This is a genomic window from uncultured Sphingobacterium sp., from assembly GCF_964277905.1.
Classification (GTDB): Bacteria; Bacteroidota; Bacteroidia; order Sphingobacteriales; family Sphingobacteriaceae; genus Sphingobacterium; species Sphingobacterium siyangense.
Map to the genome: position 1 here is coordinate 173,015 of NZ_CAXYKD010000038.1, position 57,671 is coordinate 230,685.

Annotated in this window: 34 protein-coding genes and 1 tRNA gene (2 of these 35 running past the window's edge); 29 read left to right on the forward strand and 6 right to left on the reverse strand. The window is 41.5% G+C overall.

What is annotated here, in order from left to right:
- From ACHWSC_RS17600 to ACHWSC_RS17650, 11 genes are all read left to right on the forward strand, one after another.
- On the forward strand, window positions 1–1,296 hold the 3' portion of the coding sequence (locus ACHWSC_RS17600) for an alpha-L-fucosidase (RefSeq protein WP_394677635.1). The gene continues 546 nt to the left of window position 1, outside the view; 1,296 of the gene's 1,842 nt are visible here — the last part of the coding sequence; its start codon lies beyond the left edge, outside the window; the stop codon is at window positions 1,294–1,296.
- 108 nt (window positions 1,297–1,404) lie between these two features.
- On the forward strand, window positions 1,405–2,688 hold the full coding sequence (locus ACHWSC_RS17605; RefSeq protein WP_120336590.1) for a Gfo/Idh/MocA family protein: 1,284 nt from the start codon (window positions 1,405–1,407) through the stop codon (window positions 2,686–2,688).
- Between the two features lie 538 nt (window positions 2,689–3,226).
- Complete coding sequence (locus tag ACHWSC_RS17610; protein ID WP_394677636.1) at window positions 3,227–4,237, forward strand: LacI family DNA-binding transcriptional regulator; 1,011 nt, start codon at window positions 3,227–3,229, stop codon at window positions 4,235–4,237.
- Between the two features lie 195 nt (window positions 4,238–4,432).
- Window positions 4,433–7,015: an alpha-amylase family glycosyl hydrolase gene (locus ACHWSC_RS17615; RefSeq protein ID WP_394677637.1), complete on the forward strand. Its 2,583-nt coding sequence runs from the start codon at window positions 4,433–4,435 to the stop codon at window positions 7,013–7,015.
- Window positions 7,016–7,026: 11 nt separating this feature from the next.
- A complete protein-coding gene (locus ACHWSC_RS17620) occupies window positions 7,027–9,996 on the forward strand; it encodes a SusC/RagA family TonB-linked outer membrane protein (protein ID WP_394677638.1) in 2,970 nt (989 codons plus the stop codon).
- 11 nt (window positions 9,997–10,007) lie between these two features.
- Window positions 10,008–11,603 carry a RagB/SusD family nutrient uptake outer membrane protein gene (locus ACHWSC_RS17625; protein WP_120336586.1) on the forward strand — a complete coding sequence of 532 codons (1,596 nt, stop codon included), beginning with the start codon at window positions 10,008–10,010 and terminating at the stop codon, window positions 11,601–11,603.
- Between the two features lie 214 nt (window positions 11,604–11,817).
- Entirely contained in the window at window positions 11,818–12,837 is a 1,020-nt protein-coding gene (locus tag ACHWSC_RS17630; RefSeq protein WP_394677639.1) for a SusE domain-containing protein, read from the forward strand.
- Window positions 12,838–12,843: 6 nt separating this feature from the next.
- Window positions 12,844–14,703, forward strand: coding sequence for a glycoside hydrolase family 13 protein (locus tag ACHWSC_RS17635; protein WP_394677640.1), 1,860 nt, complete (start codon window positions 12,844–12,846; stop codon window positions 14,701–14,703).
- Window positions 14,704–14,736: 33 nt separating this feature from the next.
- Window positions 14,737–15,384: a beta-phosphoglucomutase gene (pgmB, locus tag ACHWSC_RS17640; protein WP_394677641.1), complete on the forward strand. Its 648-nt coding sequence runs from the start codon at window positions 14,737–14,739 to the stop codon at window positions 15,382–15,384.
- Between the two features lie 108 nt (window positions 15,385–15,492).
- Window positions 15,493–17,802 (forward strand): family 65 glycosyl hydrolase domain-containing protein, encoded by a 2,310-nt coding sequence (locus tag ACHWSC_RS17645; RefSeq protein ID WP_394677642.1) that lies wholly within the window; start codon window positions 15,493–15,495, stop codon window positions 17,800–17,802.
- A 100-nt stretch (window positions 17,803–17,902) separates the two neighbouring features.
- Entirely contained in the window at window positions 17,903–19,228 is a 1,326-nt protein-coding gene (locus ACHWSC_RS17650) for an MFS transporter (protein WP_394677643.1), read from the forward strand.
- A 224-nt stretch (window positions 19,229–19,452) separates the two neighbouring features.
- On the opposite strand, the gene ACHWSC_RS17655 is transcribed toward ACHWSC_RS17650, so the two are convergent.
- Complete coding sequence (locus ACHWSC_RS17655) at window positions 19,453–23,409, reverse strand: two-component regulator propeller domain-containing protein (RefSeq protein WP_394677644.1); 3,957 nt, start codon at window positions 23,407–23,409, stop codon at window positions 19,453–19,455.
- A 434-nt stretch (window positions 23,410–23,843) separates the two neighbouring features.
- Here ACHWSC_RS17655 and ACHWSC_RS17660 point away from each other — a divergent pair, with 434 nt between their 5' ends.
- The 9 genes from ACHWSC_RS17660 to ACHWSC_RS17700 all read left to right on the forward strand — a co-directional run bounded on the left by ACHWSC_RS17660 (window position 23,844) and on the right by ACHWSC_RS17700 (window position 43,317).
- Entirely contained in the window at window positions 23,844–26,828 is a 2,985-nt protein-coding gene (locus ACHWSC_RS17660) for a SusC/RagA family TonB-linked outer membrane protein (RefSeq protein WP_394677645.1), read from the forward strand.
- Window positions 26,829–27,012: 184 nt separating this feature from the next.
- Complete coding sequence (locus tag ACHWSC_RS17665) at window positions 27,013–28,584, forward strand: RagB/SusD family nutrient uptake outer membrane protein (protein WP_394677646.1); 1,572 nt, start codon at window positions 27,013–27,015, stop codon at window positions 28,582–28,584.
- A gap of 423 nt (window positions 28,585–29,007) precedes the next feature.
- The gene (locus ACHWSC_RS17670; RefSeq protein ID WP_075991636.1) at window positions 29,008–29,535 is read left to right on the forward strand and encodes an RNA polymerase sigma factor; all 528 of its coding nucleotides are present in this window, start codon (window positions 29,008–29,010) and stop codon (window positions 29,533–29,535) included.
- Between the two features lie 66 nt (window positions 29,536–29,601).
- Window positions 29,602–30,639: a FecR family protein gene (locus ACHWSC_RS17675; RefSeq protein ID WP_394677647.1), complete on the forward strand. Its 1,038-nt coding sequence runs from the start codon at window positions 29,602–29,604 to the stop codon at window positions 30,637–30,639.
- Between the two features lie 4 nt (window positions 30,640–30,643).
- On the forward strand, window positions 30,644–33,742 hold the full coding sequence (locus ACHWSC_RS17680) for a TonB-dependent receptor (RefSeq protein WP_120336755.1): 3,099 nt from the start codon (window positions 30,644–30,646) through the stop codon (window positions 33,740–33,742).
- A 26-nt stretch (window positions 33,743–33,768) separates the two neighbouring features.
- Entirely contained in the window at window positions 33,769–35,337 is a 1,569-nt protein-coding gene (locus ACHWSC_RS17685) for a RagB/SusD family nutrient uptake outer membrane protein (RefSeq protein WP_394677648.1), read from the forward strand.
- 72 nt (window positions 35,338–35,409) lie between these two features.
- Entirely contained in the window at window positions 35,410–36,894 is a 1,485-nt protein-coding gene (locus ACHWSC_RS17690; protein ID WP_394677649.1) for an aryl-sulfate sulfotransferase, read from the forward strand.
- A 163-nt stretch (window positions 36,895–37,057) separates the two neighbouring features.
- Window positions 37,058–40,063, forward strand: coding sequence for a glycoside hydrolase domain-containing protein (locus ACHWSC_RS17695; protein ID WP_394677650.1), 3,006 nt, complete (start codon window positions 37,058–37,060; stop codon window positions 40,061–40,063).
- 194 nt (window positions 40,064–40,257) lie between these two features.
- On the forward strand, window positions 40,258–43,317 hold the full coding sequence (locus ACHWSC_RS17700) for a DUF5107 domain-containing protein (protein WP_394677651.1): 3,060 nt from the start codon (window positions 40,258–40,260) through the stop codon (window positions 43,315–43,317).
- Between the two features lie 46 nt (window positions 43,318–43,363).
- Here ACHWSC_RS17700 and ACHWSC_RS17705 read toward each other — a convergent pair.
- Window positions 43,364–43,437: transfer RNA gene (locus tag ACHWSC_RS17705), tRNA-Pro, on the reverse strand.
- A gap of 160 nt (window positions 43,438–43,597) precedes the next feature.
- Complete coding sequence (locus ACHWSC_RS17710; RefSeq protein WP_088160652.1) at window positions 43,598–44,161, reverse strand: porin family protein; 564 nt, start codon at window positions 44,159–44,161, stop codon at window positions 43,598–43,600.
- Between the two features lie 357 nt (window positions 44,162–44,518).
- Between ACHWSC_RS17710 and ACHWSC_RS17715 the strand changes: the two genes are divergently transcribed.
- Genes ACHWSC_RS17715 through ACHWSC_RS17725 form a run of 3 tightly spaced genes read left to right on the forward strand, consistent with a single transcriptional unit; the run spans window position 44,519 to window position 47,855 of the window.
- Complete coding sequence (locus ACHWSC_RS17715; RefSeq protein ID WP_120336575.1) at window positions 44,519–45,052, forward strand: RNA polymerase sigma-70 factor; 534 nt, start codon at window positions 44,519–44,521, stop codon at window positions 45,050–45,052.
- Window positions 45,049–46,017 (forward strand): FecR family protein, encoded by a 969-nt coding sequence (locus tag ACHWSC_RS17720; protein ID WP_394677652.1) that lies wholly within the window; start codon window positions 45,049–45,051, stop codon window positions 46,015–46,017. The genes ACHWSC_RS17715 and ACHWSC_RS17720 overlap by 4 nt, the downstream gene beginning before the upstream one ends.
- Window positions 46,018–46,064: 47 nt before the next feature.
- Window positions 46,065–47,855: a hypothetical protein gene (locus tag ACHWSC_RS17725; RefSeq protein ID WP_394677653.1), complete on the forward strand. Its 1,791-nt coding sequence runs from the start codon at window positions 46,065–46,067 to the stop codon at window positions 47,853–47,855.
- Window positions 47,856–47,982: 127 nt separating this feature from the next.
- On the opposite strand, the gene ACHWSC_RS17730 is transcribed toward ACHWSC_RS17725, so the two are convergent.
- From ACHWSC_RS17730 to ACHWSC_RS17740, 3 genes are all read right to left on the reverse strand, one after another.
- Window positions 47,983–48,432: a KTSC domain-containing protein gene (locus tag ACHWSC_RS17730; protein WP_088160655.1), complete on the reverse strand. Its 450-nt coding sequence runs from the start codon at window positions 48,430–48,432 to the stop codon at window positions 47,983–47,985.
- Window positions 48,433–48,487: 55 nt separating this feature from the next.
- Window positions 48,488–48,709, reverse strand: a complete 222-nt coding sequence (locus tag ACHWSC_RS17735) for a VF530 family DNA-binding protein (protein WP_394677654.1) — start codon at window positions 48,707–48,709, stop codon at window positions 48,488–48,490.
- An 82-nt stretch (window positions 48,710–48,791) separates the two neighbouring features.
- Window positions 48,792–49,310 carry an NADPH-dependent FMN reductase gene (locus ACHWSC_RS17740; RefSeq protein WP_394677655.1) on the reverse strand — a complete coding sequence of 173 codons (519 nt, stop codon included), beginning with the start codon at window positions 49,308–49,310 and terminating at the stop codon, window positions 48,792–48,794.
- A 214-nt stretch (window positions 49,311–49,524) separates the two neighbouring features.
- On the opposite strand from ACHWSC_RS17740, the gene ACHWSC_RS17745 reads away from it, so the two are divergent.
- The 6 genes from ACHWSC_RS17745 to ACHWSC_RS17770 all read left to right on the forward strand — a co-directional run.
- Window positions 49,525–50,082, forward strand: a complete 558-nt coding sequence (locus tag ACHWSC_RS17745) for an RNA polymerase sigma factor (protein ID WP_075991650.1) — start codon at window positions 49,525–49,527, stop codon at window positions 50,080–50,082.
- Between the two features lie 188 nt (window positions 50,083–50,270).
- Entirely contained in the window at window positions 50,271–51,371 is a 1,101-nt protein-coding gene (locus tag ACHWSC_RS17750) for a FecR family protein (protein ID WP_394677656.1), read from the forward strand.
- Window positions 51,372–51,540: 169 nt separating this feature from the next.
- A complete protein-coding gene (locus tag ACHWSC_RS17755; RefSeq protein ID WP_394677657.1) occupies window positions 51,541–54,816 on the forward strand; it encodes a SusC/RagA family TonB-linked outer membrane protein in 3,276 nt (1,091 codons plus the stop codon).
- A 12-nt stretch (window positions 54,817–54,828) separates the two neighbouring features.
- Entirely contained in the window at window positions 54,829–56,424 is a 1,596-nt protein-coding gene (locus ACHWSC_RS17760; protein ID WP_394677658.1) for a SusD/RagB family nutrient-binding outer membrane lipoprotein, read from the forward strand.
- 68 nt (window positions 56,425–56,492) lie between these two features.
- Complete coding sequence (locus ACHWSC_RS17765) at window positions 56,493–56,975, forward strand: hypothetical protein (protein ID WP_075991653.1); 483 nt, start codon at window positions 56,493–56,495, stop codon at window positions 56,973–56,975.
- Window positions 56,976–57,202: 227 nt separating this feature from the next.
- Window positions 57,203–57,671, forward strand: the 5' portion of a protein-coding gene (locus tag ACHWSC_RS17770; RefSeq protein ID WP_075991654.1) for an RNA polymerase sigma factor. The gene runs 89 nt beyond the window's last position; the window shows 469 of its 558 coding nt (coding positions 1–469); its start codon is at window positions 57,203–57,205; the stop codon falls past the right edge of the window.

Here is a 57,671-nt window from a genome sequence, read left to right on the forward strand (position 1 = left end):
TATTCGCTCCTGGATTGGCAACATCCCGATTCTTATGAGGCCTTTCAGCTGAACCCGAATGTGGATAAGCATCAACCAGATCATGAACGTTACAAAGCTTATCTCTATGGCCAAATTAAAGAACTTGCACAAAATTACGGGCGGCTGGACATGCTGTGGCCCGATTTCAGCAGCAAACAGCAGGAGGGAGAAGCCTGGGGCACAAAGCATATCTTGACAGATCTGATCAAATGGCAGCCCAATATTATTATCAATAATCGATTTTGGAACGGACTCGAAAATAAGAACGGAGATATCGGAACTCCCGAAAAGTATATTCCACCAACAGGTTTGCCGGGCATGTACTGGGAGGTAAGCCATACTATGAATGAAAGTTATGGCTATAGCGCCCATGATCAAAATTGGAAAAGTTTTCCCAAGATCATGCAATTATTTGTGGAAACGGTGAGTAAAGGGGGCAATTTCCTGTTAAATGTCGGACCCGATGGTGACGGAGCCATTCCTGAACCTGCGGTGCGGATTATGGAGCAAATCGGAGAATGGATGAAGGTCAATGGCGAATCTATTTACGGTACCACCGCGAGCCCTTTCCAAGCCTTGGATTGGGGGTATTGTACCCAAAAAAATGGGAAGCTGTACCTGCATGTTTTTGATCGTCCGGCCGATGGAAAAATAAATCTGCCCATCAAAAATAAAGTGACGGCTGTCTACGCTCTAGCTTCACCTAAAATGAAGTTAAAATCCACTTTAGAAAATGGAAGACCAGCAATTCCTGTCGATATCTTCGACAGTAAGAAAGGACCGAAGGTTATTGTGGTCGAAATCCAGGGAAAACCAATTGTTGAGGAAAGCCTCACCCAAACACAGGCAGATGGACGTATCGTGATGAACGCAAATAATGCAAAATTACAGGAAGGAAAGGGATTAAAAATTATTGGTGCACATACCCATGATCCCAATCGCCCGAACGCCATTGGTCAATGGAAAGACCTTGCGGATAAAGTTTTTTGGGATATCAAAATTCAAAAACCAGGGAAGTATCGTGTGCTCGTCAATTATCTGGCGAATAGCAAGCAGCACGGAAAGATTGTGCTCTCGATGCTCGGACAGCAGCTCCCGTGGACATTCGTAGCTGAAAAAGAAGCTAAATTTAAGGAGGTGGCTATGGGGACCATTGAGGTATCCCAGCAAGTAATTGGTGAGCCTAGTACGAAGGTGATATTGCAGGCTACAGCCATCGAAGGCGATACTTTGCCCGAGATTGCTTCGATTACTTTGGTGCCGATTCAAGAATAAACTTTTATAAGAAGAACTGAACAAATCATCCATACATAAACCATTTTGCCGTCAAGGACTGAAGAAGTACCAATAAAGACGAGCAGAAAAATAAACTATCCATAAAGAATGAAAAGAAGAGAATTTATAGCCAAGGGAATTGTATCCTCTTTGGCTTTTACAATTGTCCCGCGCGTTGTGTTGGGAGGCAATGGATTTCTTGCGCCAAGTGATCGTATCAATCTTGGATTTATTGGTGTCGGAAAACAATCCTATACCTTGATGAATGGCCTCAATCACTGCAAGGAAATTGCAAGTCTGGCTGCCTGTGATGTAGACCGTAATAAGTTGGCCGCATTTATTGCTGCGACAACGAAAAAACAAACGGAATTGTCAAAAGCACAGACCGAGATCAAGGCCTATCATCATTATCGGGAACTATTGGATCGGAAAGATATTGATGCTGTTGTCATTGCTACGCCCGATCATTGGCATGCGCAGATTGCAGTTGATGCGGCTAAAGCTGGCAAAGATATTTATTGTGAGAAACCCCTTGCATTGACCATTGCCGAAGGTCGTGCCATGGTTGATGCAACCCGAAAATATAAACGTGTATTTCAGACGGGCAGCATGCAGCGTTCTTCCTATAATTTTAGACAGGCAGCAGAACTGGTTCTCAATGGCTATATCGGCAAAATCAAGGAAATCAATGTTTCTGTGGGCGAACCGGTCAAACAATGTGATCTTCCCTCCATGCCAGCCCCCGATTATCTCGATTGGGATATGTGGGTAGGACCTTCACCATATCGGGGTTATAATCCGATATTAAGCCCACCTTTGGAAGACGATAAATGGGCCTGGTGGCGTGGTTACCGTGATTTTGGTGGCGGTTATATCACCGATTGGGGTGCACATATGTTTGACATCGTACAATGGGCCTTGGGCATGGATGAATCGGGCCCTGTTCAGTTTAATCCACCCAAGGAAGCCAATAGCAATAGTGGACTCTCGTTTAGCTATGCCAATGGCGTTCGGGTAAACCATGTGCAGTGGGGAGTACATAATGCGATCCAATTTATTGGTGAAAAGGGTAAGATTGAAGTAAGCCGGGAATTTATCCGCTCGAACCCGGAAAATTTGGCGAATCTTAAACTGACATCTTCTGATCGTCGTTTGTATTATAGTGATAATCACTATCAGGACTGGGTTGATGCGATTAAAAAAAGAAGTAAGCCTATCTGTGATGTTGAAATAGGTCACCGGACGAGCTCAGTGTGCAATGCCATCAATATTGCGTATGAACTTCAAAAGGATTTAAAATGGAATCCACAAAAAGAACAGTTCGACAATGACTATGCTAATCTCATGCGCAGTCGCCCTTATCGCGGGGAATGGGATTTTAGAAAGTTCTAGTAAAGAAATTGGGTGATTAATTATAAACAGGCTTAGCAAAATACGCTAAGCCTGTTAAGCACCTGCTCACAATTTTTTGATCAAATAGTGGGGAAAGATTCGTACCTGCTTCGTACCTGCTTCGTACCTTATTCGGATGGGCTACAGATATTGTACAGGTGCTGAACAGATATTGATCGGACCCTGAACAGGAATTACTTGTTCAACTTTCGATCAAGAGCCGTAGCAAGACTCTCCACATCCGAAGGTGGTACGAACACAATACGAAGACAACCCGAAGACAGCATTAGCGCTGTAGACACAAAAGGCCATATAAAACAAGTTTTTCTGTTAACGGAAAACGGATGAAAGCAAGCATATTGGAATGATCATTTACACGATTTGATCACTAGATCGCTTTTCTTATCGGGAGATAAAAAAAACATGGCCCGCTGATTTAAAACAAAAAGGACAAAAAGAAAATTTGCTATTCTGGATAGATAATTGCTTTATTTGTATCCAACAATTATTACATTCGAACAGCAAAGGGAATCTTGATATGTCGCAATTAACAATAGTAGATCTGGCCAAAAAGCTCGGCTTGTCAAAATCGACCGTTTCCCGTGCATTTCGGGATAATGTGGACATTAATCCAACGACAAAAGCTCGGATTCTGGCTATGGCCGAAGAAATCGGTTTTTCACCAAATGTTTATGCTAGTAGTCTAAAGGCAAATAAAAGTCTGACCATTGCGATTATTATTCCCGAATTTGGCAATAAGTTTTTCTCGCAGGCCATCAAAGGAATTGAGGCTGTGGCGCGTTCCAAGGGCTATCATACCTTAATTTATGTGACGGATCATCAGGTGCAAAATGAAGCCTCAATCGTACGTTCACTAGCCAACGGACGGGTGGATGGCGTTATCATTTCGGCTTCGGGTGAGGGTAAAGACCATTCGCATTTACAACTTTTGGCAGAGCGCGGTATTCCGGTCATGTTTTTTGACCGTGCATACGACGATTGGAGGGGGGGGTATATTACGGGTAATGACTTTGATTCAGCTTACCTGGCAACCAAGCACCTGATCGATAATGCCTGTAAACGGATCGCTTACCTCGCGATTAATCCGAATGTCTCCATCGGTAAGGTGCGTAAAGATGGCTACGAAAAGGCGCTGCAGGAAGTGGGGATTCCGATCAGACCAGCGCTTATTTTGGATACGGTCAACGATGCTGATCAGAATATGAAAGATATTGCCGACTTGATCGAGCAAGAGAAACCCGATGCCATATTTGCCTCGGTAGAACGTCTTGCTATTTCGAGTATACGAGTCGCCAAGCAGCTCGCAATTCGTATTCCTGAAGATCTTAAAATCATTTGTTTTTCTTGTTTGGATATCGCCGATCTGATTGACCCGGCACTGAGCGTAGTGAAACAACCAGCCTATGAAATGGGGCAATTAGTAACAAAATACCTATTGGATAAGATGGAAGACCCCGAAAATAGTAAATTTGCTAATTCGGTTTATCTTGATTCCCAGCTTATTTTTCAAAAATCTAGCCTGAAATAAGAAAAAAAATATTTGTTTTTTGTAATCCCATTATTTAGCTTTGATTACTTTCGGGAACATTCCCGGAGGTATTTAAATAATCAATTTGTATAAAATATTGGATAGGGAAATCCAGCAAATCGCCACAAGCGATTTCTTTTTACCTTGATTTCGGGAACGTTCCCAATTTCAGATTCCAAGTAAAGCTAATTATCGATGGGGAAGCATATCTCTCGTTTAATAGGGTATCTCTGGGTGATTGTCCTATTATCATGTGCAAATAAGAAAGATATCGTGGATGTCGAGCAACCTCCTGTTATTGAACAGCAGGGATCTGGTTTGCTCAATCTTTCCGCCCCATTTATCTATTGGGATCAGGAAATTACCTTGCAATTTGATCTTTCGAAAGGAAATGCGGCTTTAAAAGGTAGCACTACGGACCTGTACCTACACGCCGGATTGATTCCTGTCAATGGGGGCAGCTGGCAACATGTAGCAACAGATTGGTCAAAGAATGACAATGCCTATAAACTTAAATTTGTTTCTGCTGGTCTATATTCATTCACATTTACCCCCTCCAAATTTTTTAACCTGACTAATGGTGGAGAATTTGGTCAGATGGCACTTTTAGTCCGCAATGGTGATGGGTCGCTGGTCCAACGAAACAAAAATAATTCAGATCTATTTCTTCCTCTTGTAACGAGCGATACACAGGCCATTCGTTTTGTTTCGCCTACGCTGCAACCCACAGATCCAATTACCCTGGAGCAGATGTACACCGTTGGAGATAATCTGAGGCTAAAAGTACAGGCAACGCAGTCCGGAAAAATCAGTATCTGGGACAATGGTTTATTGCTTGCTGAATCTTCTGCTGGACTGTCATTAGAAAAATCGCTCAGCCTACAGAGCAATGGTCTGCACGAGCTTGAAGCACGTCTTGAGGCCGGGGGCAAAATATATTTCAGTAAAGCACAGTTATTTGTGCAATCAAAACCTACCATCGCTGCACTGCCGATAGGCATCAATCCAAACGGAACAACCATAAACAGGGAAAAACGAGAGGTCAGTTTTGCGCTCACAGCACCATTAAAAACGAGTGTTTATGTCTTGGGCGATTTTAATAACTATAAAGCGTTACCAGCCTATGCGATGAGCCAGACACCGGATGGAAAAACCTGGTGGGTTACCGTATCGAATCTGGATTTCTCTAAAAAACAGACTTATCAGTTTTTGGTGGACGGTCAACTGAATATCGCCGACCCCTATGCTGAGCTGATTCTTGATCCGCAAAACGACGCGGCACTCGGACTGACCGCGGCGGCTGTGCCCGCTTATCCCGCTGCTGCGCAAGGAGTAGTTGGCGTATTGGATCTCCCAGCCAAGTCCTACTCATGGAAAACCACGCTATTTAATAAACCAGCTCAAGGTGATTTAGTTATTTACGAACTCTTGGTCCGTGATTTTGTTAAACAGCATCAATATACCACATTGAAAGACTCTTTGTCTTATTTAAAAAGACTGGGTGTAAATGCGGTCGAGCTTATGCCAGTACAGGAATCGGAGGGGAATTCGACCTGGGGTTATAATCCTTCTTTCCACCGCGCTTTGGATAAATATTATGGCTTAAAAAACGACTTGAAAGCATACGTTGATGCGTGTCATGAAAATGGTATTGCCGTGATTTTGGATGTTGTTTTTAATCATGCTTTTGGTCAATCCCCGCTAGTACAGCTTTATTTTGAGCGGGGCAACGTCGCTGGCAATAGCCCTTGGTTCAATACGGTTGCTAAGCATCCGTTCAATGTTGGCTTCGACTTTAACCATGAAAGTAGTTATACACAGACTTTTGTCAAGGATGTTTTGACCTATTGGATGCAGGAGTACAAGATTGATGGGTTCCGATTTGACTTGTCTAAAGGGTTTACACAGAAAAATTCGGGTACCTCAGAAAGTGATCTGAGTGCATGGAATGCTTACGATGCGTCGCGTGTGGCTATCTTGAAGCAATACCAGCAGCATATTCGCAGCATCGATCCCTCGTGTTATATTATTCTCGAACATCTTGGTGGAGATCAGGAAGAGGCCGAACTTGCGCAATCGGGGATGTTGCTATGGAACAACATGAATGGGGTCTTCAATGAGGCGGCAATGGGCTGGAATGCCAACAACGGCTCGGATTTAGGCAGATTATTCCCTTCGAGCCACGGCATGACACAACCTTCGTTTGTGTCTTATATGGAAAGCCATGATGAACAGCGGTTGCTGTTCAAATGCCTGAATTACGGCAATTCATCAGGTACCTATAACATCAAGAACCTCAGCACCGCATTAAAACGTATGGAACAGGCCGCCGTGTTTTTATTGGCTTCGCCCGGACCTAAGATGATCTGGCAGTTTGGTGAATACGGCTATGATGTGTCTATCGATGAAAATGGGCGCACAGGCGAAAAACCATTGTTGTGGAGCTATCTACAACAAGATGATCGCAAAAAGCTCTTTGAGACCTATGCCAAACTCACACGTTTCAAAACCCAAAATAGCATTTTCCAAAACGGGACGATTATCACATCGGCTATGAAAGATGCCGTTAAATATTTTGTTCTCGAAAAGGAGGGACAACAAGTAGGGGTACTTGGCAATTTTGGGGTAGAAAGTGTGGACTTTGCCTTGCCGGCAGCGTTGCAGGGGCAGTGGGTCGATAATTTTACGGGAAAAGAGCTCAATTGGTCAGGCCAGTCAAAATTGAGTCTCCTCCCTGGGCAGTACCAATTGATAAGCAAAACAAAACTAAATAAATAAACAGTTATTTTATGAACAAACAGCTATCACGTCCATTTTGGGCTCTGAGCATGCTACTCGGTGTAAGTGCTTCGGCATTTGCGCAACAGGCAACGCTAAAAGGGCGAGTAATGGACCAGAAGGGGAGTTCCTTGGTCGGTGCTACACTGCGCTTCGAGGACATTCAAAAATCACTGTCTACCAATGCGAATGGGGATTTTAGCTTGGATAGACTACAAACAGGGAAATTACGTCTGAAAGTAAGTATGGTCGGATACGCGACCCTGGATACCTTGATCCAGGTCAACGATGGACAGCATCCGTTAAACCTTTACCTTAAATCCAATACCAGTGCACTGGAAGAGGTTGCGGTGATTGGTTATGGTACACAAAAGAAAAGTGACCTGACGGGTTCAATCAGCACAGTATCTGCAAAAGATTTTCAAAAAGGACAGATCTCCTCGCCGGAGCAACTCATTATGGGGAAAGTTCCAGGCGTACAGATTACAACAAGTGGAGGGCAGCCGGGTGCAGGAAGCACCATCCGTATCCGTACCGGAGCTTCATTGAACGCCAGTAACGATCCGTTAATTGTCGTAGATGGAATTCCATTGGCAGGTGGTTCTGTATCTGGGGTAGCTAACCCATTAAGTTTGATTAACCCAAATGATATCGAGACATTTACAATCTTGAAAGATGCCAATGCAACAGCCATCTATGGTTCGCGGGCGTCGAATGGGGTTATTTTGATCACGACAAAAAAAGGCAGTCGCTCAGGAACACAAATCAACTTCTCTACACAGAATTCATTGGCTACCGTAGCCAATAAAGTAAAGTTGCTCAACGCCGATCAAATCCGCGATTATGTCAATACAAATGGTAGTGATGCCATGAAAAAGTTGTTAGGAACAGCAAATACCGACTGGCAGGATGTGATTTATGGCAATGCATTTACAACGGATAATAACGTTAATATTGCTTCCAAAGCGGGCAATATGCCTTACCGTATCTCTGCGGGCTATATGAACCAGGATGGGGTATTGAAAAATGATAACTTAAAACGAACTACTGCTGCATTGGCATTAACGCCAAAATTTCTGGATAACCATCTTTCATTGGATGTCAATGTCCGTGGTACCTGGTCAAAATCGAAATTTGCGACACAAGACGCAATCGGAGCAGCCATTCAGTTCGACCCGACCCAACCTGTCTATGTGGATGATAAAAATAGTTTTGGCGGATATTATGAATGGATTCAAGGGGGGAAACCTAATCCCAATGCACCACGAAATCCTTTAGCCTTGTTGGATTTACGCAAAGATAATGGTGATGTGTTTAGAAGTATCGGAAATGCAAAGGTGGATTATAGTTTTCATTTCCTGCCGGAGCTGCATGCCAACTTAAACGTTGGATACGATCTGGCGCGTTCGAAAGGGAACACATTTACACCAGCGATAGCTGCACGTAATTTTAATGAAGGGGGTGAAAGAACCCAATATAAAACCGATATCAACAATAAAACGCTGGAGTTTTATTTAAAGTATGATAAGGAATTACCTACAATCAAAAGTACGATAGACGCGACATTAGGCTATGGCTACTATAAAAATAGTAGTAAGGTTTATAATTTTAACCGTACAAATGCGGAAGGTGATAAGATCCTAAATGAACCTACTCGGCCTTTTGATAAACCCGAAAATCTGTTGATCTCTTATTATGGTCGTCTGATTTATACCTATGACAACCGGTATGTTCTGTCGGGAACTTTGCGGTCGGATGGTTCTTCCCGTTTTAGTCCTGATAACCGTTGGGGATATTTTCCTTCTGTCGGATTTACCTGGCGCGCCAAAAATGAAGGCTTTTTAAAGGATATAGCTGCAGTATCCGAACTGAAGCTCCGTCTAAGTTATGGAAAAACCGGACAGCAAGATGGCATCGCCAACTATTCTTATTTGCCTAACTATACCATCAGCGGCAACGAGTCGATGTATCGCTTTGGTGATGAATACTACTATTTAAATTCACCTGTGGCCTACGATAAAGACATTCGTTGGGAAAATACAACAACCTATAATGCCGGCGTTGATTTTGGCTTTAACAACAATCGGGTCTATGGTAGCGTGGATTATTATTCGAAAAAGACCAAAGACCTACTCAGCACGATTCCCGTTCCTGTAGGCTCTAACTTTAGCAATTTCCTGTTGACCAACGTGGGTAACATGGAAAACCAGGGGCTGGAGTTTAATGTACACTTCGTCCCGCTAAAAACGGATAATTCGACCTTGGACATCGGTTTTAACCTAACTTATAATAAGAGTAAAGTAACCAATCTGACACAGAGTGATGATCCAAACTTTATTGTAGAGACCGGTGGTATCCGTGGTGGTACAGGCGGAAATATACAGGCGCATAAGGTTAATTTCATGCCAAACAGTTTCAATGTTTTCCAACAGGTATATGATGAACAGGGGCATCCTGTCGAAGGTGTCTATGTTGACCGTAATGGAGATGGCGTTATCAGCGATAACGATCGCTATCTGTATAAATCACCGTTACCGAAATATCTTTTGGGTTTTACAGCGGCATATAGCTACAAAAAATGGTCGGCAACAACGGTATTGCGCGCAAATCTGGATAATTATGTCTACGACAATGTTTCCTCTAATTTGGGAAGCGGGGCAAATATCAACGATCAGGCCGTTTTGGTGATCAATAATGCACCCGTGGATTTTTTTAATACCAATTTTCTGCTCAAACAGCTAAGAAGTGATTACTACATCAAGAACGCTTCTTTTTTAAAAATGGATAATGTCAACCTGAGTTATAACCTTGGAAAATTTATCCGGAATAGTAACGCTTCAATGTCGATTTCTGCAACTGTACAAAATGTATTTACGATCACCAATTATAAAGGTGTTGACCCCGAGATATCGAACGGTATAGACGATCGCTTTTATCCGAGGCCAAGGACTTATGTATTGGGTGTAAATGTGAGTTTTTAAACGATATAACAATGAAAAAATTAAATAAATATATAGGTGTATGCTTGCTGGCTATAGCACTGAGCAGCTGCCATAAGGATTTGGATCTAAAACCGACCAACGACGTAACTGCAGATGTAGCCTACAAAGATTTTAAAGGCTATACCTCATCTTTCGCAAGATTATATGGATCATTGACCTTAACCAGTACATCGGGGCCGAATAACTCTGATCTGGGAGGATTGGATGCCGGTACATCGGATTTTTTACGCCTCTTTTGGAACGCACAGGAACTTACGACCGATGAGGCCGCCTGTGCCTGGCTCAATGATTCGGGGATTAGCGGACTGGATTACCTTGATTTTGACGATAGCAATCCCATGCTCCGTGGTCTTTATACCCGCTGTGTCTATAGTGCCACACTTGTCAATGAATTTTTAAGAGAAAGTACAGATGCTAAATTGGCCGAACGCGGTATTTCTGATGCTGATAAAAAAGAAATCGCTTATTATCGTGCCGAAGCAAGATTCTTACGTGCTTATAATTATTGGGTGCTGCTTGATTTGTTTGGAAATCCACCATTTGTAACCGAAGAAACTCCTGTCGGAAAAGTATCGCCGCCTCAGATCAAACGACCTGAACTTTTTGCTTATGTAGAGAAAGAGCTGTTGGAAGTTGCAGGCCAGCTAAAAGGTGCCAAACAGAATGTATATGGTCGTGTAGATCAAGTTGCGGCATGGGGGCTGTTAGCTCGTTTATACCTCAACGCAGAAGTTTACCTGGGTGCCGGTAATAAGAAATATACCGAAGCGATTACATATGCAGAAAAAGTACTGAACTCGGGCTATAGTTTGGGGACAAATTATCGGGAGCTCTTTTACGCGGATAATGATGTGAACAATCCCGAATTTATTTTTTATCTGCCTTATGATGGAACCAAAACACAGAGCAAGGGTGGTACAACTTATCTGATCAATGCAGCTATTGACGCAACCATGGATCCCACTTCTTTCGGTGTACCCGGCGGCGGTTGGGCCGGAAATAGGACACGTGACAATATCGCAACGATTTTCGGTGACTACACCGGAGCAACGGACAGGAGGGCAATGTTTCACTTAAATACAAGCGTGAAAATTGAGGATATCGCTGTCTATAAGCAAGGGCTGGCGGTGACCAAATTCCGCAATGTGAACAAGGACGGAAAAACTGCTCCTCCGGCAGCTGAAGGTTTCGTTGCTTCGGTGGATTTCCCGTTGATCCGTTTGGCAGAGATGAACTTGATCTATGCTGAGGCGACATTGCGTGGCGGCTCTGGCGGCAGCTTGGCCAAAGCACTGGACTATGTCAATAAACTGCGTGTACGTGCCTATGGAAACAACAGTGGGAACTTAACGAATCTCTCTTTGGATGATATTCTCAATGAGCGTGTGAAAGAATTATACTGGGAAGGATTTAGACGTTCGGATTTAATCCGCTATGGCAAATTTACGGGTGATAATTACCTCTGGCCTTTTAAAGGTGGCGTGCTTGCAGGTCAGGCAGTTGCCGGGTATAGGACGCTGTTCCCACTTCCTGCTTCGGATATTATTGCGAACTCCAATCTTGTACAGAATCCAGGCTATAATTAATCAGCATGGGACGGGAAGAGCTTACTCGAATGGATAAGGAATCTATATATACTTATAGCGTTTTGATGCGGTGAGTCTCTTCCGGTCAATGTAGCCTTACCTGTAATAAGACAATTGTTGACAGATGAAACCGGGCAATATCTATTGTTCGACGCATTGGCGAATGGTCAGTTACCCGGGCTTTCATCAGCTATTGAAAACAAAAATTAAACAGATGAAAATTAGACACTATATCGGAATCATGCTGCTATTTATAGTGGCGTTCCAAAGTTGTAAAAAAGACGAGACGCGCGCTATATTGGCTAGCGGGGAGAGCATAAAGCCAGCAACTTTAAGCCTCGATAAAACGAATGTAACCTTGTCAAAAGATAACGCAAAGGATACGGTACTGCACCTCAATATGATTCAGCCTGACTTTGGTTTTCAGGCCGCAGTAACCAACGTTCTGCAGTTTGCACTTAAAGGAGACAATTTTAAAACAGTAAAAGAAGTTGTCATTCCCAACGGCCGGACAAGCCTTGGATTTACAGGTTATGAATTGAACAGCTATTTACTTTCTCTTGGTGTTCCGACGGGAACGGCTTCGGACTTTGATGTACGCCTCAAGTCGAGTATCAATACTAAAATTACGGTGGTGTTTTCTGCGTTAGCCAGTCTTAAAGCAATCCCTTTTGCTTCGACCAGCTATTTGTATGTTCCGGGAGCTTATCAGGGATGGGATCCGGCTACTGCTGAATCAATAGTCTCCCCGACAAGCAACGGCATCTATACGGGCATTATCTCCTTTCCGGAAGCGAATTCGGAATTTAAGATAACGACAGAGCGCAATTGGGCAAATTCCTATGGACAGACTGCAGATGGTAAACTCGCTTTTAATGGCGGTGGAAATATAAAAGCTCTCCGTGCAGGAAATCTGGAAATAGAAGTCAATACGACGGCAAATACCATTTCATTTAAAGATCACAATTGGGGCATTATTGGTAGCGCCACGCCAAAGGGCTGGGATGCCGATACGGATATGAAATTCGACAATGCTAATCAGGTATGGAAGCTCACAGTAAGCTTGACTGCAGGCGAGATCAAATTCCGTAAAAACCACGATTGGGGAACGAATTTCGGCGGAGCTAACGGCAGTCTGATTGCCGGCGGGGCCAATATCGCGGTTGCCAATGCCGGTACCTATGATATCGTCGTGGATTTCAATGCAAATACATATACGTTGACGAAGAAATAAAAAACGATGTTTAAACGAAATAAAAAGATTACCACAGTATTCGTGGCACTAACGGTGCTTGGATGGAGCCCCCTAATGGGGCAATCCATCCAACGTGTAGAACCCCTAAACTGGTGGGTAGGAATGGAAAATCCGACTTTGCAGCTTGTTGTCTATGGACCTCAGATAGGGAAAAGCGAGGTACAGGTGGAGGATAAAGGGATAGAACTTGTCAAAGTCAATCGCGTAGAAAATCCCAACTACCTGTTTTTGGATGTCAAGGTGGCTGCTTCGGCCAAACCAGGATGGTCAACTTTTACCTTTAGCCAGGGAAAGAAAAAACTAACCTATCGTTATGAGTTGAAGCAAAGGGATCAAAAAATAAAAGCACAGGGTGTGAACAGTGCTGATTTGATCTACCTGATTATGCCCGATCGTTTTGCCAATGGAAACAAAGGAAATGATCAGGTGAAAGGCATGTTGGATATGAGTTTAAACCGAGACTCGATGTATCTGCGTCATGGCGGTGATCTGGAAGGTATTATCGGAAAGCTGGATTACCTACAAGATCTTGGGGTGACATCCTTGTGGCTGACTCCTGTGTTGACCAATGACATGCCCCAGGCTTCATATCATGGTTATGCCAACACCGAAACCTATCATATTGATCCCCGTTTTGGTAGCAACAATACTTATGTGCAATTGGGTGAACAGCTGCATAAACGTCAGATGAAACTGATTTTTGATGTGGTACCCAATCATATCGGAAGTTATCATTGGACGGTAAAAGACAAGCCCATGGCCGACTGGCTCAATGAATGGCCTACCTATACGCAGACATCTTACAAAGACCAGACAGTTTTTGATCCTTATGCCTCGGCAGATGACAAAAAGAAAATGGTCAAAGGCTGGTTTGTTCCCACAATGCCCGATATGAACGAACAAAACCCATACGTTCAAAATTATCTGACCCAAAGCCATATCTGGTGGATAGAGACCGCGGCAATAGATGGATTCCGAATCGATACCTATCCGTACAATGATCTTGATTTTATGGCCAAATGGACAGATCGCATTCTGCGGGAGTATCCAAAATTCACCTTTTTTGGTGAAACATGGGTACATGGTGTGGGGAACCAGGCCTATTTTCTGGGTGGAAAACGAGTTGGCCAGGAGGTCGATTCCAAGCTGATGGGTGTCACGGATTTTCAGCTTAATTATGCCATAGGTGATGCACTCAACCAAAAGACAGAATGGACCGCAGGAGCCAATAAATTGTATTCAACCCTCGCTTCAGACTTTCTGTACCCACATCCCGAGCAAAATGTGCTTTTTTTGGATAACCACGATAAAGATCGTTTTTTCTCCGTTGTCGGTGAAAATGTGCAGAAATATAAATCGGCAATGGCTTGGCTTATGACAACAAGGGGCATCCCACAATTGTACTACGGGGCGGAAATTCTGATGAAGAATTTCTCCAATCCAGATGGCTTGCTACGGGAAGACTTTCAAGGTGGTTTCGCGGGTGACAAACTGAATAAGTTTACCGCAGACGGAAGGACTAAAGCAGAGCAAGATATGTGGACTTTTGTTCAAACGCTAGCCAATTATCGTAAACAACATGCTGTATTACAAACTGGTAAAACGATGCAGTATGTGCCCGAAGATGGCGTGTATGTGTATTTCCGCTACAATGAACAAGAGACGGTTATGGTTGTAATGAATTGCAACGATTCGGCGAAAGAGATCAAACTGGATCGTTTTAAGGAGAGAAACAGCAAGGTGAAATCCTATGTTGATATTATCCAAAAAAAGGAAACCACTCCAGCTGACAATACCTTGAAACTGGAAGCTTATGAGACTAAAGTGCTGGAGCTTAAGTTTTAATACAATTTAAAATTCTATAGAATTCATTTTTCAATGATTAATTATACTACTGTAAAAGCCGTAATATTTGATTTGGACGGTGTGTTGGTGGATACGGCAATCTACCATTTTCAAGCTTGGCATAGATTGGCCGAAGACTTGGGCTATTCGTTTTCCATTGTTGACAATGAGCAGCTGAAAGGTGTCAGCCGGATCGAATCCCTGGAGCTTATTTTAAAATGGGCCGGGGTGGAAAAGTCCGAAGCTGAAAAAGCGGATTTACTGGTGCTTAAAAACCAATGGTACCTGGAGTTGATTGAGCAGCTGAACCCTGAACACCTGCTTTACGGTAGTTTGGAACTTTTAAAAAGACTACAGCAAAAAGGAATTAAGATTGGACTTGGTTCAGCCAGTAAGAATGCAATGGGTATCCTTGAAAAAACCGGAATTATACCCTATTTCGATGCGATGATCGATGGTAATGTAGTGCAGCTTTCTAAACCCAACCCGGAAGTTTTCCTTAAGGGGGCCGAGGTGCTGGAGATTGCGCCGGCCCATTGCCTAGTGTTGGAAGATGCGCAGGCGGGAATTGATGCAGCACGGGCCGCCGGTATGCAGGTAATAGGTATAGGCCTGGAGGAACATCTCAAGGGAGCGGATTTGGTCGTGGCAGATTTAGGGATCTTAGTCGATAAATTTTAAAATTTAGGAGAAATTCAATAGCGGAAAGCATGATGTAGATGGTATCGGTAAATAGGGCAATCATTTATTTGCCTTCGATTCTGAGCATGCAGTGAAAAAAATAAAAAGATGAAAACATATATCAAACATAACCCTTGGCAAATTATCGAAGATACATTTCGCCCCGAACATAATGAATTTTCGGAAAGTATCTTCGCTATTGGTAATGGTCGGATGGGGCAGAGGGCTAATTTTGAAGAAGAATTCAGCGGGAAATCCTTGCAAGGGTCGTATTTGGCCGGTATTTATTATCCGGACAAAACACGCGTAGGCTGGTGGAAAAATGGGTATCCGGAATATTTTGCCAAGGTCATCAATTCCATCGATTGGATAGGCCTGGATATTCTGGTCAATGGGCAGGTGCTGGATCTGAACAAGGTTACGGTCAAATCTTTTGAACGCCGACTGGATATGCAGCATGGCGTTTTATACCGCAGTTTTGCCGTGGAAATGCCAGACGGAGCACAGCTTAAGGTAGAAGCAAGCCGGATGTATCATCTGTTTGCTTCCGAAACAGCTTCATTGCAGTACAACATCCAGGCACTTTCTGGTCCAATTGCATTGGAGATCAGGTCGCAGTTAGATGCTGAAGTCGTTAACCGTGATAGTAACTATGACGAGCAATTTTGGGAAAGTACAGCGCAGGGTAGAGATGGTGAAAATACCTTTGTGGTGGCGCGCACCAAGAAAACGGGGTTTGAGGTATATGCCATGCTTACAACAAGCGTAACAGGTCCAACAGCGGTTGTGGAAGTGCAAGATACACTCCCAAGTCCGGGCTGTATGACGGAGATCTATCAGACGGATCTTGCCGAATCTCAAATTTGTCGTGTTGAGAAGCGGGTTGCCATTGTCACCTCGCAGAATCACCTGCCGGCTCAGCTAAAAGAGGCTGCTTCGGCTAATCTACGCCAATTGAATGTGCTGAGTTATGAGCAGTTAAAGGCTCAACAGGCAGCAGCCTGGCAAGCGATCTGGGCAGAAAGTGATATTGAAATTAGTGGTGATGTCGCAGCACAGCAGGCAATACGCTACAATATTTTCCAGCTTAACCAGACTTATACCGGCGAAGATGAGCGCCTCAATATTGGCCCTAAAGGTTTTACAGGTGAAAAATATGGTGGTGTCACGTATTGGGATACCGAAGCATATTGTATTCCATTTTACCTGGCAACACAGTCACCAAAGATTGCCCGTAATTTGTTGATTTATCGTCATCAGCAATTGGAAAAGGCAATCGAAAATGCGGCTAAACTCGGCTTTAATCTGGGCGCAGCACTCTATCCCATGGTTACGATTAATGGTGAGGAATGCCATAATGAATGGGAGATAACATTTGAGGAGATTCATCGCAATGGAGCCATAGCATTTGCAATCTATAACTATGTCCGTTACACCGGAGATCAGGATTATATCTGGTCACATGGATTGGAGGTTTTGGTTGCGATAAGCCGTTTCTGGGCACAGCGTGTCAATTGGAGTGCCGATCGCCAGCAGTATGTTATGTTGGGCGTGACGGGACCAAACGAGTATGAAAACAACGTAAACAATAACTGGTACACCAACCGTATTGCTTCATGGTGTCTGCAATATACACTGGACTGTTTAAAAAAGCTGGCTCAGCGGAGCGACGGGAATGCTGACGTACTGAAAGCGAAGTTGGCCGTAGCGTCGGAAGAACAACAAAAATGGCAGCACATTGTCGATAACATGTATTATCCTTTCGATGCGCAACGGAATGTATATTTGCAGCAAGATGGCTTTTTGGACAAAGAGCTGATACCTGTGGCAGAACTTGATCCATCGCATCGTCCTATTAACCAGCATTGGAGTTGGGATAGGATTCTGCGTTCCTGTTATATCAAACAGGCCGATGTATTGCAAGGTTTTTACTTCCTTGAGGATCAATTTGACCTGGAGACCCTAGGTCGACATTATGAATTCTATGAGCCTTTTACGGTGCATGAAAGTTCGCTCTCTCCCTGCGTACATGCGATATTGGCCGCTAAATTGAACAAGCCGGAAAAAGCGTATGAATTCTATCTGCGCACCTCACGTTTGGATCTGGACGATTATAATAACGATACCGAAGACGGTTTACATATTACGTCGATGGCGGGTACCTGGATGACAATCGTAGAGGGCTTCGCAGGAATGCGGATTAAGGACGGGCAATTCTATTTAAATCCGATGTTGCCCAAAGAATGGGAAGGATATAAATTCCGGGTGTTATTTCGTGGAGCGACTTTACTGATTGCAGTAGATGCCGATGGCTATACGATCGAAAATGTCAGTGATACTGCAGTCCATATCCAGACGGTAACCGAAGCTTTCGTGCTGCCTGGGCAAAGCAAAAAACAGGTGCTTCAGCTGAGATAAACCTCAGTTTTCAGCAGTGAAAGAACCTATCTTATGCTGCTGAAAATAGGGGGTAAATGGTAATTAAATTGTATTTTGTGTTAAATTTTGATAGCCTATTATGGGAAATAAACCTGAATTAAGCATTAGCCAGGTCATCAATATGAGTTTTGGATTTCTGGGGATACAAATGGGTTTTGCTCTGCAAAATGGCAACGCCTCCCGTATTCTCCAAACATTTGGTGCTGATGTGGAGCATCTTTCACTTTTTTGGCTTGCTGCTCCGATTACGGGGATGATTGTACAGCCAATTATAGGCCATTATAGTGATCGAACCTGGAATAGATTGGGCCGGCGGCGACCTTATATTTTGGTGGGGGCACTGTTGACTACCCTGACTTTATTTTTAATGCCCAATGCGGCATTAATGACAACATTATTGGCGCCACTTTGGATCGGTGCAGGCTTATTGATGTTTATGGATGCTTCCATCAATGTGACGATGGAGCCCTTTCGGGCGCTGATCGGTGATAATCTGCCGAGCAGTCAGCGGAGTTTGGGCTTCTCGGTACAGACCTTTTTAATCGGGATTGGCGCTGTCCTTGGCTCGCTACTTCCCTTTATGCTGACGAAGTATTTTCATGTAGCAGGGACTTCTGAAGCCGGGCAGGTACCGAGTAATGTTATCTACTCCTTTTATGTAGGCGGTTTTGTCCTGCTTCTAACGGTGTTATGGTCTGTGTTCAAAACAAAAGAGTACTCACCAACAGCGCTTCAGACTTTTTCGGATGCGGTTGCTATTGAACAGGATGTGGCACCAAAGTTTGGTTTGCGTTCTATCTTTAGTGATATCGGTAAGATGCCAGTGATCATGCGCAAATTGGGCTGGGTCCAGTTTTTCTCCTGGTTTGCCCTTTTTATGATGTGGGTGTATACAACTCCTGCTATTGCTGATTCGGTTTTTTACCTGCGGGAAGGAAATCGGCAGGATCTTTATATGGAGGCTGCCAATTGGGTAGGTGTGCTTTTTGGCATTTACAATGGAGTCTCAGCCTTGTATGCCTTGTTTATTCCGCGGATAGCTAAACATTTTGGGCGTGGAAAAACGCATGCTCTTGGGCTTTCCATTGGTGGACTTTCATTAATTTCATTATTTCTGATCAAAGATGCCAATCTACTGATTCTTCCTATGATCGGTATTGGTATCGCTTGGGGAAGCATTTTGGCAATGCCTTATGCAATTTTGAGCGATCATTTGCCTACGGGTAAAATGGGCGTTTATATGGGGCTATTTAATTTTTTCATTACCCTACCTCAGATTGTGTGTGGATTTTTTGGCGGAATGATCATCAAATATTTTTTTCATAGCCAATCCATTTACGGCTTGTTGTTGGCCGGCATATTTATGTTGCTGGCGGCATTCTTTGTTCCAAAGCGTAAGAATTAAGTGCATACCATTATCGTAGACGTAGGCTAAACCCGCTACGTCTACGTTTTTTTCTTCACTAGCGTCTTTCAATAAGATTTTTTAGCTCCTTGTATTTGTCTCCTATTCTTTCTTTACCTCGGGGTGATTTCTTTCTTTATCAGTGCCGATATTCTTTCGGCATCTCGGGAACAGTTTTTACGCCATTGGAATAATCTTTTTCCTGGTACTAAAGTTGGTGTTCATCACTTGCTGTTTTCAAGAATATAGCTGCTTGGCGACATGCCATAGTGCTTATGAAAGTCCCTTGAAAAATTGGATTGTACGGTATAACCGACCATCGTTGATACCTGGGTGATGTTATATTCTTTTTGGGTGAGTAGTTCTGCCGCCTTTTTCAACCGTGAAATATTGATCAATTCATTGGGTGTGAGGTCGGAGAGTCCTTTGATTTTACGGTAAAGGGTTGGACGGCTCATATGCATCAATTTGGCCAGTTCATCCACATTGAGATCTATCGTTGAAATATTCTCATAAATAACCGTATTCAGCTGACTGATAAAATCTTTGTCGGGTGCTGAAACGTTAATATCCATTAAGTTGGAATTGGAAGAATTGGTCAGGTAATTCTTGATAATTTTACGGTTTTTGAGGATGTTGCGTATCTGTACCATGAGGAATTCAAGCGAAAAAGGTTTTTCGATATAGGCATCGGCACCATTTTTTAATCCCTGAATTTTTGAATCCAGCGCATTTTTTGCCGTTAGAAAAATAACGGGAATATGGCTATACAGAATATCTGTTTTGATGCGTTTGCATAGCGCCAGACCATCCATAATGGGCATCATAATATCTGTTAGTACAAGTTGTACATTCTCTTGGTCTAATATTTCGAGGGCCTCAGCACCGTTCCCTGCCCGTATAACAGTGTAGCTGGTTTTCAATTCTTTATTGAGGTAGGCCAGTATTTCTTTATTATCCTCGACGAGCAGAATCACCGGCTTTTCTTCCTCCTGTTCATCGGATCTATCATGCAATACCTGATCGTCGTTATCTTCCTGAAAAGATTTGATGTCGAGCGATTGTTCCTGAAAAATTGGGATCGATAGCAGGAATATATTCCGGTTTTCTTCCAGATGTACAAGGGATAAGTTTCCTTGGTGTAATTCGACCAAGGAGCGGGACAAAGGAAGACCAATTCCCGTCCCCGTATCTTTATCGGATTCATTTAAGCGATAAAATGGTTCAAATATTTTCTCTCTTTTCTCAAAAGGAATGAGCTCGCCATCATTCTTAAACTCGATATTGAACATAATATCATCGCTATTAAAAGGGAGGAGTTTGACATAGACTTCTTGATCCGCATATTTGATGGCGTTGTGAATCAGGTTGGTAAAGATTTTTCGAAGGGCTTCCTCATCCACATAAGCCGTGAGACTGATACGCGGGAGACTGAGGTCATAGTGCAGCTGTTTATCTTTTGCGAGATAATTTAAATCGTGAAATACTTCGGATAGGAGGGCATTAATATCCGTTTTAGTAAAAATAAGGCTCATATTGTTGGTTTCTGCTTTTCTAAAATCCAGTAATTGGTTGGTGAGGCGAATTAATCGTGCCGTGTTTTTTTCAATCAGAGCAAGGTCTTTGGCTGTGTCGCGATCGGTAAATTTATGATTATTGATTATTTTCTCAAGGGGCATTTTGATCAGCGTGAGTGGCGTACGAATTTCGTGGGCCAGGTTGGTGAAGAATTCCAGCTTGAGGTTATATATTTCCTGTTCTTTTTTTCGTTCATAACTATCCATCTTTTGGGCATTGTTGGCCTTTATAAGGAGAAAGTAATACCGTAATACGAGCAATGCAATGGTGCCGAAGCTCAAAAAATAAAGTAAGTATGCCCAACTTGACTGCCACCAGGGTGGCGAAACGATGATGAGTAGTTTTTTTTCATCCGGATTCCAGACGCTGTTGTTATTTGCACCTCTGAACTTAAACGTATAAGTGCCCGGAGGAAGTTTATTGTAATAGATTTTTTGATTGCCTGTAATATCGGTCCAGTCTTTATCGTAACCTTCCATGATATAACGATAAGGATTGCTCTTTGGGGAAACAAAGCTCAAGGCGGCGATATTGAAGCTAATATTGGAATTGTCGTAGGTCAGTTGGATCTCTTCTGATAGGGAGATGGATTCTTTCAGTATGCCATTTTCACGAACCGGTACGCTCACATTGTTAATCTGAATGCCGCTGATGAATATAGGTGGAATAAAGCTGTTCTTAATGGATTTTGTGGGGTTGAAGCTAACCATTCCTTTAATCGTCCCGAAATATAAAGTTCCATCGCTATCTTTATAAGCCGAATTATAATTAAACTGATCTGCGGGAAGCCCGTCTCTCGATGTATAGATGACCCTACGCGGGACACCTTCATCCAGTCTGACCAGTCCACCACCGGTAGATATCCAGATGCTCCTGTTGTCATCTTCCAGGACCTTGAATACCTGATTGGAAGGTAAACCGGATTCGGTCAGATAATTGGTGAAGTGCCCATCACGACGGTATTTTGAGAGGCCGCTTTCGGTGCAAAACCACAAGTTATTTTTGCTGTCTTCAAATAGACCGTTGACGTAATTATTGACGAGTGTATTTTGTTTACCTTGTTCGGATAACAGGTGCTGAATTTCTCCCGAACTGCGGTTATATTGGTAGACCCCGCTACCGTAGGTGTTGATCCAGAGTATACCATATTGATCTTCATAAATGCCTTGTATCCATGCGGTAATTGGAAGGAGGTCAAAACTGTCACTATTTTTGTTGTAGCGGTATAGTGCGCGGTCTGTCCCGACAAACATGCTGTTGTCTTTAGACTTATAGAGGCATACGGCAAAGCTGCTTTGTAAGGGGCCTTTGCCGATACGATCATAGTGTTTTTTTAGTTTTCCGGTTTTTACGTCGAGAATGTCTAGTCCATGTGTTGTGGAGCCTACCCAAAGATCGTCACCAATTGTTGCCAGGCCATGAACATTGTTATGCGCTATACTTCCCTTTTTTCCATTGGCAAGGAAGTGCTGAATCTGTTGTGTTTGAGCATCAATTTTGTTCAGGCCACCATCTTCTGTTCCTATCCAGAAATTTCCATAGCGATCTTTTTTGATATCGTGTACAATATTGCCTGATAGGGCCGATTTTCCGAATCCGGATAGATACTTTTTGAAATTGTCGAATTGGTTGCTGTATTGGTTAAAGCCGCCGAAAAATGTTCCAAACCAGATATTGTCTTCACGGTCCCGATAGAAATTCAGGACAGCATTGTCAGATATGGCAAATGGATTGAGCAGATCTTTTTTGATGTGCTGGCTCTGACCTGTATGAATATCATAGGTATATATTCCAGTTTCTGTTCCGATCCAGTATATCGACTCCGTCTGTTGAATAATACAGTTTGCCTGGATGACTTTATTGGGGTAACGATTTGCAAATAGATTTTTTAACCGGCCATTTTTGAAATCAAACAAATAAGCCGAATTGATTGTCCCAACCATCAATAGGGAATCATTGATGGCGTAAACGGTTTTTGTATTTGCCAATGCTTTTCGATCGATCTTTTTAAGGTCAACTTCGACAAATTTGCTCGTATTTACCTGGTACCGTTGTATGGTACTGTTATTGTCCGTTGTCCACAACCCGCCTTTCTTGCTGCTGGTAATCGCTACAATGGTATTTTTGTTCTGATCAAATGGAATTATTTCTGTTGTATAAGAATTATAGCGATAAAGTTTTCCGTTCGAAAGCAGCCAGATAAAACCGGCGTATTCGTGTATGGCATTTACTTCACCGATTGGTACTCCCCTGAATGGTGTAAAATTTTCTTTAATAGGATCGTAACAATAGGTACCGCGTGTGGTTCCCACCCATAGTATTCCTTTGCTGTCTGTGAGAATACTTAAAATGGACGAACTTCCGATACTTGTAGAGTCTGAAGCATTGTGTCTAAATATCTTAAATTGATTGCCATCAAAGCGATTGAGACCATTCCTTGTCCCTAACCATAGAAAACCCTGAACATCCTGTGTAATACATTTGACCGTGCTATTGGAGAGACCGTCGTGGGTTTGATAATTTTTAAAATAGATCGATTGTGCCTGCACGTTAATACATGCTAGCAAGATATATAAAAGGAGTATGGTGGTTATTCTTTTCAAAACTGATTACGTTGAACTAAAAATAGTCAATTAAAAGATAAAAAAGAGTTTTACTGATACGCTTTGATATAAAATTGAGACGCTCTGATTGGACTAGCTACAAGGATTTACGCATTTTTATAAAACAATAATAACCAAATATAAACGTATGTTTCGCCCTAGAATTATGACAGGTAAGTCCTGTGTCCTTGTTTTTCAGTTTGTTAGGTTTTTGTTTTTACATGTGAGACATGATGTTCACGATGCTTTGGTTTTGAATTTTGGCTTTAAAGGCCTTGATACCGAGCGCTACGTCTTTGCCATTATTGGGGAAGGCTATACGCCTTTCAAAAGGGCTTTGGAGCCTAAAAAATACGATTAAAAATCACTTAGTATCATTTGTGTATCCTAGATGCACGATATAAAAATCAATTAAACCACCAATCAAAAAGCGTATGAAAAATAAACTACTTGCACAATGCGTAATGACGCTTACATTTTTGCTTGTATCTTTTATTGTAGTTGCCCAGACGAAAGTCTTGAAGGGAAAGGTTGTAGATGAGACTCAAGGTCCATTGGCAGGAGCTACAATTAAGGTAAAAGGGGGAACCGCGGCTACAACAACAGACACGGAAGGTTCCTTTACATTTACTGTTCCCAGTGAAGCCAAAACGCTGGAAGTATCCTTTATTGGATATACTTTAAAAGAAGTACCCATTGTGGGAAACGATATCACCGTAGCGCTGGAACCTAGTGCCGGTCAGGGCCTAGATGAGGTCGTTGTGATCGGTTATGGTACCGCCCGTAAAAAAGATCTAACGGGGTCTATGGTCACTATTGGAGCGAAGAACTTCAATAAGGGGATCATGACGAGTCCCGATCAATTAATACAAGGAAAGACACCAGGGGTTATGGTGATTAATAATACGGGGCAACCTGGCGGATCAACCACAGTACGTATCCGTGGAAACTCATCGATCCGCGCCAGTAACAACCCATTATTTGTGCTGGATGGTGTGCCTATGTCGGGTAATTCGCCTTTGCCCGAAGGAAGAGGAGGCTTTTCTTCCGACAGAGGAAATCCTTTGACTTACTTGAATCCGGGTGATATTGCTAGTATGGACATCCTTAAAGATGCATCGGCTACAGCAATTTATGGTTCACGTGGGGCAAATGGCGTTGTCATTATTTCGACGAAAAGAGGTAAAGTAGGGCAGCCCGAGGTTTCTGTAGGAGCCTCAGCAGGAGTTTCGACCATGCGGGAATATCCGGATGTGTTAGATGCTGCTCGATTTAGAGAAGCGTTGAAATATTATACACCATCTGAAGTCGCAAATGCTGATTTCGGTGGCAATGAGGATGCCTTTAAAGCGATCACAAGAAAAGCGATCACGCAAAATTACTATGCTGATGTAGCTGGCGGAACTGAGTATGGTAAGTATCGCCTTTCAGGTGGATATTTAAACCAAAACGGTATTATTCGTGGATCACAGCTGAAGAAATACACAGCCAATTTTAACGGGAATTTCCGTTTTCTGGAAAACAAACGATTGGGATTGGATTTTGCAGTCTTTTTGACGCAAATGGATAATAAATACGCACCGATCAATGCGATGGTAGGTTCGGAAGGAAATGTGATTTCTCAAGCGTTACAATGGAATCCGACACGACCATTACGGGACGATCAAGGCAATTTAACCTTTGTCAGTTCAACTACGCGAAACCCATTGACAAGTATTGACGCCTTTAAAGATTTGGCGACAACAAATACCATGGTAATCAACTTGGCGCCATACTATAAAATTACAGACGATTTGGAATATCGCTTTATCTATAGTGCGATGCGACAAACTGGAAACCGTGAAGGTATGTACCGCGCAGGACTTATTGATCCTTCAGCTGTGAACAATGAGCAGGCCTTTATTTCCAATAACGGAGAAACGAACTTGCAAATGACGCATATGCTCTCTTACAATAAACAAATCAATTCAGATTGGAGTGTCAATGCGGTAGCAGGTTACGAGTATTTGGATTATAACTACAACAACAACATTTCCTTTGGCGGTGGATTTCGTTACATGGGAGTAGATTATTTTGACTATCTACAATATACACCTGTTTCCACGCGTGAAATATCGTCGTATAGAAGTCCAACCAACCAATTGCAATCACTTTTCTTGCGTGGCGGATTCAATTACTTGGATCGCTATTTATTGACTGCAACAGTAAGAAGGGACGGCTCAACGAAATTTGGTTCAAACAACAAATATGCCATGTTTCCTTCATTGGCCGTTGCCTGGAATGTGAATCAGGAAGAGTTTTTGAAATCTACCGGTATTTTTGATCAGTTGAAAGTAAGGGTAGGCTGGGGAAAAACAGGTAACCAAGAATTTCCATCGGGGGCATCGTTAAATAGACTGGTTTTTGGTAACCAAAGTGTAAGCCAGGCAAACTATGGTAATCCTGATTTGAAATGGGAGACTTCGACCACGATCAATGCAGGTATTGATTTTGGAATTTGGGGTAACCGTCTGTATGGATCCATTGATTATTTTAATAAAAAGACCACAGATGCACTATTTGAGCAAACTCTTGCACAGCCAGCTCCAGCAGGGCGTATCTGGGTGAATTTGGATGGCGAGATTGTCAATAAAGGGGTAGAGGTCGCGTTGACCGGTACAATTATTAAAAATGACAATTGGACTTGGGATTTGACAGGTAATGCAACTTTCCTGAAAAACAGTGTAAGCGGTCTAGTGGGCTATTACGAAACAGGGGCATTGCGTGGACAAGGTTTTTCGGGTGTATTGGGACAACGTATGGTAAATGGGCAACCATTGAATGTTTGGTACCTGGCCGATTACCAAGGTATTGATCCGCAGACAGGCATGAGCATGTATCGCGGACAGGATGGTAGTATCAGTACGGCCAACGACCCTGCAATTAATAAATTCTATATGCACAGTCCAAATCCGACGACTTTATTGGGTATTTCTACCAACGTAAATTACAAACAGTTTTCTTTGGCTGCCAATATGAATGGTGCTTTTGGACATTATCTATTCAATAATACGGCAGCGACAACTTTGGGATTGAGTAATCTATCATCACGTAATATCGGTTCAGCATTCTTTAATACAGCTGTAAAAGAGTCTACTTCCAATTCGGCTGCGCCTTCGACGCGATTCCTTGAAAAAGGTGATTATCTAAAAATGGCCAATCTTACTTTAAGCTATCGTGTTGGAAATGTAGGTAGAACACTTAAGAATTTAAATGTATCCCTTACTGGACAGAATCTTTTCATCATCACGAAGTATACAGGATTTGATCCTGAGGTGAATACAGATGGTGCAACAAATGGTATTCCTTCGTTGGGTATCGAATATTTACCCTATCCACCGGCAAGAAATATCCTATTGGGGGTTAACTTCTCACTTTAAGCGTATACTGTAGATCATTAGATAATAAAAAGAGGAGAGCATCACGATGGATTTAAACGTATTAGTGAATGAATAAAAATGAATAAATCTGATCGCCTCATTACGAATGAAACACCAAAGGCAGTATGAATGCCTTACAGTCAAAATGGATGAATAAATAATCAAATTTAGACGGATGAAAAAGATGAAATTAAGAACTTTATTATATATCGGAATAATTGGCTCCATTGTAACAAGTACATTTTCTTGTACTAAACTAAAGGAGGAATTTAAAGGAGAATTAGAGGAAGGGACATCCAATGTGGACCCTGGAAGCTTGTTGATCACAGCTTACAATTCATTGAATACCCCTTATCAGCAGGAACAGCGCTGGGTGATGCAGGAAATATCAACGGACGCAGCCATGGCCCCTACACGGGGTGGTGACTGGGATGATAATGGTATGCATCGTGCGATCCATTTACATACCTGGAATGCAGATAATGGCTACATGAACAATACTTTTGTCAGTTTGGGTACTGCCATCTATAATGCAGGCAATGTGTTGCGGTACAATCCGAGTGCGCAACAAGGCGCTGAAGCGAAGTTTATTCGTGCGTTGGTCATGTTTGATATGTTGGATCTCTATGGCGTAGTACCCGTTCGGGAAGGAGCCTCTTTTGAAGATTTTAGAATCGCACCAGAGGTGTTACAGCCACAGGCGGCTATTGACTATATGGTGAAGGATCTCAACGAAATTATAGCGAGTTTGCCTGCAAACGGGCCGAGAGCGGCATATGTAGCTAATAAAAATGCGGCGAAAGCATTATTGATGAAGATTTATTTGAATAAGGGAACATTTTTAAATAGACAAGCTCCTTCTTTTGCTGCCGAGGATATGAATAAGGTAGTGACCTTAGCCAAAGAAATTACCGCTTCGGGATCCTATACTATTTCTGCGAAGGGCAAATACTTTGATAATTTTGCGCCGGATAACGACGAGAAGTCTACCGAAAATATTTTCACTTTATACAATAAAAATGGAGATAGAGGTGGAAATGTGGACCGTACTTGGAATACGGTTGCTCACTATAATATGAATCCAGGGGGTTGGAATGGTTGGTGTACCTTATCAGACTATTACGATAAATTTTCAGATACCGACGAAAGAAGGGGAATTTATTATAATTATCCAGCAGATACGACTTCTAACAGAACAAAAGAATTCAAACGTCAAAATGTTGGTTTTTTTGCTGGACAGCAATACAATTGGAGTACAAACAAACCTTTAATGGCGCGGAACCCAGCGAATGCACCTTTGGTCTTTACGCGTGAAGTGACCATCCGTACCTCGGGTGCAACCCTAGAAACAGCTGGTATCCGTCCAATGAAGTATGCTTTTGAATATGCCGTCACTGGTCAACGAAACAACGACTGGGTTGTATTTCGTTATGCCGACGTATTGCTGATGCAAGCAGAGGCTATTCTGAGAGGTGGAACAGGAACAGCAACAGAGGCACTCGGTTTGGTCAATACTATTCGGACGAACCGTGGTGTTAATACCTTGACGGCATTGACGCTCGATAATTTATTGGATGAGCGTGCTCGCGAGTTATATTGGGAAGGCTGGAGAAGACAGGATTTGATTCGTTTTGGTAAATTTTTATTGGCCTGGCAAGAAAAGGCTGCGGATGCCGATCCCAAAACATTGGTTTATCCAATCCCAAGCCAACAGATTGCCGTCAATCCAAATTTGAAGCAAAATACGGGTTATTAATTTGCTGTATAAGCATCAGTAAAACAAGCAACTTCAAGAAGTTCGTTTTATTTTGAAAGGTATTTAGCTGATAGGAACTTACTCTTATCAGCTAAATACCTTCTTTTTTTGAAACAGGTCGTTTCTTACAATTCGTTTCTTTTGACCAGAAAGAACCAGCAGTTTACTTTCATGACGGTTGGTTATTGTGAGACCAAAAAGCTTTTAGGAAAGAAGGTGCTTAAAATAGAGATAGAAGCAATTGCTTTATTGAAAAATATTGTCTTGTTTTTTTGATAAAAAATAATCACTTTAGAGGTGGATAACTAGCCAAAAAGCATGGGTCATTTTGATGGATCAAATTGAAATTCTGTCAGATACCAATTTCGATATTCTTTGTGAAAAGGATAACAGCATTGAAACAAGACTATCTAAATGTAGATTATGATTAATAAAATCCTACAGCGGGCACCTACTAACGAAAAAGAGTTTTTTTTAGCTTATCGTTATTGGTACAGGAAATTATACTATTTTCTGTATCAGAAGACCCAATGTTCGAATCTTGCTGAAGATGTCGTCCAACAGACTTTTTTAATTGTTTGGGAACGCAAAAATAATGCGAATCAGCAAATCCAATTCAGTACCCAGCTCTTCCAAATTGCGCGCACAAAATTGATTGATGAATTGCGCCGGCGTGCATTGAATAGAAAATATGTAGCGTTTGAGAAACCATTTGTACTGACCCAATATGAAGATCTTGAACGACAAATTGCCTATAAAGGAGAGTTAGAATACGTAAAAGAGCTGATTACACAAATGCCTTTTATGCGGCAACAGGTGTTTTATCTTCATAAAATTGAAGAATTGAGTTATAAAGAAATTGCCGTCAAATTGTCCATCTCCCCGAAGACTGTAGAAAATCACGTTAGCATTGGCCTGAAATTTATTAAAAAATTTTTTAAGTTGTCTTAGGGGACAAGCCCATCACTATTCGTATAACAGTTATATACCTATCCCGCTAAAAGGATAGAAACTGTTATGAATCGCAAATCCTTATTAAATAAATTCCTGGCGAATGAATGTTCTGCTGAGGAAGCGAAACTTGTGTTCACCTGGCTGAATGACGATCCGACATTATTGGACGATCTCATTTCGGAAGATGATTGGGTATCCTATATCAATCAGGAAAATAAGTCAAAAGGTGGTGGCGATAGCCTGTTGAGAATTATTACTGTATTTGTTCTGTTTGGTTTCCTGTTCGTTTTATCCAATCTTTTGAGCACATTAACCGATAAACCTATACAAACAGCAAGCTTCATTGATGAAATTTACTACAACCCTTCTGCTCAGCCTAAAGAAATTATTGCAGCAGACAATTCAATTTTAACCTTGGAACCCGGTGCACTGATTCAGCTAGGTATAAAACCGGATCTTGATTTTCGGCGGGTTAAACTATTCAGTGGAAGAGTCAATTTTAAAGTAGCAAAGGATCCTTCAAAACCTTTCATCGTCGAAAGCGGCACGTTGATGACCACAGCGCTGGGAACAGAATTCATTGTGGATTATAATGCGGCAGTTGAGCATGTTTTGATCCGATTATTTGAGGGGAAAGTTCGCGTTGAATCTATAGAACCGTCCGTAGTAGAGACAAATATTTTGAAACCTGGCCAACAGATTTATTTTGGCGGGGCGAACAAGATGCTTGTTTCAAATTTCAGAGGTACGCCAAAAATGAGTGCGAGGGAAAGTCTACCAGCCCAGCTTATGCTTTCCGCGACGGAAAAACAATACCGCAATCCGGCAACAATTCACCAGAGCGCCAATTGGCTCCAATTGGAAGAAACCGCTGTATCTGATATTATTCAATATATCAATCATGAGCTTGATGTACCTATATCCTATGATTCATTAATCGTGAAAAACTATCGGATAAAGGGGCGGTTTAGCAAGAATCCAACAATGGACCTGAAAGACAAAACGGATCTTGCGGCGTCTATTCTGCAGTTGATTGTTGAGGTGAATCCGTTTATTCTTGAAAAACAACATAATACATATATACTCAAACCTAAAAAATAGAATCATGGTAAATTTCAACTTAACCAAGAAACCATTTTTTGTTTTTCTTGTCTTGACACTGTTATCTTTTCGATGTCTAGCGGGAACAATAAATGGTGTAATCAAAAACTCGTCGGGGCAACGGCTGGCAGGGGTAAGTATAATTTTGAAAAATCCCGGCAGCAGTTTTTCAACAGCAGCTTCGAGTGCGAGTGATGGGAGTTTTCGTTTTGCTGATGTACCGAATGGAAAGGGGTATGAACTGACTTTTTCATACATCGGGTATCAAAGCTATGTAGAACGAAATGTGCAGGTTTCCGCTGATGGAGCCACCACTCTTTCCATTATTTTGGAGGATCAGGTGAATCAGCTAGAAGATGTTGTCGTGATCGGATACGGTAAACAAAAGAAAAGCGATCTGACAGGTGCCATTGCATCGCTTTCCAGCAACGAACTAACGAAAGGAGGAGCGGTGAGCAATGTAGGTCAGGCCCTACAGGGTAAAGCTTCCGGTGTCGTTGTAACCCAGAATTCAAAGGCCCCGGGTGGTAGCACGTCTATTCGGATTCGCGGAACCAATTCGATTAGTGGAAGTAATGACCCACTCTATGTGATCGATGGATTTCCAACAAATAATGGAATCAACATCAATCCTGATGATATTGCTTCCATGGATATCTTAAAGGATGCTTCGGCAACGGCTATCTACGGTTCCAGAGGTGCCAATGGTGTTATTATCATTACCACAAAACGTGGTCTTACGGATAAAAACAACATTACCTATAGTGGCTATGTGGGAACACAGAAACCGATTATACCGTTCACCTTTCTCGACGGTAAGCAATATATGAATCTTGCTAATGCACTTTATAAGGAGATTCAGGGGCAAGAAAATCAGGAATATGCAGTCTACACCAAATCACAGCTCGAGTCTGATGTCAATACGGATTGGGTAAAGGAGACCATGCGGAACGGTATTTTGCAAAACCATAATTTACAGTTTTCCGGAGGTGGTGAGAAAACCAAAGTGTTGACGAGCATAGGTTATTTTGATCAAAAGGGTGTTTTGAAGACGACAGACTTTAATCGAATTTCGGGACGTATCAACGTGGATCAAAAGGTAAACGATTATATCCGCACTGGGGCGAGCCTATCCGCGCAACGGGAAAAATCGAATATGCAGGTGTATGACGGAAATATCCTGAATTCAAATGTTTTGTACAGCATATTGACCTATGATCCGACGGTACCTGTTTACAATGCAGACGGTAGTTTTGGAAGACCTCCAGGGGGGCAGGGTGACAATCCCTTGGCCAACCTGATGTCACGGATCAATGATGTGCAAAGGGACAAGTTGAATGGAAATATTTTTCTTGAGGTAAATCCGATCAAGGAACTGACTTTGCGCATGGATGCAGGAACAGAAATAACGCATGATCAATTGGGCAGTTATCTGACTAGAGACTCTTATCAGGGTGGGATAGATGATGGTGTGGCAAGTCAGGCCGATTATAATGAAACCCATAACCTGATTGATTTTTATGCCACCTATGCGAAGGTGTTTAATGAGAAACACAATTTGAGTGTGATGGGGGGCTATTCGTATGAGAAATATGTGCGCAACAATAAGGGGATCAATGTGAAAGGTTTTTCAACGGATCTGCTGGAATACAATAATTTAGGAATGGCCTCTAGTATTACGGGAGTAAATTCTGCTAAAGCAGAGAACTTGGTCATCTCTTTTTTCGGGCGGGTAAATTACGCCTATGCTGATAAGTACCTGTTGACTGCAACCTTACGTCGTGATGGATCATCGCGCTTTAGTCCCAACCATCGTTGGGGAACCTTTCCTTCAGCAGCTTTTGCATGGAAGGTCAACAATGAGGATTTCATGAAAGAGCAGCAGTTATTTTCGGATCTAAAATTTAGGTTGGGTTACGGACAGACGGGTAATGATCGCGTTGCGGATTATGCTTCTTATGGATTGATGGATAATGGGCACTATACGTTTGATGGTGTGACCAATTCGGGTGGCGTTAAACAAAACCCAACTTATCCTGAAAACGATAAATTAAAATGGGAATCCACGACGCAATATAACGTAGGACTTGATTTTTCATTTTTTAAGAATCGATTAGCCTTTACCGTAGATGCCTATTATAAGAAAACCAATGATCTTTTGATTAAGAGTATATTGCCTTATTACACAGGATATACCTCCGGACAGCGCAATCTAGGTACGATGAATAACAAAGGGTTGGAGTTTTCGGTAACCAGTAAGAATATGACCGGAGCGTTTACCTGGGAGACAAAATTGAATTTAACGATGAACCGCAATAAGGTGTCAAGCTTGGGTGGAGAGCCTGAACAATTGTTGACTTCGTCAAAACCAATGGGTAATGTTTCTGAAGAAGCTTATTCGGTTATTCGTGTTGGTGAATCGTTGGGCTCTTTATTTGGCTATAGATACCTTGGAGTTATTCAACAAGGAGAAAACTATGCGCCACAGCCAAATTCGAAACCCGGCGATCCAAAGTTCGCGGATGTGAACGGCGATGGTACAATCAATTCAGCGGACCGGACGATCATCGGTCGTGGTTATCCGAAGTTCAATTTTGGTATGACCAATACATTCGCTTATAAAAACTTTGATCTGACGGCCTTCATTTATGGAAATGTCGGAAACGATCTGCTCAATATGACACGTATGAATCTGGAGTGGAAACGTACCACAGAAGCTTTAAATCGATGGACACCGACAAACACCAATACGGATATTCCAAGAAACGGATTCTACTACATGAACTATGGTGGTTATATCAATGACCATTTTATTGAGAATGCTTCTTTTTTGCGGTTGCGTAATCTGACACTGGGTTATACCATTCCATTGAAAACAAAAGCGGTTCAATCGATACGGGTATATGGTATGGCGGAAAACTTATTTACGATTAGCAATTATTCTGGATGGGATCCTGAGGTGGATACCAAGGGATATGAAAATGATGCGCTGGTTAAAAATAGAGCTGGAAATAATCAGAGTGCCAATGCAGGGGTGGGGCTGGATTTTAATTCATATCCTTCGATGCGCTCGTTTACTTTTGGTGTAAGTGCAACATTTTAATAGCTAATATCTAAATCAGAAATGACATGAAGACGTTTAAAAATAATATAAAATATATCTTGGGAATGGCGGGTTTGGCCGCTGTATTGGGCCTCAGCTTGAATAGCTGTACCAAGCTGGACCCTAAATTATACAGTGATCTGACGACAAAAAATGCCTACTCAACAGAGAGTGATATCAATGCTGCCCTGACGGGTGTCTATACGAGTTTATCGCCTTATCCGGGGGATGCCTATTTATACTATGCGGGTTATTTGGTGATGATCACCGATTACGCAACGGATATAGGTTTTTCTACAGCGGCAGGTGATCCTACACGGATGAGCAACTTTACCTATGATGATAATAACAGGTATTTTAAATTTAATTATCAGAATATGTACCAGGTGATCAGCAATGCCAATATGTTGATTGATCGTATTGAGAGTGTAACTATGCCCGACGATCGCAAGAAGAAAATTATCGCACAGGCCAGGTTCTTGCGGTCATTATCTTATATGGATCTTACAGATGCCTGGGGACCGGTACCACTGATAACGACAGTCAAGAATCCGACGGAAAGCTACAATGAACCCTTGGTTGCTGTAGAGAAAATTGATGCACAGATTGCTGAAGATTGTCAGTATGCAATCGATAACTTGCCGGAGAAATGGTCGGACGAACTGGGCATTGGCCGTGCTACAAAAGGTGCCGCGTTGACCTTAATGGGAAAGATGTATATGCGTTCGCACAATTATGAAAAAGCAAAAACGTATATCGATCAGGTTTTAGCGTTACGTGATAAAGGTGTATACACGCTGAATCCAGATTTTAAGAAGGAGTGGTCCGACAATAATAAAATGGATATGGGGCTGATATTTGGCATCTTGCATGAGCCTACATTAAATGGAGGCGAGATTACCAATCACTTTGGTCCGACCGACAACCCTGAAGTACCGGATAGATGGCAGTACTATGGTGTTTCCCTTGATTTTTGGCGAAAATATAGTGATCTCGATCCGCGTAAAAAGTTTTTCTATTATAATTACACCGGAAAGGCTGCACGGGACAAAAATACAAAGTATGGATTTTTTTACATGTTGCCTGCTAAAGGACAGACTACTCCGCCAAGTGATACTGTAAAATTCCTGCAAAATGTTGCGACGAAAAAGTATTCTTATGATATGGTCAATAACTCCTATCTGGATGGTCGGACGATTCAGGTTCTCCGTTTGGCGGATGTTATTTTGTGCAAGGCTGAGATTGAAAATGCACTAAACGGACCCGCTGCAGCATTGCCTTATATCAATGAAGTCCGGAAGAGAGCTGGAGCACCTGAATATGGTAAGCATCCTGATTTCCCTAGTCCTGCAAGTAAAGAGGCAATGATCGATGCGCTTGTTGACGAACGTGGTTTTGAGCTTGTCTTTGAATACAAAAGACGTCAGGATCTGATCCGCCTGGGCCGCTATGAAAAAGTAAGCAATGCTTATTTGAAAGGCCGCGGACTGAAAGAAAATGTCACTGAAGCCATGCGCTATTTCCCTTATCCATTGGAAGAAGCACGTTTGCATCAAGAAATGACGACGGCCAATCCATCGCGATTGCCTAAATAACCCAAACTAAAGCGCATTATATTCGGTAATGCGCTTTGTTTGATAGACCAGTGGAATTGAAATTATTTACAGATGAAACCAATTAAAGCAATTATTGCACTGATTGTGGTAGCTATAGCGGTATTTGCTGCTTACTATTATTATGCACATCAGGTTGACATTGAGAATATTGAGGTGAGCTCACCCAATAATTTGCCGCTCAACGCTGCTATTCAGGTGAAACTAAATAAGGCAGAAGCCGTGTATGTGGAGTATTGGAAAGAGGGGGATAAACAGTCTTATAAAACAACTGTTTCAAATGCTGCTGTTCAGCATAACATTCCGTTAATGACACTTGAACCAAATACAAGTTATAAATTTAGGGTTATCATAGACCGGATTATTCCCATAAAATCGAGCGAACAATCTTTTAAAACAAGAGCGCAATCGCCATGGATGGTGCACGACTGGATCAAGGCCGACCATCCTCATGATGAAAAGGCCCTAGGTAATGGCATGGTATTATTATGTTATCGCGGATTTCCGGGCTACATGGCTATGGTGGACGGTAAGGGGACGATTCGTTGGTATTGGCAGGACGAAAAGCTGGGCGTGCGTCTTGCTTCTTTGACCCCAAGGGGTACTATCCTTGCCTTATTGGCTCCAGCGAGTAAAGATGAATTCAACAAACCCAATCAGCCAAGCAAGAAATCGACCAATGCAAGTTATTATTTAAGAAGTGGTCGTATCGGATTTGTCGGTGGGACTGTACTTGTTGAAATTGATCTTACAGGTAAAGAAATAGCACGTATCGACTTGGATAAAAAAGGGATCATCATGCACCATGATGTACAGATGGATCACAACAATAATATTGTCGGTATCGTGCGGGATTTTAGGATCGACGATCGGCCCAACCATCCAAAAGATACCCTCTGGGGTGATGCTATTTTGACGATGGATATAAAAGGTAATATCTTGAAGAAATGGTCTCCTTGGGAAAAATGGGATATTCAGCAGGATAAAAAATTAGACAGCCTGAAGCATGACCGATTTCATTTTAATACCATTTCCTTCGATCGTGATAATAATTATTTGACTTCTTCGCCAATTGAAAATCAGGTTTGGAAAATTGATGCCAAAACCGGTGATATTCTCTGGAAATTGGGAAGGGGTGGCGATTATAAATTAAAGGACCAGGAACTATTTTATTTCCAGCATGCACCGCATATCACAAAAACTGGTGAGCTGTTGCTTTTTGACAATGGTGATTTTTCTCCGCGTGACAGCACAACAGCCAATAAGCAATCTCGGGCGATCGCTTTTAGGCTTGATCAAAAGAATAAAACGGCAACAGTAGCTTATGCGGCCCCAATTCCGAAAAAGCAGTTTACAGCAAGAATGGGAAGTGCCTATGAACTGGATAATGGTAATTTACTGCAGACTAGCTCGAAAACAGGTAGTGTACTGGTGACGGATAAAATGGGGAAAGTTCTTTGGGAATTAAACGCTTATTTTATTCCATATCGCGCTATTTATGTGCCTGAGGAAACCTGGCATAAATACAGGCAAAACTAAGTTAAGATGTTAGGAATAAAACTTAATTTTAGTCCTCTTATTGACCAATAAAAGTAGCTGCACTACGGACTCATGTTGGGGGAATCAGTGCAGCTTGTAAATCGTATCAGGCTTATGGAAAAGCTTGGTAAACACAAAAATATTTTGAATAAATACTATTCGCATGAAAAAAAGAACAGCCTCTTATAAGCTGGCAATTATCCTTGCCGTATCCTTATGCGCAAACTCGGCCCGGGCGCAATTGACCTATCCTCCGGAAACACAAAAGTGGGATGCGGACCAGCTGGGTAATCATCGAGCAGTACTGCAGGTAGACACGGATCAGAAGGAGGTGCAGGTTACTATTCCGTGGCGAAATCGCTGGGTTGAGGCAAATCAGCAAGTTATTATCGTCGATAGTGCCAGCAATAGGCAAATCGCACCTAGCTCTTATCTTTGGATGAATACGGAATCTGGTGGACTACGGTTTAAGCCGATTTCCGCGAAGGGCGTTTACTATGTCTATTATTTACCGTATCAGATGGGTGGCCGCAGCCGCAATTATCCGGATGCAATTTATCTTAAAAATGCCGTTTCAGCACCAGCGAAAGTAGCACAGCATGGGGCAGGAAACTCAAAAGGAGTTACTGTTGCACGCTTTGATGCCGTAGATAAATACAATAGTAATGATCCGATGGAACTGATCGCGAGTGCCGAAGAAGTGCGAGGCTTTGTGAACAGAAATGCGAATGCCGCTTATTATCTTTTTCCTGAATTGCGGGAGTTTCCGATTAAAATGGAAAGCAATCTTCCGCAACGCTGGCTTATGAAAGGTAAAGCCATGACTAAGTTGCAGGGCACAGGGCAGAAAGGTGAATTTTATGCATTTCAACTCGGGTTATGGTCTCCAAAGCAGGACCTCCATGAAATCCAAATTTCATTCTCGGATTTTAAAGCAAGTGATGGGGCTATTATTCCCGCGAATAGCCTAAATTGTATCAATACCCAAGGTACGGATTATACCGGAAAAGCAATGGCACTCCAGGTTGATATACCAAAAGATAAGGTTCAGGCCTTGTGGTGCGGTATACAGATTCCGGAGGTCACTGCAAGCGGAACTTACCATGGCGTGGTTACCGTAAAGCCAAAAAATGCGGTAGCGAAACAGGTCAATGTGGAAATAAGGGTTTCAGATGCTTCAGGTGATGTATCCAGTGTTGATCAACCTTGGAAAATGACGCGACTACCATGGCTCAATTCGACATTGGCTCAAAAAAATACAGTGGTCGCGCCTTATACAGCTATTGAATTAAAAGCAGATTCTACCTTGCATATTTTAGGCCGCGAGGTGAAACTCCATGCGAGTGGTTTTCCAAAGCAGATCAGCACGTTTTTTACGCCCGAATTGACTGAAATATCATCCAAGGCGAATAACCTCTTATTCGAACCGCTCCACTTTCATTTTTATAGTGCTTCAGATGGAAAGGAAATTCAACTTAAACCAAGCGGGATCCGATTTGAAACCAAAAGTGACGGTGAATATAGTTGGACGGCCAAAAATGAGTCTTCCGATCTGACAATGGAAGTAGAGGGTAAATTGGAATTTGATGGTTATATGCATTATGTGGTCAAGCTGACGGCGCTGAAGGACCTGTCATTAAAAGATGCCACGATGCATATCCCGATGATGCCCGATAAGACGGATTATTTTATGGGACTTGGGCAAAAGGGAGGAAAGAGGCCCGAACAGCTTACCTGGAAATGGGATGTAGCTCATAAAAATCAGGATGGTGGCTGGATAGGTGCTGTAGATGCCGGACTCCAGTTTTCACTCCGTGACGAGCATTATTCCCGTCCGCTCAATACGAATTTTTATCTTCAAAAGCCTCTTGTGCTGCCACAGTCCTGGGGTAATGGAAATAAAGGGGGAATTGATATTGGCCTGAAAGGAAAATCGGTTTTGGTCAATAGTTACAGCGGAGCCCGTGAACTCAAAAAAGGCGATGTACTTTATTACAATTTTAACCTGCTAATTACCCCTTTTCACCCGATCAATACGGAAGCGCAATGGAATGAACGGTATTACCATGCCTATAAACCCGTTGATTCTGTTGTTGCAAGTGGATCTAATGTCATCAATATCCATCATGGAAATGAAATAAATCCATATATCAATTATCCGTTTATTGCGACAAAAGAAATGAAGCAATATATCGATCAGGCACATGATAAGGGTTTAAAGGTCAAGATCTACAATACCGTTCGTGAGGTTTCAAACCGGGTTTATGAGCTCTATCCATTGCGTAGCCTGGGCACCGAGGTGTTTTCACCTGGAAAAGGAGGCGGATATTCCTGGTTGCAGGAGCATGTGGGTAAAAATTATATCGCTGCATGGTATGTTCCCCAATTTAAAGACGCGGCTATTATCAATAGTGGAATGAATAGATGGCACAATTATTACGTCGAAGGCATGAATTGGCTGGTAGATCATATCGGTATCGATGGGATTTATTTGGATGATGTTGCCTTCGATCGGGTAACCATGAAAAGAATAAAACGTGTACTGACAAAAAATGGCAAACCTGGTCTGATCGATTTGCATTCGGCAAATCAATATAACAAAAGTGATGGATTCAATAATAGCGCGAATCTGTATCTGGAGCATTTTCCGTACATCAATAGATTATGGTTTGGTGAATACTTTGACTATGAGAATAACCAACCCGATTTTTTCCTTACCGAGGTGAGCGGCATTCCATTTGGTTTAATGGGTGAAATGCTACAGGATGGTGGAAATCCTTGGCGGGGTATGCTCTATGGCATGACCAATAGGATGCCTTACCAAAAATTGACACCTGCTGATCTATGGAGAGCGTGGGATCAATTTGGCATCAAAGGGAGTAAAATGATAGGCTATTGGTCGCCAAATATTCCTGTTAAAACCGATCATGATAAGGTTCTTACAACTGTTTATAGCCGTGCGGGCAAGGCGATGGTAGCTATCGCTAGCTGGGCGGATGGTGATGTGGATGTAAAATTGGCCATTGACTGGGGAAAATTGGGGATTGATTCAGGAAAGGCAAAATTATACGCACCATTAATTCCTAATTTTCAAAAGGGAGCGCAGTATAAATTAGGCGATGCGATTCCGGTAGAAAAGAATAAAGGACTTTTGTTGATTATTGAATAGCAGTACGATAGCGCTACAAGGTGCAATTTATCATAGGCTTTTTGTTGATGCAAAGATGCAAATAACCTATGATAGATTCATTTATGTTGAAATTCGGTGAAGTAATGGCTTACATGACGGATTTAATCACATCGGACAAATCAACGATTTCGGGAATGCCATTAAAATTGTGAAATTTTTAAATTAAAACGCCAATGAAAAAGTGGATTATGTTAGGGGCAACGGGCTGCTGTGTGCTAGGAGTTTTTGCACAGCATCCGGCAAAGGTTTCTGAGGGTAAGAAACGTTATGTAACCTATCCCTTTACGGATCCGGATCCCATAGCTTCAGCTCAAAAGTTGTATCCTTATTTCCGCTTTGACGGTTTTACAAATACGGCTATTGAAAAGGACTGGAAAACCGTTATCCTGGAAAACGATTATATTCGGGTACAGGTGATGCCAGAGATCGGTGGGAAAATTTGGTCGGCCTATGATAAGGTCAATAAGCGGGACTATATTTACAACAATGGCGTTGTGAAATTTAGGGATATTGCCATGCGGGGACCATGGACGAGTGGTGGTATCGAAGCTAATTATGGTATTATTGGACACACGCCCAATACTTCTACACCGGTCGATTACCTTACGCAAGAAAATGCGGATGGAAGCGTAAGTTGCTTTATCCACGCCTATGATATGCTGAGCCGTAGTAACTGGACCTTGGAGATCCGATTAGAAAAAGACAAAGGTTATTTTTCTACACGCTCCTTTTGGTATAATGCCAATGCGGTTGAACAACCTTATTATACCTGGATGAATCTGGGTGTTGCTGCGGGGCAAGATCTGAAGTTTTTGTATCCCGGAAATCAATATATCGGTCATGATGGCGATGCGCATGCCTGGCCTATCGATAGCCAGGGACGGGATCTTTCTAACTATAGCGAGAATGCTTTTGGTAGTTCTAAATCATATCATGTATTGGGCGCGCATAGCAATGCTTTTGGGGTTTACTATACAGATCATAATTATGGAATGGCCCGTTATGCCCTCCGTGAAGATAAATTAGGGAAAAAGATATTTCTTTGGTCGCAGGCTGGAGATGGCAAGATCTGGGAAAATTTACTGACTGATCAGAGTGGGCAATATGTAGAAATCCAAAGTGGACGTCTGTTCAATCAAAATGTTCCTTCCAGCAGCCAGACCCCCTTTAAACAACTTGGATTTGCTCCTTATCAAAGTGACAGTTGGACGGAATACTGGATGCCATTTTCAGGGATAGGAAAACCGAAGGAGATACAACTGTCAGCAGCAATTCAGATAAAACGTGAGAACAATAAGCTATTATTGGATCTTGATCCAAAGCGACCTTTAAAAGACAGTATATATGTGCTTGATAGCATAGGTACTGTATTAAATCGAAGTTTTATTGAAGCCCAATTGGGCAAACCTACCAAATTATCCTTGATGGTAGCAACAGACTCAAGACCTCGCTATCTGAAATTGGGACAGGATTATTTTAATCTCAGAACGGATACATCTTGGTCAAAACTGAATAGACCTACTGTAATTTCAGCGGAAGTAAGCTTAGATACGGGGCAGACCAAATTATTGGAGATACGTGATCTCATTCGCTTTAGGCAATATACGCTTGCGGAAGTAAAATTAAAGGAACTGGTCCAGCATGGCGCTACTTCGCAGACCTACCTTGAAATGGCCAAACTGGCCTGGTTTAAAATGGAATATCAGCAATGTTATGCCTATGCCCGGCAAGCATTGTCTATGGATACTTATGAAGCAGAGGCAAATTATTACTATGGTTTGGCAGCGATTAAGCTAAAAAAAGATAACGATGCTTTAGATGGTTTTGAAGTCGCTTCATTAAATCCAACTTGGCGAAGTGCTTCCTATGTGCAAATGGCCAAATATTACTATCGGATTAAACAATATGAACGTGCAGGGGATTATATCACAAAAGCTGTGGTCGCCAATCCGCTAAATATAGATGCCTTGCAGATGGACGTGTTGGTTCAGCACAAAAAAGGAGCTGTAACAGATCGTCTTTCCCGTCAGACAATTCTCCAATATGATCCGTTTAATGCCTTTCTCCAATTGGAGGAAAAGAAGACATTTTCATCCAGGCAAGAGTTTGCCGCTGAAAAGCTGATGGAACTGGCGATATGGTATGCTGATCTTGGAGAATTTGAATCTGCCACCGATCTACTCCTTTCGGGACAGAAGAATACGGAAGCTTTAATTTGGCTAGCTTGGCTGACACGATCGAATAAGTCGATCAGTGAGGAATGGTTAAATCGGGCAACGCAAAGTAAGCCGGCTTTTGTCTTCCCATTTCGAGAAGAAAGTAACCAGGTATTCCAATGGGCAAAAGAGAACAGTAAAAGTTGGACTATCGATTATCTGACTGCACTATTGTATCGTTTCAGGAATCAGCCCCAAAAAGCAAGAGAAATTTTGTCGGCAGTAGCGCAGGAGCCAACAGATTTTGCGGCCTATTATGCACTGAAATCAAGTTTGCAAGATACGAGCCGCATAGATCTGGCGGTACAGATGATGCAGCAGGCAACCTTGATGGAACCACAAGAATGGCGATATGGGCTACATTTGGTGGAGCTTCTAAACAATAGTCAGTCTTATAAAGAAGCCCTTAAGGTGAGTACAGCATATCATCGCAAATTTCCGAAGAATTATATACTAACCCTGGCACAGGTACGTACATTGTTATTGGGGAAAGAATACGTGCGGGCTGAGAAAGAATTGGAAGAGGTGACCATACTTCCATTTGAAGGCGCAACTGAGGGCCATCGGTATTATGTACAGACTAAATTAATGTTGGCCTACCAATTTATCCTTGAAAAGAAATATAAAGAGGCAAAATTGAAAATTGCGGAATCGAGATTATGGCCTATGAATTTGGGCGTTGGGGAGCCTTATGCCGATGAAAAAAATGAAATATTGGCCGACTGGCTTGAACTGTATTTGCAGCAAGGGAATAATCAGGGAAATCCAGATCTTTTGAAAAAAATTGCCCAGAGTAAACCTTCAAAAAACAGGTATGAACTGATGCTTCGAAAACTTGCAGAAGAACAATTAAAGCTGTCGAAAGGGGAAGGATCTGCCGCGAAGAAGGATGATTTAAAAGGAATGATTCCTTCGGATCATGATCTTTTCAAGCGGATTAAAGAAGGAACCCTTGCAAGTTATTGGCCTGTATTGATCCGAAAAATCTATTTTGAACAGGATCAACGTCTATTCTGATGACAGAAGGGAGAATGAAACAGACGTTAATCATAAAGGAAAAAAGTCGGGATGGCCGGATTTGAACCGACGACCTCCAGCACCCCATGCTGGCGCGATACCGGGCTACGCTACATCCCGTTTATTCCAATTTGATCGAAAGTCGTATTTAAATAGGACGATTACCTGGAATAATTTTTTGGTAGGGCTAAAATAATAATTATTGACAAAAAATAAAATGTAAATACGAAAAAACGCCATTCGATTTAGAATGGCGTTTTTCTTTGCTAATAGATGCTGATTAGAACTTATAACCGACCATAATGCCGATTGTTTTATTTTTTGCGTCTAAGGTCTTGTCGATACTCGTAAAACCATGGCTGTAATAAGCATCTAATGTAAGGTGACTGATATCTACACCGATCCCCACTCTACCATCAAATGAAAATTTCTTATAATCGGTATTTGCGCTGGACTTCACTGTTTTTACATCATAGTTTAACTGCGGCCCCAATAGCCCACGGAGGTTGAAGTCGCCATTTTCCAAAAATTTATAACCGACCTGTAATGGTAGATTTATTTGATAGAATTTAGGTGTTTTCTGCACATTTTCGAAGGTATATTCTTTACGCAATAGACTGGCACCGATTCCGGGCTGGAAGAAAACACGATCCCCAATACGGGCAAATCCTGCTACAGATACGCCGACTTTGCCATTATTATCTTTGACAGACTTGTTACCAAAGGAACTCATATGATAGTTGCTTCCGACCTGTAAACCATAAGTGATATCTTGCGCTTGTGTAGTACCTGCAATTCCTAATAATGTCAATCCCAACAGGGCTACTTTGAATGTTGTTTTCATTGTCAAATTATTTTTTGTGATCAATTGTATGTTGTTCTTTCCTTTATGACAATGGAAAATCCATATACCCTTAGAAAAAAAATATTTTATAAAATAGATGGCTTACCTTTAGTCGTCACAAAAGCCTTTTTATAAAGTTTTTTGGGTAAATATCATTTGACCGATGGGAGGATGTCACGTATTCGCCTGAGCATCTATACCAAAAGAATTGCGAATAGGGATAAATAAGGGATTTGAAATAATATGGCGGTATCGAAGTTGATATTAAAAAAAAATGAAAAATTTGTAAGGGTAATAGTCTATTGGGGTGTCTTACTAATAGAGTGGATTATTTAAACAATAAGACAGATTTGATCAATGTCGGAAAATAAAGAAAAGAATTTTGAGCAGCTTTTTCGGGCGCACTACAAAGAGTTACATCGTTATGCCTACCGGTATCTAGGCGATAGTGATGTGGCGGAAGAGGTTGTGCAACAGGTGTTTTTGCGGCTTTGGGAACGCGATTGGGAGGAGCAGATACATACTTCATTAAAAGCGTATTTATATCGGGCTATTTATAATGAAAGTATGAATGTGCTTAAAAAAGAGCAACGCAAGCTAAAATATCAATCCCACGAACAGCATAGGCAGGATTTTGTACCTGCGGTTGATGAAAGTACGCGGGATTTGGACGAAAAGCTACAGGTCGCATTGGCGGAATTACCTGAAAAAAGCCGGACGGTCTTTGAGTTAAGCCGTTTTCAGGAAATGAAATATAAGGATATCGCAGTAACCCTGGATCTGTCGATAAAAACTGTTGAGGGACATATGAGCAAGGCACTGAAGCATTTGCGTATCGAACTTATGGATTATTTAACATTGATTATTTGCTTTCTTATCTATACGCTATGAATAAGGAACTGTTAGAAAGATATATCATTGGCGAGACCAATGAAGTAGAGAATATCATGATACACGATTGGTTAGAAGAAGACGCTAACAATAAGGAGGAGTACATAAAAATGAAAAAAATGTGGGATAGTTTGCCCAAACCTCTGGATGTTCCTGATGTGAACGTAGATAAGGCTTGGGCTGACTTCAAAGTTGTGCGAGATAAAAGAGCGGCAGAAGCTGCGGTAATCCCCCCAAAAAAGACTTCTGTAATTCAATGGAGCTGGTGGTTAGCAGCCAGTATCTTGGTCTTTTGTGCAGTAGGATTCTATGTGTTTGATCAATCTCATCGTGAGGAAATGTTTCTTTCGAGTATGGAGCAAGTACGACAAGATTCCCTACCTGATGGTTCGGTAGTTACCTTAAATAAAAATACGGAGCTGGCTTATTCAAGCAGGTGGACCAATAAAAATAGAAATGTGGCATTGAAGAGAGGGGAAGTGTTTTTCCAGGTTTACAAGGATAAAAAACATCCCTTTGTCATTGAGACAGGTAAAACCAAAATTACGGTATTGGGCACCAGTTTTAATGTGCGCCGAACATCCGATGCGACGGAAGTTATTGTTGCTACAGGATTGGTTAAAGTCGGTTATGCAAATAAGGAAGTCTTTTTGCGACCACAACAAATGATTACAATCCGGGATAGTGATACAATAAAAGTAGGAAAGGAACCTGTCAAGGATCAATTTTATAAATATTATGTGGATCGTGTGTTTGATTTTGAGAATACCCCATTACAGCGTGTTGTTGAGTTGCTAAATCAAGCTTATGCGTATAAGATTATTATTGACCATCCTGCTGATCAGAAATTATTATTGACAGCAAAATTCGAACAAAATAGTTTAACTGAAATTTTGAAAGTCATTTCTAGCACATTTGGATTAAAAGTAAATGTGAAAGACAGAGAGATTCATCTGACGAGGTGAGCCAACAGATAGATATATTTTCAGAACAAAATTGTATAGAAAACAACATGATACTATTTTTTATAAAGAGGGTAGAGCTTTATCTCTTAATTTTAATGCTGTGTTCGTTCCATTTGGGAAGGGCACAGCAAAAGCTCGCTGCAGCGATTCAAATACCAGCCTTTCCAGAGACCACTGTAGGTGAAGTTTTTCGCTTGTTGAAGGAGCAGCAGGATGTATTGTTCTCCTTTAATGGAAATATCCTACAGACAGACAGTGTGATTCATACTAAGGCCTTCAAAGGGAATTTGTATGATTATCTGGATCGGATTTTGGGCAAGGAATATAGTTTTAAAGAACTTGGAAGGCATATTATTATTCAATATACACCTCAGCGGATGTCGGTGGAGTTTGAAGTGAAGACACCTAATAAAAACAAAGTTGTTATAGCGGGGTATATCAAAAATATTCGGACTAATAATCCGATTTCCAATGCCAGTATTTTTGATCGAAGTGCTTTATTGTCTACGTTGACGGACCAAAATGGCTACTTTGAGCTGGACGTAAAGAAAAAAAGTAATCTCATTGCAGTGAACGTTAGTAAGGAGGCTTTTCGGGACACCAGTGTTATGGTGATTTTTCCGATAGAAGCGCAAATTGGCGATAAGAAGAAGCGTGAATACGGCTATTTTGAAGGGTATGAAGAGGATCATGGTCTTTATCGATCTTTTTGGGGACGGGTATTTCTGTCTCCTGCCCAAAAGATCCAAAGTATGAATTTAGGGGGGATGTTTTTGTATAGCCCATATCAAATTTCGATGACACCGGGATTAAGTACACATGGATTTATACGATCGCAAATTGTGAATAAATTTTCCATAAACATCATTGGTGGATCTACCGCGGGGGTAAAAGGTATTGAGCTTGGTGGCGTATTTAATATTAATCAATATGATATGCAAGGCTTGCAAATGGGCGGTGTTTTCAATGCCGTTGGGGGAAGCGTGCGTGGCGTACAACTTGCCGGTGTAGGAAACCGTGTTTTCGGAGAAATGAAAGGTTTGCAAATGGCAGGTGTCTTTAATGGCGTAGTAGGAAATGTAAGTGGGGTACAGATCGCAGGTGTGGGAAACCATGTTTCCGGGGAAGTGAAAGGTCTGCAAATAGCGGGGGTTTTTAACAAAGCGGATACGGTTAGTGGTATTCAAATAGCAGGAGTTTTAAATTTGGCGAAAGAAGCTTCGGGAACGACACAGCTTGCTAGCATACTTAACAATAGCGAATCGACTGTTGGAAATCAAGTAGCGGGCATCGCTAATAAAGCTAAAAAAGTAAGCGGAGTTCAGGTGGCAGGTATCGTTAATATTGCTGATAGTAGTGATTATCCCATTGGTCTGCTTAATTTTATTAAAAATGGTGAGAAGAGTCTTTCAGTAGCGGTCAATGAGGATAGCTATCTCGGATTACAATTTCGTTCAGGTGGTCGTGTACTCTATAGCGTATTATCGATCAATAGGGCACTCGATGGCAACAGACCGGATAAATATGCCTTTGAAGCAGGTTTAGGTGCAGTATTGATTAATAGGACCAAGTTTAGTCTGCGTACAGAAATAGCTACACGTAATTATCTGACAGAGAAATTTAAAAGCCTGGATAATCATCAGTCCTCGCTGCGGGTAATTCCGGCGTTTAAACTAAGTGAGCGCATGTCTATATTTGTCGCTCCCAGCCTGAACTATGCGGAAAGAGACGAGAATTCAATTTATGGTGGTAGTACATTGTGGAAAGCTTGGCGGAGAGACCGTACCCGAAATACGTTTTATGGAGGTGGAATGGCAGGTCTTATGCTAAAATTATAAAACTAAAAACTATTTGGTAATAGCATTGTTCTATAGATAGCTTTTAAACATTTAACATTTTACGTAAACGCCCTATATCAATCTGATAGAGGGCGTTTATCTTTGTATAGCTGAGAAAGAACAGTGTTTAAGCAACTGTCGCAGTCTTTAATACATTGCGGTAAGGATAAGAATGGAAGATGTGTCTACGGGCAAATCGACCTAAAGAATCTGCGTTGACAAATTTAATATAGTCATTCCGCTGAACACCGAAATATTCATATTGACTGCCGTCATGAAAAGTGACTGTCAATATTTGTGCTTTCCAGTCAATATCCTGAATGCCAGAATTGGTAATTGTCTCCGTGTAGATCGGCAACTGTTGCTCTAATGTTTCTGGACAGATGCTTACCAGGAAATGGTAGGCTTCAATCATTTCCACACTTTTTTGCTCTGCAGCCAAACGACCTTCTTCATCATTGACAAATTTATCTGGATGACATTCTTTCATGATTGTCCGGTAGGTAGATTTTAGGGTTTTAAGATCCACAGATTTCTCTACGTTAAGTAACTTCCGGTAGTCGGCAATTTTTTTCATGGCGGCAAAGATATGCTTAATAATCAGATTATTCGTTATGAAATATGAAAAAAACTTATTTCTTCATCAAGGTTTTTACATAGAGCTGTTCGACCTTCTCTCTAGCCCAAGGTGTTTTCCTTAAGAAAGTTAGGGAAGATTTGACACTCGGATTGTCATTGAAACATCGGATGGATATGCGTTGTCCCAACTCTTCCCAACCATAATACTCCACTAAATATTCAATGATCGTGTCGAGCCTTTTTCCGTGTAAAGGATTATTAATTTGTTCTTGCATGTCGTAAAGATAATAATCTTCAAATTATGGATTGCGCTAATTTTTATGGTTTGGATGAAAATGGAGTTGAACCTAGTGTGTATTAATCTTCTTTAAGTTGCGTTGCCAGCTTTTCTAGTTCTAAATTGAGCTGTTCGTCCCCAATTGCCCCAGTGGCATCCAGTTTCCCTTTGACGCCTTGTATGAGCAGATTTCGTTTCTCGTCAATTTGAGCGCCCAGTCCCTGCAGGATACGTTGTAGTTCGATATGCGCTGTTTCGCCTTGCGCAGCAGCAGTAATGATACTAACGGGCTTGTTGGTGAAAACCGTGGTTGCAGCACACCACTCAAGTAGATTTTTTAATCCACTGGGCACACTGAAAATATATTCAGGGCTACTGATCAATACCAAATCGGCATCGTTGATTACCTGACGAAGTGCAATAATTTCGATTGGTGGATGGGTCTGGCTCTCTTCAGGATCAAAATGAGGCAGTTCTTTGAGACGGTCAAATAGCGTGAAATGGATATTGGCATTAATCTCCTGTTGGAGGTGATTTACAATATGATGATTGGATGAATGTGCACTGGCGCTACCTACAATGGCAAAAATAGTTTTCATGTGAGTTTAAATCTAGTCAACGGCTGTATAATGCTGTTGTGTTTTTACTTTTTATATCCTTAATGAAGGAACTAAATTACAATATTCAATTCAAACGATTTACTTTCTTCTTCGCTTCAATGTAATTTTTCGTTTCTTTCTCCTTTTACCGATTAAGTTTATACTTTTGGAACTGAGGACTTATATTAGCTTTTTTCGGATTATATGCTTTATTATGAGAAATAAAATGGGGTACCGCTTATTGTGGGAACGTATTCGTACTGGAGACGAGACGGCTTTCTTTGATCTATACGCGGCGCTCTATCAAGAGCTTGTCAATTTTGGAATACGCACTTGTGGCGACAGTGACTTGGCAAGTGAAGCAACCGATCAGGTATTTGTTAAAATTTGGGAGAAAAGAGAACAGCTAGATCGGGTAGAAAATGTACAGTCCTATCTCATTACTTTTTTAAAAAGACGTATTCTGCGTCTACTGGAGAAACAACATAAAATCAATACAGCCCTTCAAAATGTGAAAGCTGAAGATGATTGGGTGGAGATGCCCTATGAGGAGTTTGTCATCAAAGTACAGACGAATGAAATTATACAGATCCGTTTGAAGGAGGCGTTGGAGAAGTTGTCTTTTCGTCAGAAACAGCTGGTGAATCTGAAGTTTTTTGAGGGCTATTCTTATGAAAAAATAGCTGAAACTACGCAGATGTCCGTGAAAACTGCCTACAATACACTTTATGATGCTTTAAAGATTCTGAGGGAGGAATTGAAAGATATCTAAGTTTTGTGTCTGGCTTTTTATTTTAAAGTTTCAATAATAACATGCTCGTACAATGTTTGCAAAAGTAAGTGTGTTGGTATTTTTTTATTTAAAATAATTGATTGATTTTCAGTTGTTTGAAAAATAATTTAAATTTTCTTTAGGAAAAAGCCAGGCTTTAGGGCACTATAGAGTAAATACCCAAAAGAATGAGCCAAAAAGATTATAAACAGTTAGAAGATTTTTTGATTGATGATACTTTTCAAAAGTATTGTTCGGGAGAAGATAAAAACTGTATTCTATACTGGCAACAATATAGCCTGAATCATCCAGAACAAGCGGAGACGATTCTGAAAGCCAAACGCCTATTTCAACTCTTGGTTGGTAACCGTAGACCTGTGAATGAGCAATTGGAAAAATTGAAGACAGATCTGCAAAATGCTCCAGTAGAACATCGCGTGTCCTATCGGTTTAACTGGCCTAAATGGGCAGCCATTGCCGCTGTATTTGTCGCTTTGGTATCGGGCGGTATCTGGTATTATGCTCAACCAGGCAAAGTTGATACGACATTACCAATAAGCGCAATTGGCCAGGTCTATCAAACAAAAAATGGCGAAAAAAAGACCTTCGAATTAAGTGACGGAAGTACTGTTACGTTAAACTCTGCGAGTAAATTGGAGTTATCGGCAGATTTCAATCAGGAATTGCGTGTGGTGCGGCTTGCGGGTGAAGGTTATTTTCAGGTGGCCAAGAATAAGGAAAAACCTTTTGTGGTACAAGCATCTGATTTTGATATCAAGGTCCTGGGAACAACATTTAATGTGAAGAGTTATTCCGATGAACCTACAGCAGAAGCACTGCTTGTAGAAGGTTCGATTGAAATGACGAGCAAAGGACAGCGTGAAAATTCTGTTGTTATCAAGCCGAATCAAAAAATCACGATCTTTAAGAATCAAGCTGAAATAGCAGTCGCTCGTAAAAACAATAAACCAACCGCGAGCAAATTACCGATTAAGGAGATTGCCATAGAGAACATCCCTACAATAGAATCCAATACAGCTGAAATACCAGATATTGCATGGCGTGAAAATAGATTAGAAATCGTGGACCAAGATTTTGAATCGCTTCGCCGGACATTGGAACGCTGGTATGATGTGGATATCCAAATCCAAAATGATCAATTAAAACAATACCGTTTTACGGCAACTTTTAGTAGGGAGAATATTACTCAGGTACTGAGTGCTTTACAGAGCGTTGAACCTTTTAAATTTAAAGTATATGGGAGAAAAATAACTATATCAGAAAAGTAAAAAGGATGGTGGACCAACACCATCCTTCATTGAAAAAATGATTAACCAAAAGCAGCAACATTGGGGCGTGCTGCTTAATATTAATTTTAACCAACACTAAAATATGATTAAAAATTGCTTATTGCAAATGCGCAATGGATATATTGTGCATTTTAGATTCATTATCCGGATGAAACTAGCCTTAATTATGACTACGTGTGCTGTTATGAATGTTTCGGCAAATGTATTTTCCCAACAAAAAGTCTCCTTGGATGTCCAAAAAACAAAACTGAGCAAGGTACTTAAAATGATCGAAGAGCAAAGTGATTATTACTTTGTTTATAATTCGACGAATGAAAATTTAAATAAAGAAGTGTCAGTCAATGCGAATAATATCAAGGTATTGGATGTATTGGCTAAGCTTTTCAATAAAAGTGGATTGGTTTATTCCGTTTCTAAGGAAGGTCTTGTGGTTGTCAGTCAACAGCAGCAGGTGGCTGTCGCAGGTGTCGTCACTGACGATAAAGGCAATCCCTTAGCTGGTGCTACGGTACGTGTTAAGGGAACCGCGGTAGGACGTGCAACAGATATCAATGGACGCTTTATGATCGATGCGGCAACGGGAAACACCTTAATTATTTCTTTTGCAGGTTACACTTCGCAAGAAGTGGCCGTAACCAAAGAGGGTGATCTGAAAATTGTTTTATTGGAAGATAATCGGATGCTCAATGAGGTCGTTGTGACGGCATTGGGTATGAAGAAAGAGAAGCGCTCGTTGGGGTATTCTGTTACGCAGGTTGCCGGTGAATCGCTAACCACAGCCCGTGAAAATAATGTGATGAATTCACTCGTAGGAAAGGTGGCCGGGTTGGATATCAGTTCTACTTCTGGCGGTGCCGGAGCTGCGTCCAATGTGACCATCCGCGGGGTATCGAGTTTGAATCAGACAAATCAACCATTATACGTAATTAACGGTATTCCGATGGAAAGTAAGCCGGTAGGTATCGGAAACGCCAATTCCAAAGGAAACTCAGGGAGCCAATGGGATAATGCACCCGATCTTGGTGATGCAATCGGAAATATCAACCCAGACGATATTGAAAGTATTTCGGTACTGAAAGGTGCTGCAGCATCTGCATTATATGGTTCAAGAGCCAAGGCAGGGGTAATCCTTATTACAACAAAATCAGGAAAAGGCAATTCGATCGATTTTAATAGTAACCTTGTTGCCGAGCAAATTATAGACAACACGAATTGGCAAACAGTCTATGGTCAGGGGGCAAACGGTGAGAAGCCAACGACCCAAGCAGGCGCAGCCCAAGTGGGAGGTTCAAGCTGGGGAGCTAAATTAGATGGAACACCCGTCGTACAATTCGATGGGGCATCAAGACCTTATTCATTACAAAAGGGAAATTTAGATCGGTTTTACCGCACTGGTTCGACATGGACTAATACATTAGCGTTAAATAAATCATTTGATGGTGGCTCTATTCGTCTGTCAGGGACAGATGTCAATAACAGGTCAGTTGTTCCAAATTCGGGACTGAAAAGACAGTCTTTCAATTTGGTCGGACTTTTTGAGCCACTCAAAGGTTTGACGATCGATGCACGCTATAATATGATTCTGGAGCAGGTCAAAAATCGTCCAATGGTTTCGGACGGTGCTGGAAATGCCAATTACAACGTCATGTTTTTGCCAACGAGCATCAATGTAAACGATTTGAAGCCATGGAAAGATGACAATGGAAAAGAAATCCTTTATAATTCAGGGAATGTGTATGCAACCAACCCTTGGTTTGCAGCAAATGAGTTTATCAATAATACGAACCGCGATCGTTCGATCGCTTCCGTAACAGCAAAGTATACCATGGGTAATGGTTTGTTTGTTCAGGGAAGGGCAGGAAGAGATGGTTATACCGATCATTATAAGAATGTTGTTCCTTCTGGCACCGGCTATTATGAGAATGGTAAAATTGCAGAGCAGGAAACTAAATTTGCAGATATTAATGCCGATGTTTTGGTCGGTAAGTCATTCACTTTCGGGGATTATACCCTTACACCTAATCTTGGTGCGAGTTACCGAAATACTAAAATCAGACAGACGACTAATTTAGGTACCGACTTCGCGATATTTGGTGTATATAATATTTTGAACGCAAAAAATAAGTCGGTAGCGTATCTTGAAAGTGAATCGGAGACACAGTCTACTTATGGTACCTTAGAATTTGCTTATAAAGATATAGCTTATTTGACTGGTAGTTTACGCTCTGACTGGTTTTCTACCTTAGCTACACCTGGAGTAGATAATAAATTAAACTCTGTTTATCCCGCAATCTCGGGTTCATTTATCTTTTCAGAATATCTAAAACCATCATGGTTGAGTTTTGGAAAGTTGAGAGCAGGTTTTGCTCAGGTAGGACAGGCAACAGATCCTTATCAAACCTTGTTAACCTATAATTTTAGAAGTGAGGTACTCAACGGACAACCTTTAGGGGTTATTAATAATGTGAATATTCCGAACTCTTCTTTAAAAGCTTCTACAGCTACAGAGTTGGAAATCGGAACGGAGTTGCGTCTTTTTAATGATCGTGTAAATTTGGATCTAACATGGTATAACAAAAAGTCGAAAGATGAGATTTCCTTTATCACAACGCCTTCCGCAAGCGGATATGCCGGTGCCGTACTCAATGCCGGTAAAATGCAAAATAAGGGATTTGAAGCATTGATTTCAGCCACAGTTGTCAAAACGGAAGATTTTAAATGGGTATCCTCACTGAATGGTTCTTACAACGACAATAAAGTGATTTCATTGGCTGAAGGAATGGACGAGCAGACGGTAGCGACTTCGCGTTCGGGTGTAGGTTACTTAATGAATAAAGTTGGTATGCCTGCTTTCCAGATCATGGCTTTCGATTATAAATACGATAGTAATGGTGAGATCGTAAAATTGGCCGATGGTTCTCCTGACCGGGGTGAGTTAAAGTCCTACGGTTCGGCAATGAATAAATGGTTTGCTGGCTGGAACAATGAGTTTAGCTACAAAAGGTTCAATTTTTCTTTCTTGGTTGATGGAAAATGGGGTGGAAAGCTTTTCTCGGGAACAGATTACTACGGTTATATTTTTGGATTACATCAGGAAACTGTGGCTGATCGTGAAAGCTTGGGCAGAACAGCTTCTACCTATTATACCAATACGGCAAATAATGTATCTAAGATATTTGTAAACAGCGCTGATTTTGTGAAATTGAGACAGGTCGTTATGGGCTATACTTTCCCATCCAATCTATTTAATAACAAAGTTAAGTCGATTACAGTAAGTGCTGTAGCGCGCAATCTATGGACGATCATGAAGAAAACAAATAACATAGATCCAGAGTCGAGCTATAATGCAACTTTCCCGGGCCTAGAGCTTGGAGGTGTACCAGCAGTACGTACTTACGGTGTTAATTTAAGTGTTAAATTCTAATTGCAAACAATCATGAAAAGATATATTAAACCGGTAGTTATTAGTTTAATGGCAGCGACATTATTTATGGAAAGTAGCTGTACAAAAGATTTTGAAAAGATAAATACAGATCCAGTTGCTTATGGTAAGGAAAATTGGGATCCAAATTATACATTGAGCTCTGCACAATTATTTTATACAGGAAGTTTTGATTTTGCATACGATACATGGCGTGGAAATCTAATTTACTCGTCGACAATGATGCAGGGTTTATCGACTGTAGTGAGTTATTGGGCCGGCGATAAATATATGCTGAATGAAAGCTATACCGCGGCGTATTGGGGTACGGGTACAGTTGGGGCCTATATTGAGCAGGTTCGTAATATTGTGGATGTGGTTGAGTTTACAAAAGACAAACCAAAATATGCAAATCTGTACAATGTCGCCCGTATTTGGAAAGCTTTAATTTTTGCTCGCTTAACTGATTTGTATGGTGATGTCCCCTATTCGGAGGCGGGACTGGGTTTTTATACCAAAGTTTATAAACCGAAGTATGATAAGCAGCAGGACATCTATAACGATTTGTTAAAGGAACTTGAAACGGCTACTGCAGCATTAAAGGACGATGGCGATAAAGTCACTGGTGATGTTATTTATAAAGGTGATATTGCCAAATGGCGTAAATTTGGCAATTCTCTGCTCTTACGAACAGCAATGCGTTTGGTTAAAGTAGACGAATCTAAAGCGAAGGAATATGTGCAGAAGGCTGCGGGTAAGACAATGGACAGCAATGCCGACAATGCATTTATTTTACATGATGAATCAGGATCTAGGGTTACTCAGAATAGAAACAGCCAGGTTTTATTGGGCGATGGTGGCCAAGAGAATTATTATGTAAAATGGTCTAAAACATTTATTGACTATCTAAAAAGCAATAATGATCCGAGGTTACAAAAGGTTGCTGTTACAAAACTATATTTATCAGAAAAGGACAAAACACAGAACGGGAGTTTTATCACAGATCCAACCAAGCAAAAGGGGATGCCGAATGGAAAAGATTTGGGATCAAATGCACAGTATAACATTAGTAGCGACCCAAGTTATACGACATTTGCAGAATATTCTTCGCCCAATCCTAATATGATCAAGCGGACCGGTGCGACATTTATTTTGACCTATGGCGAATCCGAGCTGCTGTTGGCTGAGGCAGCCCAACGTTGGGGAATAAGTGGTAGTGCAAGCGATCATTATAAAAAAGGTGTGAAGGCAAGTATTACCTATCTGAATCAGTATGATGGTTCCTTGGCAATAAGTGAATCAGATGCTGAGACTTATTTGGCTGCGAATCCATATAATGCTGCTGATGCCTTAAAACAGATCAATACCCAATACTGGGCACATACGATAACGATGATGGATTTTTATGAAACTTGGAGCAACTGGCGCAGAAGTGGGTATCCAGCGTTAACTCCTGTGAATTATCCAGGAAATGCTACTTCGGGGACTATTCCTAGAAGATTCCCTTATCCTTCTACTGAAGCGGCTATCAATGGCGAAAACTACAGAGCAGCTTCAGCCGCAGTACCTGGCGGAGATAAGTTGTCTGGTCGAGTTTGGTGGGATAAATAATTACAATGGTTTGTTTTTGATTGAGGCTGAACTTTCGTAGTTTGGCCTCTTTAAACCTTTTATAAAATATGATAAACCTAAAAAATCAACTGCTATTTGCGATTGCGATTTCCTGTCTTGTTTTTTCATGTAAAAATACTACCGAAAAGAAAGATGTGGATGCAGTAAAAGCCAAATCCTTGACCGGTACCTATAAGCTTATTGAAAGCAAAACAATCAAAGGGAAAGATACGGTAACTGCTTTTACGGACACGAGCAAAACCGAAATGTTTAAAATGTTCAATGATGACCATTTTTCCTTTTTTAACCACGATAAGGAAAAAGGTAAAGGTAAGGAACCGCTGTTTGTCGCAGGTGGGGGTACCTATTCTTTTGATGGTGTCAACTATCAAGAAAGATTACAATATTGTTCAATGCGCGATTGGGAAAGTAATAAGTTTGATTTTCAACTTACTTTAAAAGGAGATACATTGGTTCAGACCGGTGAGGAAAACTTACCTGAATTGGGAGTTAAACATACCATTGTGGAGACCTATCTAAAAGTTAAATAATCGATAATCTTATATCTGGAGTTTTAAAATCCTTATTAAGTTTATTTTATTAATGCAGACACTCAAGTTCATTCTTGAGTGTTTTTTGTTGAAAGGAGGCCCTTTAATGGGCTTTTATGCATTTTTAGAATTATTTTAGAAAAAAAATAAAATTATATTGCAACATTTTCAGCAGAGCCCCGACTACATAGTAGAAACATAAGAATTAACAGTATTAATTTTAGAACGTGCAAAATCAGCTTAGCGATAAAGATTTATTAGCGATGTGCCAAACGGGCAATGAGTCTGGATTTGCACAGCTCTATCATCGGTATGCAAAAAAGATTTTTAATTCTATTTATCGGATATTGTCCAATCAGGAAGAAAGTGAAGATATTTTACAGGAAACCTTTGTTGACTTTTTTTCAAGATCAGATAAATGGCATTTAGTTCTCAGTGTGGAAGCCTGGTTGAGAAGGATGGGGGTGAATAAGGCAATCTCACTGTTACGGAAGAATAAGCAATATTTTACGCCGGTGGATGATTTGGAAATTAAGGATGATGGCGAAGACGAATTGCTGGAAAAAGAATGGCGTGAATGTCGTTTGACAGATTTAGAGCATGTGATCGATCAATTGACAGGCGTACCTAAGATGGTTGTTAATCTTTACCTGTTTGAAAACATGAGTCATGATGAGGTTGCGGAAACATTGGGGA

Bases quoted from the DNA above. Each gene is read 5' to 3' on its own strand.
- ACHWSC_RS17645 (WP_394677642.1), top strand. From the start codon at position 15,493: ATGAAAACATATATCAAACATAACCCTTGGCAAATTATCGAAGATACA.
- ACHWSC_RS17725 (WP_394677653.1), top strand. From the start codon at position 46,065: ATGATACTATTTTTTATAAAGAGGGTAGAGCTTTATCTCTTAATTTTA.
- ACHWSC_RS17685 (WP_394677648.1), top strand. From the start codon at position 33,769: ATGAAGACGTTTAAAAATAATATAAAATATATCTTGGGAATGGCGGGT.
- ACHWSC_RS17715 (WP_120336575.1), top strand. From the start codon at position 44,519: ATGTCGGAAAATAAAGAAAAGAATTTTGAGCAGCTTTTTCGGGCGCAC.
- ACHWSC_RS17615 (WP_394677637.1), top strand. From the start codon at position 4,433: ATGGGGAAGCATATCTCTCGTTTAATAGGGTATCTCTGGGTGATTGTC.
- ACHWSC_RS17635 (WP_394677640.1), top strand. From the start codon at position 12,844: ATGTTTAAACGAAATAAAAAGATTACCACAGTATTCGTGGCACTAACG.
- ACHWSC_RS17670 (WP_075991636.1), top strand. From the start codon at position 29,008: ATGATTAATAAAATCCTACAGCGGGCACCTACTAACGAAAAAGAGTTT.
- ACHWSC_RS17750 (WP_394677656.1), top strand. From the start codon at position 50,271: ATGAGCCAAAAAGATTATAAACAGTTAGAAGATTTTTTGATTGATGAT.
- ACHWSC_RS17665 (WP_394677646.1), top strand. From the start codon at position 27,013: ATGAAATTAAGAACTTTATTATATATCGGAATAATTGGCTCCATTGTA.
- ACHWSC_RS17690 (WP_394677649.1), top strand. From the start codon at position 35,410: ATGAAACCAATTAAAGCAATTATTGCACTGATTGTGGTAGCTATAGCG.
- ACHWSC_RS17680 (WP_120336755.1), top strand. From the start codon at position 30,644: ATGGTAAATTTCAACTTAACCAAGAAACCATTTTTTGTTTTTCTTGTC.
- ACHWSC_RS17605 (WP_120336590.1), top strand. From the start codon at position 1,405: ATGAAAAGAAGAGAATTTATAGCCAAGGGAATTGTATCCTCTTTGGCT.
- ACHWSC_RS17735 (WP_394677654.1), bottom strand. From the start codon at position 48,709: ATGCAAGAACAAATTAATAATCCTTTACACGGAAAAAGGCTCGACACG.
- pgmB (WP_394677641.1), top strand. From the start codon at position 14,737: ATGATTAATTATACTACTGTAAAAGCCGTAATATTTGATTTGGACGGT.
- ACHWSC_RS17660 (WP_394677645.1), top strand. From the start codon at position 23,844: ATGAAAAATAAACTACTTGCACAATGCGTAATGACGCTTACATTTTTG.
- ACHWSC_RS17695 (WP_394677650.1), top strand. From the start codon at position 37,058: ATGAAAAAAAGAACAGCCTCTTATAAGCTGGCAATTATCCTTGCCGTA.
- ACHWSC_RS17720 (WP_394677652.1), top strand. From the start codon at position 45,049: ATGAATAAGGAACTGTTAGAAAGATATATCATTGGCGAGACCAATGAA.
- ACHWSC_RS17755 (WP_394677657.1), top strand. From the start codon at position 51,541: ATGAAACTAGCCTTAATTATGACTACGTGTGCTGTTATGAATGTTTCG.
- ACHWSC_RS17765 (WP_075991653.1), top strand. From the start codon at position 56,493: ATGATAAACCTAAAAAATCAACTGCTATTTGCGATTGCGATTTCCTGT.
- ACHWSC_RS17675 (WP_394677647.1), top strand. From the start codon at position 29,602: ATGAATCGCAAATCCTTATTAAATAAATTCCTGGCGAATGAATGTTCT.
- ACHWSC_RS17730 (WP_088160655.1), bottom strand. From the start codon at position 48,432: ATGAAAAAAATTGCCGACTACCGGAAGTTACTTAACGTAGAGAAATCT.
- ACHWSC_RS17650 (WP_394677643.1), top strand. From the start codon at position 17,903: ATGGGAAATAAACCTGAATTAAGCATTAGCCAGGTCATCAATATGAGT.
- ACHWSC_RS17700 (WP_394677651.1), top strand. From the start codon at position 40,258: ATGAAAAAGTGGATTATGTTAGGGGCAACGGGCTGCTGTGTGCTAGGA.
- ACHWSC_RS17760 (WP_394677658.1), top strand. From the start codon at position 54,829: ATGAAAAGATATATTAAACCGGTAGTTATTAGTTTAATGGCAGCGACA.
- ACHWSC_RS17630 (WP_394677639.1), top strand. From the start codon at position 11,818: ATGAAAATTAGACACTATATCGGAATCATGCTGCTATTTATAGTGGCG.
- ACHWSC_RS17710 (WP_088160652.1), bottom strand. From the start codon at position 44,161: ATGAAAACAACATTCAAAGTAGCCCTGTTGGGATTGACATTATTAGGA.
- ACHWSC_RS17625 (WP_120336586.1), top strand. From the start codon at position 10,008: ATGAAAAAATTAAATAAATATATAGGTGTATGCTTGCTGGCTATAGCA.
- ACHWSC_RS17610 (WP_394677636.1), top strand. From the start codon at position 3,227: ATGTCGCAATTAACAATAGTAGATCTGGCCAAAAAGCTCGGCTTGTCA.
- ACHWSC_RS17620 (WP_394677638.1), top strand. From the start codon at position 7,027: ATGAACAAACAGCTATCACGTCCATTTTGGGCTCTGAGCATGCTACTC.
- ACHWSC_RS17745 (WP_075991650.1), top strand. From the start codon at position 49,525: ATGAGAAATAAAATGGGGTACCGCTTATTGTGGGAACGTATTCGTACT.
- ACHWSC_RS17740 (WP_394677655.1), bottom strand. From the start codon at position 49,310: ATGAAAACTATTTTTGCCATTGTAGGTAGCGCCAGTGCACATTCATCC.